This is a genomic window from Priestia sp. SB1 (assembly GCF_038898415.1).
The window spans coordinates 1-55,240 of sequence record NZ_JBBJSS010000013.1 but is presented as its reverse complement, the minus strand read 5'-3'; the positions used below and the strand labels follow the sequence as shown (position 1 = coordinate 55,240).

Genomic DNA, 55,240 nt, shown 5'->3' with positions numbered 1-55,240 from the left:
ATTTTTAAACATAAAAAAACGCACTCATCCCTCTAACAGGGACGAGTGCGGTCGTGGTACCACCCTAATTTTATAAAACACTACAAGTGTTATATTCTCAAAAAGATAACGGATTTCCCGATTGCGGTTACTCTATCTACATATTTCCACACAATAGCTCCAAGGTGGTAAATTATTTCTCTTTCTTAAGGGCTCACAGCCAAAGGCCCTATTCTCTGTAAAGAAATATAAAAATAATTCGTGTCCTTTTCAACGCTCAACATGTTTATTTCCAATAAATAGAATTATAATTTATATTATTTGTAAATGTCAATACTTAATTCTAAATATGTTATTAATTGGATGTATTTATTTAAAAAGATGGTTTATTGGTAGTTCTATTTTTATCTGTATTTTTTGTGTTGTGCACTAGTAAATAACCAAAGAAACTTATAATGCCAAACATAACACCGAACATTATGAACATGGTTTCACTTCTCAAAAATTCTAGTAATGTACCTGACAAAATGGGTCCTATAGACATACCAGTATATCTGACAAAGTTAAATACTCCCATAGCACTAGCTCGATTTTGCTCAAATTGATGGGTCAATATGGTTGCATAGGAAGGTGTTAGGATTCCAATTCCCACCCCATAAATGAATAGGCTTAGCGACATAAGTAATAAAGAAACAGTATGTGTGAGTCCAAATCCTGTAACACTAAATGCGATTAAAAAATTAGTAAAGGTAAATATATTTATAAGAGAAATCTTCTTCTGAATGTATTTGAATAACAGACTTCCGGCTATAAGGCTTATCGTCATAGGAAGATAAAGCAAGCCAACAAGTTTTAGATTTAGATGATAGTGGCTTGTTAATAAAACGGGGAGATAAACCAGAATAGAAAAGTAAATCAAAAAGTTCAAGAAGCTTAATGACAACAATATACTTCCCATCTTATCCTTCATCATTACAAGATAAAAATGAAGACCGTTCCTCTTACTTGTCTTGTGCTTTTTCTGATCTTTAGGATAAAACAACATATTGATAATAAGTAAAAGAATAGATATACCGACTAATGACCAGAAAACACCATCATAATTGTATCGGTCTCCTATAAATCCTCCTAAGATGGGAGCTACTGCAGGAGCAATAGATAACAAGGTTTGATAAGTTCCCATAGCACTACCACGTTCTTCCCCATCAAAAAGATCCGTTATTGTAGCAGCTGCAATCAATGGAATAGCTGCTGTTCCGAGGGCTTGCAAAGATCGAAAAACGAGAAACAACGTAAAGTTACTTGTAACAGCACACCCAATACTAGCCAATACTGTAAGTATAAGACTAGGGAGAAGAATAAAACGACTTCCTTTAAAGTCAAGAATGGTCCCGTAGACTATTTGCATAATAGCTGTAATAAAGATGAACAATGAAACAGTTAAATTAACTAATGTTGTGCTTACATCAAATGAATCCTTAATTAACGGAATAATAGGCGAATAAATATTTTGATTTAAAGATGCAAAAAATGCACTTATACAAACGACGTATAAGATAAAAATAGGTTTTGTATTTGTATGTCCCATATAAATCTCCTACCTTGTAAATAAGTTTTTCCATATAAAAGTATGTTTGACATTCTAAAAGCACCTAATGTGTCTATTCTTGTCTTAATTTATTAATCATCGTTTCAAGGAACTCTAATATAATTTTTTGTTTGTCATCAGAGAAATCATCAATTAAATCATAAAATTGTCGTTTCCTTTTGCTATGTAGTTTTTCGTGAAGTTCAAAAACTTGTTTTCCTTTTGCTGTTAACTTGAAGTAAACCTCTTTCTTATTGTCTGCTAATTGAAATCTTTTAATTAACTCATCTTTCGTTAATTTTCGGGTGATTTTTGTGATATTTGCTTTAGATAAATTCATCCTAGTCGCAATCCCTATATTATTTATAGGTCCATTATTTCCAATGCATTCAATCACGTGGATGCTGCTCATGTTACTGGGTAATGTTCCTATTTCGTTCAGTTCTTTTTCATCAAGATAATCAAAAAATGTTTGGGAGACTGAATCAGCTTTTTGTTCGTTCAGGTGTAATAATTGCAAATAATTTTCGTATATTAACTGTTTAGATAATAGAGACATATTAGTTCCTTACCTTTCTAATGTATAAATAATTAATGTTTACCAGTAAACATTATACTACTAATAAGCTATTAAATTACTATGAAATCTCATTTTAATACAATAAAATGAGATTTCATAGTAATTAAAACCTATTATATTTGCAGATAAAACGCTTATCAATTTACAAAATAAAGAAAAAATGTTGACTTTTACAAATATTTGGATTTAAAATAGTTTTTGTTTACTAGTGAACATTAACTGTTTAATTATAGGAGTTGAAATAGCTATGTCACAAATTCTTTTAGAAAAAATAGCTAAGCCTTTATTTGCTATTGAACCTTTATCACAAAATTGCCAGAGAATTTTTGAAAGAAGAAACCACATATTAATCGGAATTAGCCCCTTTAACAGTAGATTTTCGGAAGAATATATTTATCGACTAATTGAGTGGAGCATTAAAGAGTTTAAGGATGTCTCTGTTCTCTTAGCTGGAAATGAGGCCGCAAATCTTTTGGAAGCTTTAGGAACTTCTAGGGTAAAAGCTGAGCGTAAAGTGAGAAAAGAAGTAAACAGAAATCGTCGATTTGCTGAAAGAGCTCTCAAAGCTCATGGTGGTAATCCTGAAGCTATTTATACATTTTCAGACTTTATTACTCAACCGGTATATTGTGATATGCGTACTAAGATTGAAGAAAGTTTTTTACATCAACCAAACTTTCAAAATGCTTGTTTAGAAATGTCACATGCAGCAATTGTAGGAAGAGCATCTGGGACAAATATGGATATTTCAGTTATTACTTCAGAAATGTTACATAATGCTGTGCAATATGTTTTGGCTGAACTGCCGTTCTTTATTGGAGCACCTAACATCTTGGGTATTCAAGAAACTGTACTTGCTTACCATAAACCTTGGAGGCTAGGTGAACAAATAAAAGATGAGCAATTTTCAATTAGAATGCAACAAAATCAAGGATATATAACTGTCGATGAAATTCAGTAAATTTACACCCTTAAACTTTTAGGAGGAACCGTCTTGAATACATCATTTAAAACTTTTAGTATCTTATCAGAACAGTTTCATGAAGATCCATACCGATATTTTTCAGAACTTCGAGATTTCGATCCTATCCATTATGAGCAAGATATTGATAGCTATTTTATTAGCCGATATAAAGACGTAAGATATGTATTACAAAATACAGAAATCTTTACGACTAAATCTCTTGCTAAACGTGCTGAACCTGTAATGCGTGGACCTGTCCTTGCACAAATGAAAGGAAAGGAACATACAGCAAAACGTAAAATTGTAGTAAAGAGTTTTATAGGTGATTCACTTAAGAGACTCATTCCCTTAATTAAAGAAAACGCAGAAGTGTTATTATCACCACACTTAAGTAAAGGGAGAATTGACTTAGTTAACGATTTTGGAAAAACTTTTGCTGTATATGTCACAATGGATATGCTAGGACTTAACAAAAAAGATCATCAACTTATCGCAGATTGGCACAGTGGAGTTGCTAACTTTATCACTACTATACAGTTGTCATCTGAAGAACGTGATCATTCATTATGGTGCAGTGAACAACTAGCAAACTACCTTTTACCCATTATAGAAGAGCGTCGACAAAACCCAAAATCAGATCTCATTTCAATATTATGTCAGTCTGAGTATGAAGGAGTTGAGATGTCCGATACGAACATTTTGGCACTTATCCTTAATGTACTATTAGCAGCTACCGAACCTGCAGACAAGACATTGGCATTGTTAATGTATTATTTATTAAATAATCCGTTACAAATGCAAGATGTGATGGAAGATCGTTCATTATTATCAAGAGCAATTGCCGAAACTCTAAGGTTTAAACCACCAGTACAACTTATACCAAGGCAATTATCGCAAGATGCGAAAATAGCCGATAGATTACTACCTAAAGGTTCAACAGTATTCTGTATGATTGGGGCTGCCAATCGAGATCCTGAAGCGTTTGATAATCCTGATACTTTTAACATTCATCGTCCTGACCTTGACGTCAAAACGGCTTTCACAGGTATTGCTCGACATGTGGCTTTCGGTTCTGGCATACACAACTGTGTAGGAGCTGCCTTTGCAGGAACAGAAATTGAAGTAGTAGCTAACATTGTTTTAGATCAACTACAAAACATGAAATTAGAAGAAGGATTTCATTACACGGAAAGTGGTCTTTATACACGTGGACCCGTTTCTCTTCCATTAACGTTTGATCCTATTAAAGGCTAAGATAATAAATTGTATACAATTAAGCAAGTGGATTTACGACATGCTCATTAGACATGTCGTAAACCTACTTCTATATTTGTTTGGTCCACTCATTTAAAAACTTAATAATTATTTTTAACTCTACTTCTGAAAATTTATTAAGTAATTCTACATATCTTTTCTCTGCTATTTCATGCATTTTATCATGAATTTCAGCTAACTCCTCCCCTTCCTTTGTCAAGGAATAAAAGGTTTCCCTATTATTATGGATATTCTTGTTTGCTAGAACAATGCCATGTCCCACAAGTGTATTAATAGCCTTAGATACAGCAGGTTTTGAGATATTAAGTTCTTTAGAAAGAAGAGCATTGTTTACATATTGGTCTTTATTTATTAATGAAACAATATGTAATTGAGTAATTGTCCATTTTTTATTCGTACTATTTACACTTTGAGTTAGTTTATTAGCTAGTATTTTCCTACTTTGAACCTTTTTTTCTCTAGTCATAATTAGAGATTCAATAGCTTGGAACGCTTGCTTATGAAGAGCTTCCATCAGAAACACACCTTCTTCAATATAATCGTTAACTGGTTAACTATATATAATAGTTTACTGATTAACGATTATATTGTCAAGTTCATTTGATTTAGGCTTTGCATACAATATAACTGATTGATAGGATACATTAGCCTTCTCTGTTTATAAAAAAATTAATATATACGGCTGCCTTTTTATAATAGGTTCCGGAAACATGTCTTATGTTAACTACAAAAGTATACTTTTACGAACTTATAGAAAACCTATATTTTTATTAAATTGGTGTAAAATCGCTTTATATGACCACTGGAACTGAATAACTACCTAACATATGATATGATGGATAATTAAGGAATTAATGTATAGGTAGCGAGGGAATTTCAAATGAGAAAGTTGAAAGAATCTTACTTTTGGGTTGTAGCAGGGCTCCTGTTGTCTAGTGCCTTTGTCAATTTTGTTTGGAAAGGAAAAACTTGGCCAGGATACTATACTTTGTGTACATTATTGATATTAATCATTATAAAGATAATGCTATTTAACTATGAAAAGAGTGAGAATGAAAAAAAGTAATACATCACACTTTAGGTTTGCTGTATTACTTTTTTATTTGGCCATAATTTGCTAACACCTTACATTGTGAATTAGGTAGTTACATATAGAGGAATGAAAAAGGAGGCTAAGTGTGGGATTATTTTTTAGAAGGATTGACTCTGATAAAGATAGTAAATATAGACGATGGTTAAATTCCATGTTGCCAGTCGCGATGCTAATAAACTTCATAAATAGTTTGTTTCTAAATTGGGGATGGCTTTCTTGGACAATGGCCATTGTAATTGGCATACTGGCTATTTTAATATTTAAGGAATATAAAGGTGAGAATTAAAGGCTGCATAAAACATCTGTTTTTTATATGTGTACCGGAAAGAGACATTATGGTAACTAACATTAATAAGTAAGGCTATTTATGTTAGAGTGTACATAGAAACATGTATGAGTTTGGAGGCAGAGTCGTGAAACGTGCAATAGGGATATTTCTTCTTGCTCAAGCTTTATTAACGTACTTAACTATTAAGATGATGTATACTCCGTTTATCGTTAAAACATTACATAGAAATACTGGAGTTATGACAGTTTCATATAGTTACCCTTTAATGTACTGGTTAATTTGTATAGCTTCGGGCATTATGCTTATAGTGGGAACGTATCTAGTTTTCGCCAAAGAAAGAAAGCAGGAAACTGTATAACTGGACGGATACTATCGTCCTTACGGACAAACCCATGATAGTCCCGAAAGGGAGCTAACTTCTCGTTGGTCTCTCGTAGGAACATAAGGTTGTGGCTATCTTCTGAGGAAAGAAACGTACTGTTATGTATACCTCCATTTGGAGCGTCGGCGTACGTTTTACTTACGATATGGTGTGTGATGAGGATACGACAGCAAATGGACCTGCAATAGGAGGCTTGAGCCGATGTGTCTTGAAAGGGACTCGCACGGTTCTTAGGGGAGGAAGGGGCAGTGATGCCCCTAACTTACCCGACGTAACTAGCTTCGCATACGGTATGCATTAAAACAAAGAACTTATTTAATTAAAATTTTGTAAGCAAACTAACCTAAATGAAAAAGTTAATGTGAGTTATATTGGAGTCCATTGGTCGAAATATATCAGTGGACTTTAACTTTTACTTGTTTTAAACTGAAAATAAATGTAAGATATAAATTGCATAAAGTAATATATATCTTACATGAGTTTTATATAGATAAGAGGTGGGTTTATCTTGGTTAATAGAATTAAGATTGCACGCATAGAGAAGAATTTAACTCAAAAGGATTTGGCTAGTAAAGTAAATGTTACTAGACAGACAATTGGGTTAATTGAAGCTGGTAAGTATAATCCTTCATTAAAATTATGTATTGATATTGCAAAAACATTAAATAAGACTCTAGACGAACTATTTTGGGAGAGAGAGCAATGAATAAATTTAAAAAAATATTACGTATTACAGAACATGATGATGAAAGAGTTCAGGCATTAGAGTACAGATCTTATGCTGAAGCAGGTTTTCTTATTGCTGTGTTGTCAGCACTAGATGTAATCATTAGAGGTCTGGTATTAGGCCATCCGTTGAGTGAATGGGGTATGAGCCTGTTCATTTTAATCATTTACATAATCTATGTTGGATCTAGACAAATTACAATGAGAATAACTAAAGATGACTTATTAGAGGAAAATGAGAAAGAGAAAAATAGAGCAGAGGAAGTTTCTACTTTACTTGGTATTGCACTCTTTGTGATATGGAGAAAGGTTATCTTAAAAGAAAGCTTAATTCCTTCAGGCTTACTAAATTGGATTGAGAATATTGGTGTTTTTATAGTTATCTTCATCATTACGTACGGGATGACGTATTTATTCAGAAATAAAAAACAGAGTGAAATATAGAAACATTGCTTATGTTTATTTAAGATTAATAATATAAGCATAAAAAGAAAACTTGCAGTAAAAGGCGTTTTCTTTTTATTTATACCAATAACTAACTGTGATTATGGTAACTAGATTTTCACATCGTATCCACTTAAATAAAAAAGCAGCCAATAAAAAACAGCACTGTCCATTCAAATGGGATAGTGCTGTTTTTTATTAGTTTATTATATAGATCAATACTGCTATTAAGTTAGGAAAAGCAATTGAAATAAACTTTTTAGAATCCTCTAAACGACTTTTATGTTTTTTTCTGTCGGAGGTTGATAATCGTTTATTACCTAAACTATAAATTAAAAAATCTACAGAAAGCACTATAGATACTAATCCTATAGCTCCACATAAGTAATAAACAAAACTCCAAATTCCTGAAAAATAAGAAATAGATAGTACGATAAGTAGTGCAATTACGCCCGTTATGAGTCCTTTTTTCATTTGATAATCCCTCTTTTTTAAAAGTAATCCACCTATATATTACCATTATATTTCTTTTTTGTGAGAGCGTACCTAGAGAATTCATTATGTTAACTCACTTTATATGTTATTTAAGAAACCATACATAAAAGTAGCCATATAACAGGATTGCAACTACAAGTTGACAATGTTCATCTGTAATAAGATGGAAAAATAACGTTGTATTTGAGATGATTAATCTATCGAAAGATAGGAGGTCATTATTATATGACATTTGGTGAAAAACTTTTTAAATTAAGAAAAGAAAAAGGTCTCTCACAAGAAGCTTTAGCCGAAAAGGTAAATACAACAAGACAGGCGATTAGTAAGTGGGAAAATGGCCAGGGCTTTCCCGAGACTGAAAAGCTCTTAATGTTAGGAAATATATTTGAAGTCTCAATTGATTATTTGTTAAAAGATACAGTAGTGCAAGAGAGCACCCGTGAAAAAGGCTATTATGTCAGTAAGGAAATGGCTGAAGGGTTTTTAGCCTATCAAGGGAAAGCATACAAATATGTATCCCTAGGGATTAGCTTACTCATCCTATCGAGCATACCTTATTGGTTGTTTGACCAAAACAAAGCACTTTCTACATTTTTAATTATTTTAATTGCTACATTTGGTGTGGGCGTTATCGTTTCTACCGTTTTTTTAGGAGGCCATCAGTATAAGGTACTTAGTAAAGAACCTTTGCTACTGGATCATCATTATCTAAAAGAATTATCTATAAAATATACTCATACTAAAAAGAAGTATGCTGTTGTAATGGTAGTAGGGTTTTGCTTATTAGCAGCAGGCATAATGCCTTTCTTATTTGAAAGAAAGGGCATTGTTTCAGGAGATTTAGTTCCTTATTATCCCTTCTGTTTGGGTATGATTGCTATAAGCTCATATATCCTACTTCGAACACTCCCTATTCTTTATTCGTATACGTTGTTAGTAAATAACGAAGAGTATGTAAATAGATTAAGCTTTAAACTTTTAAAGAAAGGAAAAAAGAAATTAGAAGAGATGTAAGTAAGCAGACTCATTGAACAGTTATGTCTCAATGAGTCTGCTTACTTTTTACAAAATACAGGTTACCTAGAATGTTGCTTATGTTAACTAACTTTGTATATCGTATACAGGGCTAGTGTTCCAAAGGTTATAAAAGAACAACCTGTTAGAATGGTTAATGTTTTTGCTATACGCATTGGGAACCTGTTCCATAATTTAATTAAAACTTCAAGCTCAATATAACCACTTACTCCAATAGGGCTTTCACTCTTGTAATCATTCTTTTTCATTTTAAATAGAGATGAGTAGAAAATAATAATTCCCCACACAAGAGACAATCCTGCTATAAAGGTTAACAAAGTATTTACCTCCCGTTTAATTTTAATTTTTTCACCTCATAAAAAGAGCTTTAAACCTTACGAAATATATTTAAGGCTTAAAGCAAAATAAATAATAAACGACATAACTAAGTAGCAACTAATAATTCCTATTCTTAAACGTTTAGAACGTCCTTTTAGCCAGCCCCACCTTTTATCGTCATAGTCGAAAATAAAATAGTCCGCAATGATCGATAAAATAATGATAATACTTACTATTAGTACACTCATTCTTAGTCCCCCTTCATTATTTGCAACTATTAAATAATATAACAAAATAACCAATAAATAACAAAAGGGTATCTAGAAAATCCATTGTGTTAACTTCCTTTGTATACGATATCCATTCATTTCCCTATCCTTATATTATGTTAAAATGTAATTATAAGGAAAAAAGGGAATGTTTAATATGTTTACAGTTGGGATCGATCTAAAGAAAACAGAAAAAGAATTAATTATAAAATGGCAACTTGCTAAATTTAATATTCCACTAGAAGATATTATTGAAGTTACAGAAGACAATACGTATGGAGGTAAAGACGCTGATGCAATCTGTATAGGGCCTCCCTATGGAACAACTGATCGAATTTTCATTAAAACTAAGAAGCAAAATTATATACTTTTCACTACAAACAGAACAACGATACTAAACAGAATAAATTCATAATTAATTATTCTTATATACATATAATAGGTATTCAACGGTAAGGAGGGGGAAAACATTAGCAAAATTATTAGAGTTGTAATTGGTTTAATCAGTAATATTATTCTGTTCATTTTTGGAATCAGAGGTTTATTAATAAATGAACCAATACCATTTGCTTCTTACCTCTTTACGACAAGTGGATTAATTGGGATTATTGCTCTTCTGATGGAATTGAAAAAGAGAAATAATACTGAATCTAAGACTTCTAAACAAATATAGATACCTGCGCTTAGAATTGATATTCTAAGCGTCTTTTATTATTGATTTCCGATAACTGTGATTATTTAAAATTGATGTTTATATTGTACGATTTCGGAAGCTATTCCTATAATTTATTCTCTGTTAACCAATGGTTTACACAGTGTTACTAAGCGTTTGTGGTAGTTACACCATAAATGTTATAAGGTGGTACATGAGGGGGCGATGGTACATGGAATTAGGAGAACAATTACAAAAGTTAAGAGAACAAAAAAACATGTCTAGAGAAGAATTAGCTCAAGAGATGAATGTATCTAGGCAGGCTGTATATAAGTGGGAGAATAATAAAGGATATCCTGATATTGAAAACCTTATTAAGTTGAGCGATTTATACAATATAACGTTAGATAAATTAATTAAAGGTGACCATTCTTTTCAAAAAAAAATAGTAATAGATAAAAAAAAGAACAACATCGAGGATTTATCTGATCCTGGTTTTTTAATTGGTATCATTCTTGTATTTGTAGGATTATTTTTAGATTTAGGTACATTTTCAGCAGGTATTACAATACTAGGTTTTTTAACGATGTTTCTTTATGAGGATTTTAAGAAAATGTTTTGGACTATAAAAAAGGATTTTAAGAAAGAAAAGTGAGAAAAAGCCTTTAGACTGAAGCTAAAGGCTTTTTTTCTACCGATAAGGTGTATTATATTGACTAGCTGTGTATATGGTATACATTTAACTTGATAAGGTCATTTTTTATGTTTTCAAGATAAATACTCCCAAAATATAGTCAAACTCTAAGAAAATATTTATGTGTAACAAGAATCGTATGAATGCGTTATAAAAGTAGATTTATTTACGAGGTTCAATATAATAATAAACACCAAACTTTTCATTGATTTTCGGTGTAACTTCACCGCCTTCTGTTTCAATTGGTATATTTTTGTCCTCTGCTGTTCCTGTATAAGCAGTGAATTTTTTTCCTGATTGTGTTTCTGTATCCCAACTTACGGGAGTAGAAGGGTTATTACCACTCTTAATTCCAATGTTTGCGCTCTCTCTGTACCAAGCATACTTACCATTCTGCTTAGCTATGTTAGCTATACCGATGACTATATCCTTATTTTCTTCTTCTAACTTGTAAAAAACAAATGTTTCACCATTTTCTTTCATTTCTCCAACAATATTTTCCTTTGTATTTAGATCGCCGTCTTTAATCCCTTGATTAATAGCTTTATCCTGCGTTGTAAACCATTTTAATTTGTTATCATTTCCATTCGAACAACCGGTAATAATAAGCAATAATAATAATATAGTTAAAACCCTCTTCAAACTATGACTCCTCCTCTATAAATTACAGTATATAACATATTTATTTTACTACATTGCAGTTACTTTTTTCACTTTAATGGAATAAAAGTTAAAAATTGTGTTTTAATAGATATTGGAATATTTATTAAAATGAACGGGGATTGTCGAAATGCACAATATAAAATTCAATTATTTAACCGAATTATGCTCAAGGTATCAGCAAGACAAATTTTTTATTGAAGAAATTCCTCTCTCTATTTTATCCAAGGCAAATAAAAGGTTTAACATTTCAAATAATGAAGAAGTAGTTGCTTTTCTCGACTGTACGATATTTGGATCGGGGAAAATTGGTGTGTGTTTTACCGATAAGGGGTTAAGGTGGAAAAATCTAAGTGGTGAATTAGGCAATATTGAATGGACTGAATTCGGTAAAGTCAATCAAATTACAGTTCAAAATAATGTCGAAGTTCATTTCGACAATAGAAAAGCATGTTTAATAGGTGGAGGAAATACGTATCCAATCCCATTATTTATAGAACTTTTAACAAGTATAAGAGATTTCTTAAACGAATATTCGTACGAATTACTTGTAAAACCGCACAATGTTTCTTCTTCTGTAACGTATAATGACTTGATGAATATAAGTACATTATTTGAGAAATATGAAGAAGCTTTTGAGCCTAATAATGGCCTGTTAGTAAATCAGCATATTCCTTCAGATTTGAAAAAGAAAATAATAAAGTATTTTAATTTACAACCTAATAAAGAGATTGTTGCTTTTTTATGTACGTTTCCTTTAAAGAAGACAGACGGTATTATTATTGGTGAAAATGGAATTTATTTTAGAGAAATATTCATCTCTCTTTATTATCCCTGGTATGTATTCCGAACGTTGCCTTTATACTTATCAGAAGATGAGCTTAATATTGGGAAAGATAATATTTTTCATCTTACTCATGCCAAAATGGAAGGTACAGAGATTCTACTTTTTCTAAAAAAACTTCAAGAGTATGCTAATTCTGCTTATGAGAATGTTCCTGATGTAGTTGATCTCGACGCTGCTAACACTAAAATTTAAAAGTTACGTTATATATTAATTAAAACCCACTTCATAATAAGATGAGACCCTGAAGTGGGTTTTTGACGCTTCTTGGAAGCCGTTTTATGTTAACTAAAAGGCGAAAAAGCCATCTTTGGGGAAGATGGCTTTTTCTACTGATAAATATTAGGTTGTAAGTGGAGTCCTAAAAGACTTCTCGAATAGTTTGCTCAATTTAATACACTTTATTCTTACACAACATATCCATTGCTTTTTCTAAAAGTAAAATGTCTTGCCTCATCATTACTTTCATATCGTCGAGATCAAGTTGAATATATTCTCCTTTTAAACGTTCTAATTCCCTCACGAACAGAGATCCAGTATAGTACCCGTAATTTGTTTCCAATGCATATCTCCTTTGTGTGCTATTAATATGTGTAGTTCCCTTTTATTCAGGTTAACAACCAATAAAAGTAAATTAACTTAAAAAATAATCCCTTGCCCATCAGGCAAAGGATTTCAAATTTATTGGAAAAGGGGAACACGTTAGTAGTCTTGCCAGATTTGTAGATTCATATACATATAACTTTAAAAATAAATATTTTAATTGAATAACCTCTTTTAAAACAACTTTATTTAAGTGATATTATTTGTTGAGTAAATATTAAAGTATGTTAGTTATTAATAAGGTTTCACCATTTACTTTATGTGACGACAAATTGTGAGTTTTTCTATAACTCTCTATCATCTAAAAAGGTACACCTTTTTAGACTATTTAGAATCAAATGACCAAATGTCTATTTAGTTAATAAATTTAATCTTTATGGACGTATAAAAAGTATTTTACCTTTATAGACGAGATGTGATATTTAACTTTAGTTAACATAAAACGTATTGCAAGAACACCGAAAAGTCCGTAAAGGTATACTTTTATGGACAGTGTATTTGAATTTATTTTAAAAAGTTAAAGGAATAAAGCAAAAAAAAACACCTCTTATTATATAGTTGACTCAGTCAATCATAAAACATACAATATAATTGACTGAGTCAAACAATAACCTCGAGGAGGGTTACTTAAATGAATGCAATCAAGGGTGTAGAAAAAATAAGAAAGTTTAACCGATATTATGCAAATACTTTAGGGAAATTAGACCAAGAAATTTATAATGACTCCTTTCAACTTACAGAAGCTCGGGTTATAAATGAGATTCATTCAAGAAGTGGATGTACATCCACTGAAGTGGGAGAAACTTTGGGAATAGATCGGGGCTATATGAGTAGGATTATTCAACGATTTGAAGAAGAAAAAATAGTTATAAAAAAACAATCATCAATCGATAAACGTCAATACCTATTATATCTAACTGATTATGGAGAAATAATCCACAAAGACCTAGTTGAACATTCAAACCAAAAAGTTGGAGAAATGATACAGGACATTTCGAATGCTGACTTATCAAAGCTGCTAACATCTATGGAAATTATCGAAGGTATATTCTCCAAAAAACATTCTTCTCAACCAAAAGTATCCATTCGTTCATTTAAGCCTGGGGATGTTGGTTACGTGGCTCACCTTCATGGACAACTTTATGATGGAACATACAAATTTGGACAAATGTTTGAGTATTACGTTATGAAAGGGTTAACAGAATTTATGATTAATTCCGAAGGAGGGGACCTATGGATTGCTGAAGTAGATGGCAAAGTTGCTGGTTCAATTGCCATTACTAAATCTTCAGATACAGTAGCTCAATTACGCTGGTTTGTTCTGGATGAAAAATATCAAGGAATGGGATTAGGAAAGAAATTAATGGAGACTGCTATGAATTTCTGCAAGGAAAAAGGTTACCGCCATATCTTTTTATGGACAGTAAGCATCCTTGGAGCAGCTCGTCATCTTTACAAAAAGTACGGTTTTGAATTAACAGAAGAGAAGCCAAATGAGGAATGGACAGGAAGCCCTTTAATTGAAGAGCGATGGGATCACTTTCTTTCCAACGAACAGAAAATTCTGTAACAACAAAACCTTTAATTCCAAATGTTGAATTGTAGATTCATTTACACTGGGTGTAAGCTTTATGATATTCGAAAGTGTTGTTTGAGTGGATAATGATTAGCAAGATAAAAAGCCACCCAGTATTTGCAGGACAGGTGGCTTTTCACTATTAAAATGCATGTGCAAAAATATAATAACATATTACTTTCATAAAGACTATATTTTACCGTACAAGCATATGAATAAAGCGTGCGCTTTTTATACATGTCTCTTGCCTCCGTCTTCGAGAGAAACCTTGTGAGATCAACGATGTATAAAAAGCTGCATAACTCATAATTGAGACCTCTTTCGAACCCTTACTCCCATAAGGGTTCTCTTTTTTGATGTGTTTCGGAAAGAGACATTATGTTAACTACCTTTGTATATCTTATTCATTCATTTCTCTCTCTTTATAATGTGTTAAAATGTAATTATAAAGAAAAAGAGGTGTTTATTTGAAAAAGATCACAAAGAAATATGCATTTATTTTAACAGGATTTTTATTTGGTTATCTGCTTTTAGTAGCGTTTGGTGTAGATATTTCTACTAATACTTTCAAACTGTTTATTCCTGTAGCAGTTGCAGGAATAGCATTTGGAGAAATTATAAATGTAACAGTTAAACGAAACAAAACAGAATTAAATTAGAATGACAAAAGCTTATCTATCTATAGGTAGATAAGCTTTTTATTTCCGGGAATCTGGATTATGGTAACTGGATTGGTATATTGTATTCATTCTGAATAAATACATAAATTTTGATATAATGTAATTATTAGGTAAGTGATAGTTAGGAGTGCTGTATTTGCATTTAAATTATATTGGGATGTTAGTAGGACTAATAATAGCTTTAATAAATATTTTTGATCCCCAATTTGAAGGGTTTATGCGTTGGGTTATTGTTAGTGTTGGATTATTAGCATGTATACTTCATTTAAAAATAATTTTAGGGAAAAAACGTAATAAAGCAGTTAAGGAAAATGGAACAAGAAGTTAAAAGTTAGAAAAAGGATTATCTATGGGACATAAAGTTTCCTTTGTGGTACCTAGAAATGGTTTTATGTTGACTACAGCTATAAGACATGCGCTCTTTAGTAAGCATTAAAATTTAATTATAAAGAAGAATAAGTGTAAATATCTTAGTAATAAATGTTAAAAAAACCCTTTTTTGTTAATAAAAACTATGGTAGTATTTGTTTTAGTTAAAGATTACTAAAAAAGGAGAATGCGGTTTATGAAAGCTTTAAAAAGTAAATTTTTAGTGAGAATGTCTTTTTTGTTAACTATGACATTTATGATTGTTTCAGCTTTACCAGCAGTATCACATGCTGAAGAAAATGTAGAAGTAGACATTGATCCAGTCACAGAAAGAATAATTGAGATTAATGAGAAGTATGATATTGGAGAGCCTTTTTCGGATGAAGATGCCAAGTTTATTCTCGAAAATACAGAAAGTGTTGAACAAAATGAGCCAGGAAAAATGTCTACAAAAGTAATTATTGGAAGTGGAAAAAGAAATTTTGATGTACCCAAAACTTTTGAAGGACTAGGTGTTAACATAAAGGGAAGTTTATATGCTAATGTCAACAACCCTCTTAATAATAGATATAGTGCACAGTTTACTGCAAAAGTCACTAAGGGAAAGAGTACAAAACTTGTAGCTTCCCTTTCTCATACAGCCTATGGTTTACTTGGAGATAAAAAAGTTGGTAAAATATACTCTAGGACTATGACTCAGAGTGGTACGAAAACGGTCTCATTCTCTAATGGTTCTCATTACAGTGGGGCAGTAACGAACTTTAACATGATTGTAAAAGGCACTGCATATGCTAAAGGAAATCAAGTAGCTGCAATGTTTACACCATAAGTAATTAACGGGAGGGGTTATTGTGGGATTTGGTTCAGGAATGATTATAGTTCCTCTATTGATTGTATTAATTATTTGGGCTTTATTTAAAGTTAAAAATTGGTGGACAACTAGAAATAATAATTAATTTTTTATAATTCTTAATTTCAGAATTAACTTTACACAAGAGAAATGGGCTGCTCAATAAGGTGGTTTCACTTTATGAGCAACCTATTTTTTAGTTTGTATGATAATAAACCTTTTATAAATAAGCTACTTTTAGAAATTCAAGAAATTTTTTATTATTTTACATTTTCAAGAGGGTAATACGATACAGATTATGGATAAGGTATATTTGAATCTGTTTACTAGAATAGAAAGAATAAGTTAGTGTTCTATGTAGATTTATAAAAATACATACATATAATTTAAATTAATACCTACATCTATTTTTATACTCAGTAAATTAGTCTTACCAAGAAAATATAGCATTCAAGCCTAAAGGCTTGAGAGATAAATAAAAACAGCCATAAAATGGGCTGTTTTTATTTTAATCCAACTATTTCATCTCTTAAAACCTTCACATATATGTATTTATAGAATAGAAAACCAATTCCAACGCCAATGGTGTTTAGTAGTAAGTCATCTACATCAAAGCTTCTATATGTAAATCCTATGATTGAAGAAATAGTAAATTGTAATGATTCAATAAGAAGAGAAACTAAAAAACCTATAAGTACAATTGTCTTAAATTTTATTAGTTTAGGGAATAAAATTGGAATGAAAATTGCCAAAGGAAACAACAAAATAAGATTTCCACCTAGTTGATGAATCATTGACATGATAAAATTCCCATCCATTGCTCCAATAATGGATTTTAAAGGAATAAAGTTATTTACTTCATTGTCTCCACTACTAATTCGGTATTGTATTAAATTATCATCTACAGGCATAGGAAAGAATGTTACAGATAGCAACCCTATAAAATAAAAGATTGACAATAACAACATAAAAACCTTTTCAAATTTATATCTTTTCTTTAAGAATATACAATTAAACAAAAGAATGAATATAACAATACCTAAAACCCACGAACCATAAATAAAAGGAAACACTTCTGTTAACATTTTTTTACACCTTTCAAGATTTCTTGCATTAAGATAACTAAAAGGACAATTATAGCATATTATACAAATAACCTGTCCTTTCCTTCATATAGTCGGTATGTAAAAAGAATTAGATCTGTATGAGCTGTTCACTTCTAAATAAAGATTTTATTTTAATTTTTTCTATTTTATGAAATAATTGTATGGTTCGTTCGACATATAACAATTATTTTATAAGGAGAGGAAAGAATGAGGTTAATAAGAAACATCTTATTTCTTAGTTGTCTTTCATTAGTGCTTGCAGCCTGTCAAAATGATAATACAGCTTCAAGTACTAAGAATAAGGATTTAGATTCCATTCTCAATGATGTGTCTGATGAATACGCAGTTGTAAGCATGGGGGCGGACTCAAATAGCGTAGAAGTAGAGGTAGAGGATACGGAGGATGCGAACAAGGTAAAAGCATATATTATACGTCAATTGAAAGAGAATGGTTTGAACGTTTATAAAGTTAATGTTCGTGAGAGAAATGTTAAACAATTAGAAAAAGAGAATCGTTGGTTGAGGATTGAAAATCGTGTTTATGGACATTTACAAGACAATAAAGAATACAAAGATGTAACTTACAAAATAACTAAAGTTCCATTAAATCAACCTGTTACAGTTGCTATCGTTACTCCTATCACTAAATCTGATGGAAATGCCCAAGAGTATAGTGAAAAACTTAAGAAAGAAGTAAATACTTTTCTTCAAACTAAAGAAATAAAAGAGCAAACTAAAGGTGATTCTTACAAAATTGTTATCTATGATCAAGATAATCAAGTAATAAGCTAACGAATACATAACTATAATAAAGTCCCAATAATTATATAATACTTCTTGGGACTTTATTTATTCCTAAAATGTTGATTATGTTGATTAGAAATGAATAGCATCGGCAAAGCATTTTAAGCTTTATATTGTAAAGTTACTTGTTTGTTTTACGATAATCTCTGAAATAATAGATTATAAAAATTGAAATAAAGAAACCAATGAAAAGTCCGATAAGACTTTCTATTTGAATATCTTTATCTCCAATTATTTGACCATAAATTATTCTAAATATAATACCAATAAAAGAGAGAACAGCAGCTATTATGGTAATACGTAAAAGCTTGATAAAAATCACACCTTTTTATTAAGTGTATTACCGTTTTTTAACATATTCAAAAGACTAACAAGTAAAAATTAGTATTTTGAATCGTTCACTCTTCCTAGAACGCGTTTCATGTTAACTTAAAGTGTATATTATAAGCTGATTAAAAGTAGATAAGAATACTGTTCGTGAACTAGCCTCCAGGTGTTGAACTGTGTCTAACACCTGAAGGCTAGTTCATTTTAGTTAACTTATATTTAATTTTTATCTTTAATTAGGGTTAATTCATTCGTTTGAGATATTAAATCAATTTTTTTAGGTCCTTTTTCATAATAAGTAGAGGCTCCTTCTCGATCTTTCTCCTGCCATCCTTTTGATTTAATTACTAATTTATATCCTGATGGTATCCCATTTTCTTCAGAAGCTTTAGACCAATCATACATGTCTACACGTTCGTTTTCTTTTACTAACTGTGCATTTTCAGGTACAGGGAAACCAGAGAATTTATCAGATGAGACATATCCATGGAATGTAACAAAGTAGAAAATCACTGCCCCAGTTAGTACTATTCCTGTAAGAGTAATTATCGTATTCTTTTTCAATTTAGGCCTCCCTTTCATATCCATCTATTTTTTGAGTAAGAAGAGTTATTTGTTAATTTATAAAGAAAGAAACAAAACCAAAAATAAGTACAATTGCTAACGAAGATGCCAGCATCCACCAGGCGAACAAACTTATAGAATTTTTTAAGTTCATTGCTTCTTGCCAAGATACTTTAAAAGATCTTTCGTTCAGTTTGTACCGTTTGATTTGAACATACTGAAAAATGTTCAGGATTATAGAAAATATAAATAGTATAAGTACAAAAGTTAGTACTTGGTTGTTCATCTTTTTTCACCATCCAATATATAGTAGTCTTCATATATATTACGTTAAAAATTGTTAAAAGTTTCTATATTTTAGTTCTTTATGTTAAAAAGATGGAGATTTAAATGTTTAAATATTGATTTTATGCAATATTAAGGTAAAGTGTTTCTGAGAGGTGTTTTTATGAAAAAAATGATGATTTTTTTGATACCAATGCTGTTAATCTTTTTCGTCTTTTCATCACAAATCTTTGGAAAAGATCTATCTGCCTTCATCTTCACAGGAATAATTTCTATTATCTTTGGCAGTATCATTGGATTAATAGTTCAATTAATAATTCAACTAACAAAAACAAGTAAGAAAAAGAATCTATAAAGATAGATTCTTTTTCTTACTTGCAATCACAATCGTACTAGGTCATCATATATTATTAATAAAAAACGGCTGTATATCCTAAAAACGCTAAAAATAATACAGAAGCTTGTATAACTAACCCTACTGTACTGAGAACTCCTCCAGTAACAGCAATGCTCTTGCCTCGTTCTCTAGTGGATTTCATTTCTTTCATGCTCTTTGTGCAAAAAACAATTCCTATTACGCCAAAGATTAAACCAATATAAGGAACAATCATTGATAAAACGCCAAATAGAATTGAGATAATAGATTTGCTATTATTTCGTGTCATGTTTCTATCTCCAATAAGTTAATGATTTTTCTATACCTGCTTATTTTCGTTTACGCTTTATGATTGAAAGAATGTACCATCCAATACTAATTACTACCACTATAAATACTAGTTGTGCGCTTGCTGCACCTAAATCAAACATATTTTATATACCTCATCACTAATTTATATGTAACTGCTCTATATTAACATAATTTAATAATTTTAGAAGTTTTTAGATTATTATTAGATAAGATATAATTAATCATTTTCGAAGGAGGAAACAAAATGAAAGAAAGCATTCGTTTCTTTATACATTATTTAGGTCGATTCATGTGTTTTTTTCTACTTACTGCTTTTTTTCTATATGGAGCTAGTACTTATTTTCCGAATAGTCTAATGAGTATTTATTGGATATCTTTAACTTTATTAGCTACCTTTCTAATCTACAGCTTGTATTTGTTTAAAAGAAGTATATGAAAATGAGTAGAAATTTAACAATTGGAGGCCTATTTGTTTTTATATGCTAAATAATAAGCTATCTATAATGGTAATTAAGGAGAAACTGGATGGATAAGCATTGCTGTTAATTTATGAACTGTCATGCTAATTTTAAGTGTAATATTCATGAGGATCTATTTGAATGCCTGGATAAATTCATTTTATCTGATAAAAGAGAGAAATGAGTGTGGGCTTACTATTCATGATAGTGACGGGTCAGTTGTTGAGATACTATTTTACTCGTGGTATGTTAAAAAGTTATAAAAGAGAACAAAATTCCTAAGAACTTCTAAGACGGATCCTTCTTAGAAGTTTTTTATTTTGGATACAGAGCATTAGGGGCTTACACGCCTTAACAGCAGTGTTATGTACAATCGAATTCCAACGAGATGTTTGTATAAATGTAATTATGTAACTTTTATGTAATTAATTAGTATATATTATAGGGAGGTACGATGAAAAGGCAATATAAATGTTCTAGCCATATAGAATTACTCCACATACAGAAAGTAGGTTAATCTTTTCTAATGAACAAATTGACGTGTTTTTTCACAGATATCATTAACATTTTTTTAACGGTTTTAACTATTATTTTCTTAGCAGCATGGTTTAACCTTTACTACAGTAATTATGTTGCTGATGCTTTAATGGCAAGAGCTATTCCATTATCTATCATATTAAGTTCGTTAATCTTATCGTTAGTATTGTACAACCGCGGAAAATGACAGACTAAAAGCAATAACATGAGATCCTACTATTTTTGACTTTTAGTGTTATCTGAAAAGGTCCGTTATATCAAAGTAATTGTTCGTTATTACAACATGAACAGGGGGCATAACAAGCTTAGGATGATTATTGGGGGAACAAAATGAAAAAACAACTAGTAGGTTTTACGATATGTTTAGTAATAGGTGTAGGGTTAGGAACAATCGCCAAGTATTTAGATACTTTCACTGGTTACGATGGGAATTGGTTAATGAATATTCCTTCGTACTTAGGAGACCTATTTACAAGGTTAGGTATTTGGGTACTAATTGCTACAATTATAGCTGCATACAGCAGAACACAGATCAGCGCTGCTCTTAACACGTCGCTCTTTTTTATAGGAATGCTTATTAGTTATTATCTCTATTCAGCTTATTTATTTGGCGTTTTTTCAACCAGTGACATTATTTATTGGAGTGGTCTTGCACTAGTTTCTCCTTTTCTTGGAGTCATTGTATGGCATGCTAGAAATCATAGAAGGCTAGCCTGGACTTTACCAGCACTACCTATCGCATTTATGTTAACTCTTTCGCTAGGCTTAGGGTTCTTTTATATCGTATTAAATCACATTGAAGAATTAATAATGTCTGTTATTTTGTGCTTGATCTTTTACCAATCTCGGAAGCAGTTAGTAGTAATCATGTTTATTTCCTTTGCTCTTTCGTTTGTTATCAAACAAATAAGCCCATTTCATTTTTGATTTCAAAAAGGTCAGTGTTTTATGGCAAGTAAAGTTATATTCCAGACGCCGTGTAAAATGTAATAATACTTTTCTCTTTTTTTCATGCAGTATCATAGGGGGGAAGAAGTTTATCTAATCTATGCTTATATTATTTAAATCCTTTTATTGAGAGCATTTGTGTACGCTACAGCTTGATGTAAGCTTGCAAAGGTTTTAACATGATCAATCTTAATCCCTAGGCCTACCATTGTTTGAGCAATTTCTGAGCGTATACCACTAAGCACGACCTTTACTCCTATAAGTCCCAAACCATCTATAACTTTGAACAATTGATCTGCTACCATGGTATCAATAATAGGGACAGCAGATAAATCCATAATGAGCCAAGCTAAATGGTACTCACTACTTTTTGTTAATGCGTTTTCTATCAAGATTTGAGCTCGCTTTGTATCCAAATCACCTACTAAAGGTAGAATACCAACTGTTTCAGTCATACGAACAATCGGCACAGAAAGCTCATCGATGGCATACTGAGCATATTGGATGTTTTGCTTATAATCGTTAAGATAGGACTTACTAATATATTGTATTACGCAATCGATAATTGCATTAAAGTGGGAGAATACAGAATAAAACTCTTTAATGGAGATATCTTGTTTATCTAATTCATCTAGTATTATCTCTCCAATGATGTCCCGGTAGTAACTAATTTCTTCTAAAGCAAGGTTTAAAGGAAGGTCACGTTCTACTAGTACGTTGGCCATTTTTTTCGCCCAGTTTTTAATGAGATTGGCAGCTGTTTCTTTATCTGAGACAACGGAGTGAGCGTAAATCGTTAAAAGGTCAATTCGAAAAGGTGTTAGTTCTGTATGAATATGATGAAACTCTGCAAGGTCTTGTCTCTTCTTATCTGCAAGTTCTTCTTTTTGTTGAATAATTTTATCTTTAACAGTTTGTAATTGTTGGATATTTAGTAATTTCACAAGGCACTTCTCCTCAGAGTTATAATATATAAGGTATAAAAAAGCCTTCTACCTTTTAAAGGAAGGAAGGTTGGCTCTTCATTGTACCACACGTTATTACCTTTTAATGACTTATAACTAGTTTAGGAAGCAATTACCTACCTTTTGAAGGAGCTGTTATGGATAAATTCCATAATCTTTGTAAGTGCAAATAGAATACTCTACATTTTAAAGCTAAAAAAAGAGAAACTCCTAACGATTCAGGAGTTTTTCTTTTTGATAATACAGCTATATTTTCCTGTTATTAACATTTTGATAAGTTGTTTTCAAGCTTACATATCCATTTATAGCACCCTAGTACAATTAAGAGGAGAACGGGATCAATAATGGCTGAGTAACCTAAATTCCACCAACCATAATGAAAGTACCCCCAGGGTTCAGGAAGTAATGTAACAAGCTCATAAAGTAAAATACCTACTAACCAAAAGGTAAAGTAGCAAATTTGTTTCTTAATAGGTCTTTTAAAAGGGTACCAATTAAGAAACATCATGTTGACGGGTGGAAGCAATACAGTATGGACAAGAATTCCTTTCCAATCAGCTTGCTTTGTAAAGTACCAGTAGGCATGATATTTCAAATCAATAAAAACATCAAACATATGTTGAAAAGCAATAGTAAATGTCCAAATATGAAAAATCTGGTTCCCTGTTAATTTTTTATTTGTGATAAATGCAATTAAGTTAAATAAGATAATAGCAATAGCAAGTCCAATCATATCTTCTAGGGTCCTTTTCAGCCTAGAATAAGCATATATCTCTGGATATAAATTCTCTTTAGGCTAGTTTTTATTATGAAAAGCATTGCAATTTAACTGTAGAATCTATTGCATGACATATGAAAAAAAAGAGATGGTCTCTCCTCAGAAAGAGGCAATTTTCAGCGATTTTTTATAATTTCTCCATAAAATATAATTTGATTCAAATCGGGGAAAAGTATTCTTTAACTAAATTCTCTTTGCTACAAAAGTGAAAGTAAGTGTTTTAAGAATACTTACAGATTGATTTCACATACTAAAAGCAAATGATATCTATAAGGAGATAAGTACATGAGAACTGAACATAATATTAAATTGAGTGCTGCAGAAATTGCACAACTGTGGTCATCTTATATGAATAGTAGCATGTGTCACTGTTTATTTACGTATTTTTTAAATGTGGTGGAAGATACTCAAGTACAAACTATTCTAGACAAGGGCTTAGAGTTAACGCAAATCCATTTACAGAAACTAACTACTATTTTTCATAAAGAGAAATTCCCCTTACCACAAGGCTTCGTTGTAAAAGAAGACGTAAATACTACTGCTCCGAAATTGTTCTCTGACAGCTTCATGTTATATTTCAGCTATAGTATGGGGGCCATGGCTCTTAATTTTTACGCTGTTGCGAAGGCAGCATCTGTACGATCGGATATAGATACCTATTTTTCTGAATGTATCCATGAACTTAGTGAATTTGATAGTCTAACTAAAAATTTATTATTGTCAAAAGGGTTATTCATCCGTTCACCGTACCTAAGTCCATCTCAAGAAGTAAAGTTTGTTAAGGACCAAAGGTTTATGTCTGGTTGGTTCGAACACAAAAGACCTCTATCAGCAATCGAAATCACAAATCTTTTTTTAAACTTGCAAAGGAACGCTATGGGGAAAGCTGTAATGATAGGATTTAGTCAAGTCGCCCAGTCAAAGGAAGTAGGTAGGTTTATGGTACGTGGAAAAGAGGTTGCCTTTAAACATACAGAAATATTGGGTTCTGTATTGAAAGACGATGATTTGCCAGTGCCTATGACTTGGGATAATGAGGTAACGAATTCAAAAACTCCTCCTTTTTCCGACAAAATGATGATGTTTATGACGACAGCTTTGATTGGTCTTAGTATAGGTTTATATGGGGCATCAATGGCAACCAGCATAAGAAAAGATATTTCTGTGGATTATGTTCGTTTGGCTGCAGAAATCGCTAAGTATGCTGAAGATGGTGCTAAGATTATGATAAGCAATGGTTGGATGGAGGAACCACCACTTTCCGAAGATCGTGACACATTAGCTAATACGTAAACGACAAGCCATAAAGATAGTACAAAGAGGTTAACTATAATAACGAAGGTCCTTATTCCCACTAGAGAAAAGATAGACTATGTATGAATAAGCAAATTAAAAACTATTGACTTGTGAAAGAAGATAGTTTTTAATTTTCGGCTTTATCCAATGATACCTCACAGATTCTTAAGTAGTTTAGGCATTTAGGGTATAAGGTATTCGTATAGATATTTCAACATGTGTGAATAATTTATAGATCATTATAACAAACGAAATACATAACTAAAAAGATAACTGTTTTTATATAATTTTAATTTTAAGTTATTTACAAGAGTAATATTTAATGTACTTTATTAAAAATAGTTATACCTTTTACACACCTTGTAGAAAAACGTTGTATTTTCCTACTTATATATACTAAATATACAGTTTTATGACAACTGATACAAAAACGAAAGATATAACATTATTTATATAAATACAATTTAATGTTATTAATAAGAGTAATAGTTAACATACTTTATTAAAAATAAAGTTAAGTATTACACATCTTGTAGAAAAACTTCTTATTTGTCGTCACTAACTGTAAATAGTAAAACTTTAATAATAAATGAAATAATTTAATATTTACTTAACGAATAATAACACGTAGACAAGGTTATTTTCCATAAATATAGTGAATGACAACATTTTTTTAAAAGGTATATGTATATGAATCTACAAATCTGGCTAGACTAATAACGTATTCCCCCTATTCCAATAAATTTGAAAACCCTTTGTCTATATGAGCAAAGGGTTCTTTTTTTATGTAAATATTTATTAAGGCGCAAACCCTTGAAAACTGACAGCAAGATAGATACCAAACGAAAGAGCACATAAGGAAACAAAATGTAATGTTAAAAAAGGGATTTTCTGTTTACCTTTGATAAAGAAAGAATAAATAAACCCGAGTATTGTAACTAAAGTTAAAATAGGCACAATAATCTTAATAACAGTACCAAAAGCGTCTGCTGTAACAACTGATAAAAGAAAGAACCCAATTATAACTACATACAAGATTATTGAAGTAACTAAAGAGGCTATTGATACCTTTAAAGAATCTTTTAAGAATTTCTTCATTTAAATTCCTCCTATTTGAGCACTTCACATTCACCATAATATAAATATAAGAGGGGATAATTACCTTTTAACTTTCACTAAAATTCATTGCGAAAAAAAGCATACCTAACATGATAAGAAGTGGAATTACAACAAAAGAGGTCAAACTAAAATATTTCATTAGCCCTTTTTCATGTTTTCCAAAAGCTATTACTCCACATAAAAAGCCCACAAGGTAAATTACAATCCCTATACAAAGAATATTTGAGCTATATATTGGTGTGAAATATTGTCCTACCCCAATAACAATTCCAAACAACGATAACCACAATGAGTATTGACTAAAACGTTTTTTCAAGTTGACCCTCCAAGAACTAAATATATGGCTAATAATACCATTTATTCACCTGTTAGTTAATATAAAACTAATTACAGGAAAAAATATCCTTATCAGAAAAAATATCTGTTATGATAACAATATAATCTTCTCTAAAGGATGAAGTCTATGAAGGAGTTTTTATCAAGTTTTTTACTTATAACAAGTTGGCTTATATTTGCTATAAGTGCCTATTTGTTTGTTAGTGTTTTAATCGCACCTTCCTATGCATTTATTCCTTTTTGTAAGGTGGTAGGTGCTGGATTAGTTTGTTTTTATTTATCAAAAAAGCTAAATAAAAAAACTAAAGTTAACTAGGTTTAGTCTTTATATAATATACATCCGTAGACTAGACAAGAAGGGTGTGTTCATTCAGTGACATTTAAAGAGATTTTGCCATATCATGCGTTAACAGTTATTAGCTCTAGCGTTTCTTATTCCATATTTCTTATCGTCATTGAGCCTAGTTATAGAGCTGTTATTGCATTTTTCATGATCTCACTTATTACAATCATTCCTTATTCTGTTGCAGCCGTATCACTGCAGCTATTTCTAAATAAATGGCCCAAGAAGTTCAATATTCTCTACTTATTTATCTATTGTGTCGTAGCAACCCTATTCCTTTATATCTCTTATAAGCTTCAAGGAAATTGGTCTGATCCAATATGGGATTATCGTAAAATGCTTATATTTGCAGTAGGTGCAGCCATCATATACTGGTTTTGGGATTCCGTTATCATGAACAAGAAAGAATATCCTTATTATTAAAATTCAAATCTATGTTAGCCAATCTACATAAAACGGATTGTAAGAAGCATCTAAAAATAAACGCACCCGCCTAAATGAAAGGTGAGTGCGTTTATTTAATCTAATAATTCCTGATTTAATATTTATGCTTTTAATTGTTTAATACCTTCTTTTACGTTCCATACAATAACACCAAACGTAATTAGAAAGATTGCAATTGTACAGCCACTAACTAATACAGAATTAGGTGTCTTTGTTCCAGCTAATTTAGCAGATATGTAATAACCGATTGCTATAACAATAAGGGCTAAAGTCGGTATTAAATGAGATATAAATGCTCTCTTTCCATGCTTCTTCATTTCCTTATAACCAAATATCAGTGTAATAAGTGGAAAAACAAGTGGAGCGAAAAACAAACTAAAATAGTTTAATGCCGATAAAAGACTACGATTAGAGAACATACCCGTTCCTCCTTTCACTTTGATCTTACCTTGTAAAGAACGATCTCCCTTTATTAACTCATCAAGACTAATTTCAAATAGTTCACTTAGCATTATTAGGTTTTGAATGTCAGGGTATCCTTTTCCACTTTCCCATTTATAAATCGCTTGTCTAGTCACATTCATTTTTTGACCTAACTGCTCTTGTGAAAGATTTTCGTTTTTACGTATCTTTCTAATCTGTTCAGCAAGTTTCATCTTAGCTGCCTCCTTCATAATTAGTGTATGGTTTTAATCAATATAAAGCGATAAACCCTTGGTATACACATGACAACGCTTAGTTTACATTGAAAAAAAGCCCACTTTTCATTGAGTAATTTTGGGTGAAATAAAAAGCAAACCTTTAATTAAAGATCTGCTTCTTTTCTTTGCTCTTTTTTCTTGAAAATACCAATCAATAACACTACAAGTCCTATTACGAAAATTACGGGAAAGATATACCACATTATTAAGGCTGCCCATCCGTTTTCTGCAATAACTGCGTATGTTAAACCAATTGCGAAAGATAAAAATGGTGCAATGGTCAACATTAGCGCTATTCCCCAAACAATGTATTTTCTTTTTTTCGTTTTTCCCTTGCTTAGCTGATAAGCTATCATCGCTCCTATGATGGCAATTCCATAACCTACTACAAATGGCATTCTACCATTCCTCTCTTCTTAATTCCTATAATTTTATAATAATGGTAATTAGAGTAACAATAAAGGTGATTACTGATTTAGAGTTATTATTGTATATCTTATATAAAATTAGTTATTAAAATGGTACGTATCGGAAACGAAAGAAAAGCTTATAGAAGTATACTTCCCTAAGCTCTTCTTCGTTACAAGTCCCTACAAACTCAGTATTTATCAACTACGGCTCCTAAACTAGCTGCTTTAACATACGGTTTATTACGTAAAGGAAGAATCTCTTCTTTTGCTCCTGTAACTACTACGCCTATAATTAATCCATTTTCTTGTCTGTCTTTTAGACTTTTGACTTCCCCTGGATCTGTTTTTTGGAGCTCATTTAAAAAGTCTGCTTCTGTTTTGACTTTATTACTCGTTAGTTTTACTCCTAGTTGTGGTGATGGTTTAGAAATACCTAATAACCATCGTCCACTTTCTGGCTCACCTCTGTACCCAGTAGACTTTGCATATTTATAGTTATAGTTATCTACCCAATACCATGTTTGGTGAGCAGATGTAGGCAGCATCTTTTGTACTTCTTTCAGTGTGTAATTTTTATCAAAAGATATGGCCATCTCCATATATTTATCATTTGGATAATCTTTAATCATGTCAAAGTCATTCGCATACACCTTATACTTATACTTAGGTACGTAGAATAGCATCTCACGTTGTCCATTAGGAATATGATACATTGTAGTGTCATTAACAATCGTACTGTGCGTTGAGAAGGATGCATTAAAGTTTCCATTTAAATCGTACGTTATTTCTTCTGTACCCCAAGGTATAACTTTATCTTCAATCACTTTAAATACTTCACTCTTAATCGTTCCCTTTAAAATTCCTGTTGAGACGGTATCCGTGTTAGTAAATGTGTTCGGAGACATCCTTACATGATTTTCTTTAATGAACCGTTCAGTTAGTTTATTTCCTTGTGTATTTATAAAATAATCGTTTCCTTTTATTAATACAGTAATAACAAAACAGACTACGAGTGCTGAGATAAAAACTGTTCGTAAAAATGCTATGTATTTTGCTTTTTTCAGTGTTCTATGTAAAGACTTTTCATCAAAAATGGAATCTAACTCATCATTCTTTTTTTTCATGACATTCTCTCCTATACATTTCTTTAAACGTTTTCCTAGCACGAGCTAAATACGTTTTGACAGCTTCAGGTTTCATATCTACATATTCCGCAATTTGTTTATAAGACCAGTCTAGCTCATACTTTAAAAGAAGTAGTTGCTTAAAGGTGGGAGACACCTTTTGAAGGACTCTTCTTACTAGAAGCTGATTTTCTTTTGCAATCATTATTTCCTCAATTAATTGCTCATTGGTAATAAGGTACTCCTCTACTATTGCGTAATGAGATTTTTTGTTTTTTCGACAATAATCGTAATATAAGTTTATCGCTACTTTGAAAAGCCACGATTTATATTTACCGGTATCAATCGAATCAAGATGAATAAGTAACTTACAAACTGCTTCTTGAACAATATCTTTAGCTGTTTCTTGGTTTGCACCTTGTTTGATTAAGTACAAATAAAGTTGATTCATGACAATTTTTAGCTGATCGTTTGATAACCGATTTTTCAAATGTGTTTTCCTCCTTCTTGTCTTATAACGTATGAGCAGTGAAAAAGTATACAATCATTTCACATTTTTCTACAAAAAAGGAAAACAATTAACCTCTTATTACATGTTTACAGAAAGAATGAGTTAATTCTATATTTCATGCGACATATTTTTGATAATACCTTGTATTAAAAGGTATTCTTTTTTATAATTTCATAAGAGGTGGATAAATTGGAAATTAGTAGAGAAATTTTGAAAGGGCATATTGATACGCTAATCTTATCGCTACTGCATCAACGGGATATGTATGGCTATGAATTAGCTAAGATTGTTCGTGAGAAGAGTGAAGAACAATTTGAATTAAAGGAAGGTACTCTTTATTTGTCTTTAAAGAGATTAGAAAAAAACAATTGGATTTCTTCGTACTGGGGAGATGAACAAGGCCCTGGTGGAAGAAGAAAATATTATAAAGTCACATCATTAGGTACGCAAAACTTTGAAGCCAAGCGTTTAGAATGGCAATTTGTAAAGAAAATGATGGATTCTTTTTTATGGGGAGGCACTAAGTGAAGAGAATAGAAAAATTTGTGGATTCTATGTACCTGAATGTAGAAGGAGATCAACAAGAAATTAATGAGCTGAAAGCAGAAATGACCAATCATCTGTTGGAAGCAGTCCATGAATTAAGAGCAGAAGGCAAAACAGAACAACAGGCCATTGCAATAGCAATTAAACGGTTTGGTGAAGAAAAAGAAATACGAAATGTGATTGGACAATTGTTTGAAATACAGAAGATATTTGCAAAACGCATCCTATACATAGCAATCGTGTGTTTAATTGTAACAATGTCTAGCTTTTATTTTTTTTGGAAAGTGGAAGAATCAACGGCTCAAGGAATATCTGACACAGGTTCATTAATATCCTATGAATTGAAAGATAAAGATGCAATAACCAGAGACATGAAAAGAAAAATAGAAGCTTTAGTAGAAGACACAAACTATGTTTCAGGGGTTACTATTTATAAATCAAAAAATATAATAAGCCGTTCTGGCGAAAATTATATTGAATATCACTGGAAGGGAGTGCAGCCAGATTTTCAATATCAGAGAACCATTTGGGCTCCAAAATGGTTAGGAGCAAACTTTCACACATTTGGAAACGGAGATGAACAATGGTTCGTCTCAATAGATAATAGAAGCTTTAGTCGATTAGAAGCCGCCGTATTGTTTGTGGGAATGACTGTTTACTGGACCCTGTTTACTATTTGGGCAATTATTAATGCCCATCATCAAAAAAGATTACGAATTGGATGGATTTTTATGTTTGTATTCTTTAATGTTCTAGGCTATTTAGTTTACTATTTTACAGCAAAACAAGGTCTTATCCCTAGCAAACATGATGAATTTTATGAGGATTACATTTAGGAGGCACACTTTACGTGGTTTGCTTTTCATTTAGAGTAATAGCTTTTGAAAAACTCGAGAAAGGACTAATGATGAGCTCGTTTGTTCTAATTCTAGTTCTTCTCATGCTAGGTATGCTATTATTCACGCTGGATTTTAATAAAACCTTTTACCGGTAACAACACAAAGAAGAGGAAATTTTAAGCTTTCCTCTTCTTTCTATTTCTGAAAATGAAGCTAGCTATAAGTAAAACCCCAAAAAATATTGTTAAATCAAAAGTTAATGGATCTCCTGCTAAGTTTGTTTCATCTACAATTATACCTTCCTGAAACAATAAAACTGCTGCAATTATTACAAAAAATAAAGAATTGAATAGTATATAGCTAGTTGCTTTAATTCTATTGTTTAAAAACACTACATACATGAAGTTACATACTAAAAGAAGAGCTATTAAATAATAAACCGGTCTAAAAAGTGTAAAAGTATCCCCAAGCATCGATATGTTCCTCTCTATTCATTATCCTGTTTTTAAAATCAATATATTTCCATTTTATCAAATAATTAAGCTTATTTCATCATGTGTATCATATATAACCTTAGCTCACATAATGTAGTTTATCCGCAAAAAAAAAGAGACGGCTATTTAGAAAGTCGTCTCTTTTTTTACTCGCTTTAATTAAATAAATAACGTAACATGAGCTCTCTTGTTTTCTCATAAATCTTATATTCTTCGTACAAATTTGTATAGGTAGAGATTTCTTTTTCTAAAAGAGAATATTGAGGAAAAACTTCAAAAAAAGTCAACTTTAATTCATCAATCTGATTTTGAGGGATTTTCTTCGTTTTACCTTTCAACATATAACTTAAACTGCCAGCAATATTCATCCAATAGCTATTAAAGTCTGCGGTTAACAGGTCGTCTTCATGTAATTTCCCACTAAATTTATCTTGTATTTTACAAATGTCTTCATGAGGAAATGGATGATATAGATCATTATTAAGCTTTTTTAATTCATCCAATATAGTTAGTTTCCCTATATTAAACTCCACCTTTTCTTGTTATGTAGAGCTTTATCTTACCACTGTTTACACAATGTTCAATACAAAAGATACATGCATCCTCTATATACTTTTAGTTAATAAAGTCACCATTTTAAGAAGAAATATAACAAGGAATGATTACTAGTTTAATTAATTAAAATAATGTATTAGTGGTATATCAACAGATATATTATAATGAAATAAAAAGGGAGAAATATCCAAGATGAAAAAGCGCTTGTGGAAGTGGGGCATTATCATTGGAATTACTACTATTTTAGCTATTGGTATACCGCGAATAATAAGTAATGAAACAGAGAATTTAAGTTCAACAGAAGAAAAAAAGGTAGCACAACTTGAAGGAGATTTCCGAAAATGGTCACTTAGACCACTGGACAAATTTATGGTGCAGAGTTACCAAGCCAAATCAAATGGACATCAGTGGAACACCGTAGAGCAAAAATCAATTAAAAATTATCGCGTTACGTACTACACTTTTTTTGGTATCCCTTACATGGAAGTAGAAGTCAGTTAAATCTAATATATATAAATCAAACAAGAAGCCATAGGAACAAGCAATTCCTACGGCTTCTTACCTTTATGTTGCTCCCAAGACCGTCACTATTGTAATCGATAAAACCATGCTTAATAGCAAAGAGATGATCCAATCCTTTTTATCTGTCATTTTCAAAAGTATATTTAAAATTGAACTAATTGCAAGCAAAAAAAGAAAAACAAATAAGGTCATAATAAATTCCATTTTACCATCTCTTTTTTTCCTTATAATTACATTTTGACGCATTATAAAGAGAGAAAAATCAATGAATGCCATATATAAAACCAGTTTACCTAATACAGCTTAAGTGGAAGTTATAAGTATTAATAAAATTATCCCCACCACATGGCTAAAACAAATAATGACCATAGAGAAACAAACAAACTAAGCCCTAAAATAACAAGCCAATACACATCTAAGATACTCTTTTTAAGTTTATTTTTTTTATTGAATATGTAAGTCAATACAATTGTAACTAGATATAAAAAAATGCTTATGCATGTTGTAGCAGTAAGGTAGTAGATTGGATTTAACTTTATTATGTTCTTATCCATAAAATAAGAAATATCTTGACCAAATATTGCTAATAAAGTAGCTGAAAATAGAAAAGTACATATAAATACATTAGCTTTCACTATATATTACACCTCCAAAACAAACTCTAAATAAGATATATTTTATCCGATTAGTGTAATTTTACACTAATTTTTATTTTTTTCAATGTAACAAAAGAAAACTATTAACTAAATATTTTTCCTAATATAGATGGTATTAATATAAAAAGCAGAACATCAAATGTGGTGTTCTGCTTTTTATGACATTAATTTATAATACTATAAAAATATTAACGTTCATTTTCCTACATTGTTCGGTAAGGCATAAACGTTCCGCCAAAAAAATAACTCCATACTACGAGAAGTACAGCAAATAAAACAAACAAGAACCAACCTCTCACATATGTGTTTAATTCTTGTTTGTTTTTTAGCTTTTCTCTGTATTTTCGTTGGAGATCATGATGTTTCGATATATTTTTCATTAACATCCCTCCCTTGAATATTGAACAAACAATTGGAGCCAGTGTTATGAAATATAAAACATAATATACATTACCTTTTTTTCTTACAGCTATATTTATGAAAGGTGTTCTTTTAGGTTGAAGTAATCTTTGCACCAGAATCCCAAAGACTTCAAGGTACCAGTGAGCTCTTATTATTTTCTCCTTTGCTATTCATATCCATTACCACTTCTAACAAAAAGAGGAGAAACACAGCTATAAGCTCAGTTATAGAGGGAATAGTAATGCCTCTAATTAATTCATCAGCAGTATGTATAGCAAACCAAGAAAAGCTACAATCAATGATCAGTCTCACGAGGAATTTTCTTTTAGAATTTCTAATTTGTTGAGAAAATGTATTAATAAGAAATATGGATAGTAAATCAACTATAAATCCAATAATAAAAAACAGTAAAAGGAATATTAATAGAGATAGAAATGAGTCGTATTGTACCCCAAATATTTTAAATAAACCAATAAATCCAAACACAAATGCTCCTAGCATTAATGAAATAGCAATAATAACAATTAAAGTTATAAGAATAACAGTAAATGATTTAGCAAAAAAATTAGATATATTGTGAGAGGGTCAAGTTTTCTTTGCTTTCAAGGTAAACATTTACACCCCTTGCGGCTAATTTTTCTTTAATGTATTTATCCTAGCCAATTGTGCGTATAAGCTAGTATTCCTAAGATGGCTCCAATTCCAGATCCAAATAAAGTAGCCCCTACTAGCTTTAAGTTATTCTTATTATAAGTCATAACCCCCCTTTTCATCCAATTATATACAAAAATGGTTTTTAGTAAATAAATCTCTTTAAACGATATAATTAATGCGTATATACACCCTTAGTTAACATAAAACGTATTCTCGGCAATCAAATGCATTTCTTAAATCCATTTACCGAACCATTTTCTATCACCATTTACACTTCCTAATTTTGAAATACTTATTTCTTGTACGCTCTTATCAACATAATAAAACTCTAATCTTATCTCATGGACTCGATCAATATATCCAATGACGTATAAACCTTGGTCATTAGTAATTTTATAATTGTTTTTTCCATATGCTTTTTCAATTTTTTTTATATCAGTATCAATTCCTATGTGTCTGTTTGTATGAAACTTTTTTAAAGTGGAGCTAAATATTATTGTTTGATCCTTTAAATCTGTTCGTATATAAGCATAGGAATTAGACCCGTAATTATATCCAATCCAACCATCTTCTTTTTCATTTTGAACATCAGGCTTTTGAAGATTATATTCTGTTCTTATATTGATGGACTTATCCATTAATCCAAAGTTATTAATCTTCTCGTTCGATAAATCCGTCGACTTTGTTTGAATTTGTTTAATATCATTAATACCGCCCAAAATTAAATAAATTGAGAAACAGCCTAGTAACAACAAAGTTCCTATAATAATTAAATATTTCTTTTTCATTTTCTTTCCCTCTTTACATTAAATTCCTTAATAATCATAAAGGAAAAAATATGAAATGTATATGCCAGTTACCATAATGTAGCTTCTAGGTAGAAGAAATATTAACTAATTGCACTTGATCAAAATTAAATAAATTACCAAAAAATATATTGACAATTCTAATTTGGTAATTTATGCTATAAAAGCAAGTGGTTGCTTGCATTTATTGTTTTTAAAACTTTTTCAAGGGTAGGTTGAATATGAATAAAATGAAAGACACATCAGATCGTATTATAGAAGCGTTTTTAGAACTATTCAGTACTCAAGGATATAAAGGAACAACGACACGTGCCGTGGCAGAATTAGCAGGTGTAAACGAAACAACTATTTTTAGGAATTTTGGAAGTAAAAAGAAGATAATGGAAAAATCAATAAGTTATATATCGCGTAATATTGTATTAAACAAATTAATGCATGAGGAAATTACATGGAACTTAGAACATGATTTGTTAGTAATCTCAGATGGTTATCATCAATATATTGAGAACGAGAAAATGAGAAATCTAATTTTCATTAGTTTACAAGAAGCTCGAATGTTTCCAGAGCTCAGTGAAGCTATTTCATTAATTCCCAATCAGTTGAAAGACGAGTTGGTTTCATATTTTACTGAGATGTACAAGAGAGGTAAACTCATTGAAACTAACATGGAAGCTCAAGCCATGAACTTTATTTGGATGAATTTTGGTTACTTTCTCTCTAATTCTCGCTTTAGTAAAAATTCATTTTCTGATTCAAAGGAAAATTTTCTAAAATACAGTATTCAGCTTTTTTCTAGGGGGTTAACTCCCTAATATTTTTTGCAACAAAAGCAAGTGAATACTTGCTTTAGGTAGTTAAATAAAAAGGAGTGTATAATGATGAAAACTTTTAAAAATTTCTTTAAGCACCGCGAAACTTATATTGGAATTGCAACAGCTTTTGCTTTTTTACTAATCTTTTTCTGTGTATGGATGACTGCCTATGATGGTGTTACAGACCGTGTAGACCAATTAAAAGTTGGGTTAGTTAATAATGACACTCAAATGGGAAACAATATTTCAAAGAACCTAGAGAAAAATTTACCTTTCAAAGTTAAAGCCTATAATTCTTTAACATCTGCTAAAGGAGATATGAATAAGCGCGATTTAGATATGGTTATAAACATTCCTGCAAATTTCTCCAGTTCATTAAAAGAGAATAACAATACAGAGATAAAATATTTTATTAACCAAGCAAATTCATCTTTAACAAAACAAATTATGTCTGGAGCAACAAAAGATATTACACAAACCATTAATAAAGGAGTATATACGTACAAACAAGAACTTATCCTTTCCAATCTATCTACAGGACTAAGTACATCACTACCATCAGAAGAGTTGGCACAAAAGTTATCAAAAAACATTACAAATGTGCTAAATTCTTTAACTGTTGATCCTGTTCAATCATCTGTTAAGAAAACCAACAATACAGAAGGTTTTGCAGCAACTATGCTTCCATTATTAATTGTTCTCGCTTCATGGGTTGGTGCTATGATTATGAGTTTGAACCTTAATGGTGTTTCAATGCAATTAAAGAAAACCCATGGTAAGTGGTCTATCTTTTTCACAAGACAGTTTATTAATATCGGCGCATCTATTATTTTAGCTTTTGTTACCTTATTATTTATGTACGCATTTGATATAAAACTGAATACAAACTTATTTCAAACTTGGGTATTTCAAACTTTAGTATTTTTCTCTTTCTTATGCCTAACACAGATGTTTGTTGTTCTATTTGGCCCAGCTGGTATGGTATTTAATATTATTTCACTTTCATTGCAGCTAGTTACTTTTGGAGTTATTGTTCCAAAAGCGATGTTATCAAACTTTTATCAAACTGTAGGTTCCTATTTTCCCGCAACATACGTGGCAGATGGATACTACACAGTAATTTTTGGAGGAACAAGTTTATCACACGACATGAGCATCCTTCTTCTTGTGTCACTTGTTACTGTATGTATCGCAATTGGAAAAGTAGCTATACAGCCAGGTGCTAAATTTGAATCAAAACCCTTACCTGCCGAAAAAAATGCTATGGTGCACTAAAATAAACACATATAGATTTGCTTACTTTATCAAATGGATTTAAAGAAGAAATCTTGTTTACATAGTCCATATTATAGGAAATCTTATTTCTAAAAAACCTCTGCCAAGAAGCAGAGGTTCAATCATTTATTTAGCTAGTTCTTTGACTAAATTAATAAAGTCCATTGAATGCTGTTGATTTTTCTTTATCATCTTTACTCTTTTAGGATCTAAAAGGATTTTTTTAATCTTGTTATTCTTCCAAATAACAGTATTGTAAGATGGGACTTTATATAAATCTCTAAACCACTCTTCAGATGTTAATTCTTCTATCGCTAGTTTTAGTTTTGAATAAGAAGTTGGCCTCATTAAAATACCGTAAGACAGTAAATCTTTAAACTCCTCCATCTGATCACCTTCCCATATTCATATTTTATTGGATATCAGCAAATAAATGATTATGCATACTATATACAAAACAAGTTTACATAATACCTCTTTCCGGAACACATCACAAAAAGGAACCCTTATGGGAGTAAGGGTTCAATCTAGGACATCAATATACTTTATGCAGCTTTTTATACATCCTTGATTTATCAACGTTTGGCCTCGGGCTGAGTGACAAATAGATGAATAAAAAGCGCACCTTTTATTCATATGCAACTTAAGTAAAATATAGTATATATGGTAAAAATATGATATTATTGTTTACGGTGCTATGCTATGATTCTTCACTAATTTTGAATCATGAAGAAGCAACCTCGTCCGCCATGTCGAGGTTGCTTTTTATTTTGCTACTTTTTCATCTCGACAAAGCATGAAAAATGAAATAAGTAAACTTAGAGATAAAAAAAGGTTATTCTCTTAATAGAGAATAACCTTTTCTTTATGCTTATCAGTTTGAATACTAATTTTAACACATATTTGTTATTTAATACGGTTATTTATAAAATTACGTTTCAATCTCTTGTTTTTTTCTCAGTCAAAAGTGTTTAACTTATCGGGGAAGAAAATCCTTATTTCAGTACCTTTATCCTTTTGAGAATTTGCTTTTATAGAAAGTCCCAATTTCTCACATAGATTGTTACATAAATATAGTCCCATCCCTGTAGATTTAGCACGATTTCGTCCGTTTATTCCTGTGAAGCCTTTTTTAAAGATGCGCCCAAGGTCAGCTTCACTAATCCCGATTCCGTTATCAGAGACTCGTAAAATAGTTCCTCCCTCAATTTTTTCTGCAGTGAAAGATAGCTTTAAGGAGAGACTTTGATACTTAATAGAGTTATCGATAAGCTGCTTTAAAACAAAGATAATCCATTTGGAATCAGAAGTGACCTTTAGGTTAAGTTGATCCATATTTATTTGAGCACTTGCACGTATGAGAGTCAAAGATAGCGACTTAACAGCTTTATTAACAACGAAATGGAGTGGAAATGTCTCAATTCTGTAATCTTGGTTTAAAGTGCTACTTCTTGCATAGTATAGGGCTTGTTCAACATATCCTTCAATTTTAGACATTTCTGTTTGCATATGCATCTTTTCAGAAGTTCTACGGTTTTCCAGCATTAATCTTAATGCAGTAATGGGAGTTTTCACTTCGTGAACCCACAGTTCAATGTAATCATAGTATTCTTGTTGAGCATTCTTTAGGGAGGAGATCCGGTCGTTCATGACCTTTGTAGCACTTTTTAATATGCTATAAAAAACCTGTCCAGAATGAAACGTTGGCTCTTGTACGATATCAGCAATTAGTGTCTTCTCGTCCAACTGTTCGAATAGAGCCATTAAATTGCCATAATAATGTTTCATTCGATAGTACTCAAATAATACGTTACATAAAAAAAAGAATATAGAAATGGTATTAATTAAGATAATCAAATTTACAGGAAGATCAAATAAAAGAAGCATAAAGGAAGTAATACAAAGAGAAAGTGCATTTAAAAGAAATGAAACCTGCTTTTCCTGCAAAAACTGAAACGCACTCATAGTTGGTACCCTTGTCCTCTTTTTGTCAATAAGTAACCTTCTAATCCAATAGATTCTAACTTTCTTCTCAGTCTAGCTATATTTACATTTAACGTATTTTCGTCTACAAAATCTCCATTTTGCCAAAGTTCATTCATTAGCTCTTCCCTTGAAATGATATTCCCTTTATTAAGTGTCAAAAGACGAAGTAGTCCTAATTCATTTTTGTTAAGCTCCACTTCTTCTATACCAGATATAACTCTACTTTTTAACACATCTAATGTTAATTCTTTGTAGGTTAATAAAACATTCTGTGCACTTTCATTCGTTCGTTTTAGAACTGCTTGAATATGTGCTAAAAGTATTTGCAAGTCATAAGGTTTTGTAATAAAGTCATCTGCCCCAATATTAAGGCTTAATAGTTCATCCATTGGTGTATTTCGACTAGTTACAACAATAATTGGAACGGAAGAAACCTTTCGGATTTGTCGACATATTTGAAAACCATCTTTGTAAGGGAGGTTAAGATCTAAGAGAATCAGGTTTGACTTTGACTCTAAAGATGCCTCTACAATATTTTCAAAGTCATCACTGCTGTTGCACTCATAGCCATATTTCGTAAGGAAATCCATTAGTTCGTTTCGAATAGTTTGGTCATCTTCAATTATATATATTTTCATAACCTTTCCTCCATATTAAGTGATTACAAGATTGTCAAAATTACAATGAAGGAATTTAAATACCAATTTAAAAATCCCTTGATGTTATTTGTAGTACATATGTAAATGAACGACTTTTAATTTGTTTCCAGTGAACTGTAGCCTTCCTTTTGCAATCCTAATAGGTTGAAATGATAGACATCACACATAATATTATATACAAATTTGGATTAAATTGTAATAACCTCAACCTTACAAATCGGTAATGTTGCGGTAAGAAAGAACGATAGTACCAAAAAGATTTAAATGATATCCTGTAAAAAACAGGGAGGGAAATTCAATGAGCACAATATTAAAGGTCGAAAATATTGAAAAAGTGTATGGAAACCGATCCAGCATTACACATGCTTTACACAATATTTCTTTTGAAGTTGATAAAGGAGACTTTCTTGGAATTATGGGGGCAAGTGGAAGTGGAAAAAGTACTTTATTAAACTGCATTTCAACTATTGATACAGTGACAGCAGGTCATGTTTATGTCCAAGGTTCTGATATTACAACACTGAAAGGAAATAAATTATCAAAGTTTCGTCGAGAGAAGTTGGGATTTATTTTCCAAGATTACAACTTACTTGATACCTTGACTGCTTACGAAAACATATCATTAGCATTATCGATCATTAATTACCCTCAAAACAAAATTCACGAAGAAATTAATAACGTGGCAAACGCGTTAAATATACAAAACATCTTACATAAATATCCTTATCAAATGTCCGGCGGGCAACAGCAGAGGATTGCAGCAGCTAGAGCTATTGTAACGCAGCCTTCACTATTATTAGCTGATGAGCCGACTGGTGCCCTTGATAGCAAGTCAGCAAAAATGTTATTAAAAAGCTTAGAGATATTAAATAAACAACAACAAGCTACGATCTTAATGGTTACTCATGACGCATATAACGCTAGTTTTTGTAAAAGAATCATCTTTATTAAAGACGGGAAGATATTTAATGAACTAGTAAGAGGAAGTGACGATCGTCAAACCTTCTTTAACCGCATTATGGAAGTTGTAGCATTGCTCGGAGGAGATATAAGTGATGACTTTTAATCTGATTTTTAAAAATGTAAGACGGAGTATGAAAGATTACGCAATATACTTTCTCACATTGTCTCTAGGAGTGAGCTTGTTCTATGCTTTTAACTCAATCTCTTCTCAGCCGGATTTAAATAAATTAAATTATGCTATGGAACTGTTCGGAGATGCTCTGGTTACATATATAGGACTACTATCCAAATTCATCGCAGTTATTCTTGCTTTTCTCATCATTTATGCTAACCAATTTATTATGAAGCGAAGAAAGAAAGAAATGGGCATTTATATGTCCCTGGGAATGAATAAATGGAAGATATCTTCACTATTCGTAGGAGAAACTTTTTTAGTAGGGATATTAGCTTTAATGGTGGGGCTTGGCATAGGTTTTGTTTTATCACAAGGAATATCAATCGTCGCTTTAAAGTTATTTGTAGGTAATGCAGCAGGTTTTCAACTAATGTTTTCAGCAGCAGCGATGAAACAAACCATTCTAAGCTTTGCACTTATTTTTATTATTGTTATGTTATTTAATACTCGTACAATCATGAACATTAAACTTGTTGAACTTTTGACAGCAAATAGAAAAAACCAAGAATTAAAAATTCCTAATAAACCCATTACACTGCTATTATTTCTACTTTCACTCGTATCACTTGTGTCAGGCATTACATTACTTTTATTTTATGGTTTAGATAAAGATAAATTAACCCGGATAATGGGCCTCCTTGTAGTTGGAGTTATCTTATTTTATTACACAGTTTCTGGTGTGATTATTATGCTAATGAAAAGGAACAAAAAAACATATTTTACTGGTTTAAATGCATTCTCTTTTAGACAACTAGGAAGTAAGATGCAAACTAATTTTCTAGTTATGATTGTGCTGTGTGGACTTCTATTTACATCACTTGTTGTGCTTGGAACAGGATTTAGTACTACGAGCTCTATGAACAAGCAGGCTAAAGCATCTACTCCATTTGATCTTACAATTATGTATCCATACCAGAAAAACATTGCACCTTTAAATCGAGCAGATCGTGACGGAATTAAGCTTAGAAAAAGCCTTAAGAGCTACGCTCAAACTACGTTATATAAAACAAATATGACTTATGAAGATTTGTTTAAGGGGCAGAAGCTAAATCTAGCTAAAGCAGAGCAAAAAATGCTACAATCTCACATCAATTTCATTTCACAAACAGATTTTAACAAGCAGATGAGATTGTCTGGACAGAAACAGATTCAATTGAATCCTAATCAATACATTATAAATGCAAACCACGAAGGTACTGAAAAAAACGTAAAGTATTTTTTACAACACAATAAAACCCTTACCATCGGACACAAAATACTAACCCCTGTAAGTGATAAACAATTTAAAAATATTATCTCTTTATCAAACTCCACAATTACAAATGATATGGGTACAGTAATTATTCCAGATCAAGTCGCTCGTACACTTAAACCAGATAGCTACTTACTTAACGGTAAATTTCCATCAATAAAAGTGGAAGGTCAAGTGTATGAAGCTATGAATAATAAATGGATTGAACATTCACTAAACGGAAGCATGTTTTATGTAACTAATAGTGTAATTAAAGATACGTATTTTGGAACCTTTGGTGTATTTGCATTCATTTGCAGTTATCTTGGCATAGTTCTATTGATTGTAACCTTGTCTGTGCTATCGCTACAGCAGCTAACTGAAATACAAGATAATAAAGAGCGTTATCGTACTTTAGCTAAAATTGGTGCTGATAAAGGAATGATTAGCAAGTCCATTTTTAAGCAGGTCGCTTTTTATTTTGTTATGCCGTTGATTATGGCAGCAATACTCTCTAGTTTCACTACTAGGGTAGTATTAGATAAACTAGAGCCTTTCTTTGAAATATCAATTGCTCAGAATATGATTGTCAGCTACGGGATTATTCTAGCACTATATGCAGTATATTTTATTGCCACTTATCAAAGTGCAAAGCAAATTATCGTTGAAAATAATATTAAATAAGCTAGGGGGATAACAATATGGAGAAGTTTTTAGAAAAACAAGGATTATCCGAGGGGATCATTGAGACGATAAAATGGTGGCTTCCGTACTTGGGAATTGCTGGCGTAATGCTTCTTGTTATTGTCATTACAATGCTCATCCATAGACGTAATAGTTAAAGGAACTAAGATATTTTGATATTATTTACATGAATATTTTATAAGAACCTTTTTTATAAATATTGTTCTACAAAGTGAGAAAATTACTCACGATACAAAAAGGTGTGATTGTACAACGGGGTATATCAAGGTTTTTTTTCTCACATCGACATTGATGTAATATTTACCTTATGTTACAATTATTCCAAACGACAAAACATAGTATATGCAATATATTATGTTCATTTCTTGCATTCAACACAAAAAGCCACTGTCTAGGCCAGTGGCTTTTTGTGTTCTCATAATTTATGGTTAACGGTTCAAATAATTGATTTTACACGAAAATATGATACGATAATAGAGATCAGACTATTTTTTACAAATTTCAACATAACCCTGTTTAAAAGCTACCTCGCCTTCACTCCGAGGTAGCTTTTTATTTTGTGGAGGGTAAAAGTATACTTTTATACGTGTTGCCAGAAATAAAAAGACTCTTATGCATTGCATTGTAAAGGTCTTTTTATTTCCTATTTAGCTACGCTCAAAGAATGCTGTTTATTTGCTACCTCGATGGTTTGAATATTTCGCCCATCAACTTCTCTCACAATAAACTCAAAATCATTATACACAAGGACTTCATTTAACTTAACGTCTATTTTCTGAGATAAGATCCATCCACCTATCGTATCCACCTCATTAGTTTCAATTTTCGTTCCCATTAGTGTATTTACGTCTCTCACTAATACTTTCCCATTAAAAACATAGTGATGTTCACCAATTTTTTGCCTATCGAGCACTTCATCAGAATCAAATTCGTCATGGATTTCTCCTACGATTTCTTCTAAAATATCTTCAACGGTTACTAAACCAGCTGTCCCTCCATATTCATCAAGTAAGATTGCTATGTGGATACGTTCCTTTTGCATCTTTTTTAATAGCTTATTGATAGAGTACGATTCAATCACTTGAATCACGGGTTTAACGTAACAGCTAATGAGTTGGTTTCGTAAGGTGTCATCAAATGCAACATCGCTTAAGATTTCTTTTATATTTACCATCCCTATGATTTGATCTTTATCTCCATCGGTTGTTACTGGGTAACGAGTATACTGCTCCAATGCAGCCATTTCTAAAAATGCACCAATTGTGTCATGTTCAGAGATTGTTATCATCTCAGTTCGTGGAATCATGATTTCTTTCGCCAGGCGTTCATCAAATTCAAAAATATTGTTTACGTACTTTAGCTCACTCTGATTAATAGCACCACTCTTATAGCTCTCAGCTAACAGGAGACGAAGTTCCTCTTCTGAATGGGCCAATTCGTGCTCTGAAGCAGGTTTTAACCCAAACATTCCAACCAGTATTCGTGCAGAACCATTTAAAATCCAGATAAACGGATACATGATTTTATAAAACCAGATGATGGGTCCTGAAAATAACAATGTGACAGCTTCTGCTTTCTGTATTGAAAATGTCTTAGGTGCTAATTCACCTACCACAACATGAAGATAGGTCATCACAATAAAGGCGATACCAAACGATAAAAGGTGTGTAATGGACTCATTTAAGTCAAACTTCATAAAAATGGGACTTAGCAACCTTTCTACCGTAGGTTCACCAAGAACACCTAGCCCCATCGCTGTTACTGTAATACCTAGTTGACAAGCAGATAAATATTCGTCTAAGTGCGTAGTGACCTTTTTCGCAGACACAGCACCCTTTTTACCTTCAGCTACAAGTTGATCAATCTTAGAGCTTCGTACTTTTACAATCGCAAATTCTGTAGCTACAAAGAAACCAGTCAATCCAATTAATACTGCTAGCAATAACAAGTTAATTATGTCCAATTAGTTGTCTTACCTAAGTAAGACGTACACCTCCAATAGATTTAATGACAAATACATTATGTAGAAACATCTAGCTATCTACGCTTCTTTTAAAATAACTCGTTGTAAAGGAACACCACCCATGCTTATCGTCTTTTCAGATAACGTATATTTCTGATGATCAACTAATAAGGTATGAGTATCAATAACTTCACAGGTCGTTCCTTTGTTCTGAAAATGTTTTACGACAGCTTTCTTTAAATCAGTTAGGTTGTAGTATCTTTCTTCAAAATCAATGACAATTTTCTTTTTTCTAAATAACCCAAACATCTAAATCCCCTCCCCTATCTATGCTTATACGATTCATATGTATAAAAGTTCCATATATTTTCATATATTTCATTTATATATGGGTAATTGAAATTAAAATAGCAGATATTTTATATGGTTTTGTTATTTATTGTTAATTTTGTTATATTATTTAATGGATGTAAGAATGGAGGATAAAAATGAGTTTGCTAATAGTAGGGATCATTATTATTTTGTCGGTCGTTGCAGACTATTTTATTTTCGATTACGACGATAAAAGATGGGGATGGCTAAAAGGATATTCTAAGCCTGTAAGAATAGGGATTATCAGTTGTTACTTAGTTATTTCATTTACTATTTACTTTGCTTTAAGCCTTAAATATATCTCTTAAGGTTTAAAGGCTTTTTTTATTTATATTCCATACATTTCTAGTTAGCATAAAACTGTCTATAAGAACTAAAAAGCCTAGAAACATAGTGTTTCTAGGCTTTTTAAACATTATCTATAACGTCTGGCAGAAAAGAATTGAACAATTGGAAAGATAACCAATGCCAGACATAAAGCTGCAAACAAAGAGATATTTCCAAAATCATTTTTTCTGACAAAAACAATACGATCTAAAATCCAAAGAATGAAAAGACCTATAGTTAAGATATGATAGCTTCTTTTAGCACTCATCGTAGCAATTTTCTTACCCATCTCATCTTTTTGAATTTGTCGATCAAATCCCCACGTAGCAAGTTGACATAAAGTAGTGATAACCAAAACTATTGCTATAACTCCCGTTACACCTAATCTAACTCCATCTTTAAAATCTGTTATATAAATCGTATAGAATGCAAAAGCGCAGCTTAGTAAAATAATAGCAGCCCATACATAATTGTTTTTTACATTTTTCATTATAAATTCCCCCTGTTTTTGTATAAAAATAATTCGTCTACACTAACATTCAAATTTCCTGCTAACTGAAATGCTAGCTCTAAGCTTGGATCGTACTTGTTATTCTCAATCGCATTAATCGTTTGTCTCGATACATTGCAAGCATTAGCTAGCGCTTCTTGAGATAACTTTTTAGATTTCCTTAGTTCTTTGATTCGATTATCCATACTTATCAACCCACCCCTAAAATGTAAAAAACATTTTACATTTATAGTATATGGTAATATTTTCATTATGTCAAACATCTTTTACAAAATATCTATTTTTTATGTATATCGCATACAACTTTAGTTAACATAATGCGCTTTAGAGACAGTGAGAAAGAATTTATATTTTTGATTAAAAGTGTAAAAGGGTTAGATTCATCGCTAAGAGTCTAACTCTTTTTATTATCATAAATTGTATAATATTATTTATATTTTGTATAACTTTACTTTACCTTTGTATAAGTTTGTTGTATTATTTGTTTGTAGTCAAAAAAGGAAGGTGATTACATTGAAAGAAAAAAATGGTGACTACGTTGAAAATAAAGTGTATGAGCACCGAGTTTTAAAAAGAATGTCTCAAAAAGAATTGGCTGACGCTGTAGGAGTATCCAAACAAACCATATATGTAATGGAGAAGAATAATTATTCTCCTTCTCTTGTTTTAGCTTTTCGAATAGCTGATTTTTTTGACGTGGATGTTAACGATATCTTTAGTTATGTGAGAGGAAGTGATTGAAATGATAACTGACAAAATAGAAAATGCTGTCTTTTATCCTTTGAAAACCTGGACAGAACAATCGAATAGTAACTGGAATATGCTTATCGGTATTGGACTTTTATCGCTTATAATCGCAATGGTTTTGGTATACGTATTTCAGAAGAAAATGGGTATGGGCGTGTCTGACGAAAGAACAAGTCAAATAAACTTAAAAAGTTCCCTTGTTATGTTAATTGGAATCATCTTGTGCGACCTAATCTTCCCCAAAGAATATATGTGGCAAATTTTCTTCTTATTTAAATATTCCCTCGCATTCCTTGCTGCAGGTATATATCTTGCTGTTCGATATAAAAAGGATTTCTTAAACTAATAAATGGTGTATACCATATTCAGAAGTAGTTAACATATTGTGAATTCTAAGTAGCAAAAGAAACCTATAGAATTTTCTATAGGTTTTTTTAACAATCTTGACTATAAGGTTAGCTTAAAAAAATTATTTATCATTATGTTGGTTGGGATTATACATTCCATTTTGAACCATATAATATTCTATTACTTGGTCTAACCATTTTTCTTCTTCCTCTGTATAAGGTGATGCCATCATACTTTGAAAGTCTTCTATTTCCTTGTCCTCTAATTTTCCAAAAGCATTCATAGCTTCCTCACCAACATATTTAAGAGATGCCTGCAAATGTTTATTTGCCAACTCTTGTACTTCTGGATCATGAACTGGTTTTCCAACTAGTCTTTTCACTTCTCTCGATAAATCAATAAATCCTCTATCTAAAGACAAATTCTCCTCGTCAGATCTATTATAAACCTTATCTGCAATCTCTTTAGAAGTGAAATGCTCAAGCCATGTACGTTGATCTTCTTCATTTTGAATGTTATTAATCAAACTAATTAATATTTCATTTGGAACATCCTCTTGATCATCTAATAAAGAAATCGTCTGATTAATTACCTTCAGAACTTTCTCTAAATGCTCCTTTTTTTTCTCAAATGCTTTTTTCTGTTGAATTAAAGTGTTCTCTAAGTTTAAATGTAGACTTTTATTTGTTAGCATTAATCCTATTTCCTCTAGGTTATAACCTAAGAATTTTAATGCTACGATTTTTTGAAGTTTTACTATATGATCCTCTTCATATAGTCGATGACCGGAATTAAGGTCTTTTTGAGCTTTGAGTAGTCCTATTTCGTCGTAATAATGCAGTGTTCTTATTGAAACACCCGTTTTCTTGGAAAATTCACCAATTAAGAAACTTAAATCATTACCCAACTTATATACCCTCCTTACAATCTAGTATTAATCTAATTAATTTCATCATAATACCTGACGTAACTGGAGGTTCAAGCATTAATTTTAAAAATTTAAGTTTTGTATATAATAATAAACTTAGTTAACATAACAGGTATTATCGAAAATAATATGCTCAAGATCCCATTTATTAAAGGGAAGTTAGTAACGTTGGGTTTTGATGTCATTTTCCGTTTACTAAAAAGATAATTCCTAAATAGGCACTGAACTCCTGCATCCTAGTTGATAAAACAGTACGACCGTACTATAATGATATCATGACAAAAACAAAAGATAAAATCATCCAAAAATCGATGGAGTTCATCTCTAAATATGGCTATGCTAATTTTTCAATAGGAAATATTTCTAAGGAATTAAACATAAGCAAAGGAGTTGTTAATTACCACTTTCCTCAAAAACAGATGTTATTAGAAACATTAATTACCCAATTTTATGAAAAAGCAGCTACTTATATGGGGGAGCACATGGACTTGAGTAAGGATGCAAAAAGCACTTTAGAATCATACATTGAGTCTAACCTAAAATTTGCATCTGAAAATAAAGAAGAAATATTGGCAATAACTGAAATAATGTTAAATGCAAGAAATGAAGATGGAAAATTGATTTTTATGGATGAAAATCAAAACATATTCATGCCATTGATTGAGATATTTCAATATGGCCAAGATGTTGACAAAAGTTTTAGGAAATTCCCTCCCGAAATAATGGCCAGAGCTGTTAGAAGCATTATAGATAATTTTAGTTTAACAATTGCAAAGGGTGAAATAACTGATATTGATTCGACAATAAACGAAATAAAAGGAATATTTAATAAAGCGACCGAAAGAAGTGAGTAAAAATGAGTAAAAATGAGTAAAAATGATTTGCTCAGACTAGCAGGAGTTATTTTTTTTATATTTGCAGTTCAAGGGATTTTAAGGCCTTTGATCAATCTGTTCCTTGGTCACCGGGCAATCTTTAATTTGTTCCAGCTTCAGAGTCCTATTTCACTTACAATCTATGTAATTCTTTTAGGATTAGGCCTCTTGTTAGTTACAAAGACAAAGCCGTTTGAAAATGAGAAGAAATAGTATGCATTATAATTAAAACTTTGAGCAAACTACCAAAGACGCCATGAGGCATCATAAAATAGCTCTCCATTCCTTACAAGGATAGAAAAAGCCACTGATTAGGTCTGGTGTTTTTTTCTGTTTTAATCTGTATACCATATACAAACATAATCAGCATTACAGGAACCAAAGCCCCTTTATTCTACATAGAATAAAGGGGCTTTTATTACCTATAATTACTTTCTACAAGTGCACCTAAATTATCTAAATCTTGACTAATATTTAAGATGATTAAGTAATGCCATTCTCCTTTATGTTTCCCTAAATTTACTACTTGATGAACTTCAACTTGATCATTTTCATACTCTCTAGCTGATTCACACATTTCTCTCAATGTACTGCCAAACTCTGTGTTATTCAAATTCCTTATTGTCAAATCAATATAAGACTGGCTTTTTTTGAAATTCATATCTCACTCTCCCTATTACTAAAAATAACATTAAAGTAATAGTTTGGGTGAAAAATCAGTTACCATAATGTGCGTTATTGATACAAGAAAAGGAACATTCTATGATGAGCGTTCCTTTTCTCTAATCTCAATTCTCTTTAAAATACTTGTCCATTCTTTGCTTTAAATCTTCATAATTTTCATCGGTGGCTCGTTTGAGACCATATGTAAGAACATCTTTCGCTTTCTTTTTCTCATTAGCCATTAGATAAAAATCACATACTCTTTCATAAAATACATCTTTCTCATTCAAAGCCATCTCAGCTGCTGTATTCCAATCTATAATCCGTTCATAATGAGGAATACCTATATTTATTACATTTTGAACAAATTTATTAAACTCTTTTTTATCTGACTTTTTATTGTAAAGTGTAAAATATTCTTCATTACCTTCTAACCAATTAGGAATATTCCAATCTGCGCTGGCAACAACTACATTATTAGCTAACTGAGTACCCCAAGTTTGCTCATACCATTTCCCATATTCATTTGACGATACATCCCACGTAGTCCAAAAAATGCATTCATCTTGGGAGCTATACTGACTAATACAAAAAGATAAACTTAAACTGAAAGGCCCTGTCTTTCTAGAGAATTTAAGTGTGCTTTTGGCATATTTGAAGCTTAAAGGCTCTAAGAGAGAAAGGAGATCAGTTTTAATATAAAAATTAAGTAAGTCTTTTGGTTTCATAATTTCTCCTCAATTAGATGCTAAAGCTGATTTCCATTAGGTAGCAGCATGTAGCTAAAATATTCTTGAAAAACACCCGTCCCTTTAAGCATATTCTTAACAGTGGTAGAATGCTTTTCTACTGCGTTACTAAAAGCCGGATTTCTGGATGGAGTTCGTCCGGAAAGGTAAATAAGTTCTATAAGTGGATCTTCTTTGTTCAAATTGAATGATTTATTAATCAGTGATTCACCGAACTCTTTCGTTTTATCGTAATCTTCTCCAAAGTATTCTGGAAACAACTCAATCATAAAACCAAAAACAGCATTAAAAAATGCATCTTCTTTAAAATGGATGATTCCATATTGATAAAGTTCCTGCAGCAATTCTTTATAGTCATCAGGATCACTTTCTTGTACTTTACTTGTGTTTTCTACGTCCCATTCTACAACTAAATACCAACATAAAAAGCTAAGTTTCAGAAAAACCTTCAAGTTATGGGGATTTTCTTTCCAATTATGATATAACTTATCCCTTGCTGCGTTCCAATCAGATTCTTTTTCCAACTGATCAGTATCTTTGAGTTCCCAGTTTTTCATAGATTACCTCCAATTTTCTTTTAGTCTCCTACTATAGATATTTTTTGGATTTCATGATTACTCAATATTCTTATTAATTCGCTCAATGCTGGATGATAATCTCCAGGGATAAATATTTTTATGTTCTCTAAATCCTTTATAAATTGATCAATTTCGTCTCGATCAAACTCTACGTCAGTTAAATAGTAATCTCTAATTTTTCTCAGATACAAATAACTCCCCCAGTTATTATTTGTGTGAAATAGAGCATCATGTAATGACTCCTCAATTTCTTTAAAATCAAGATACCGATCTTCTTTACCGTACATCTCAATATCAAGTCCCATGTGCTTCCCTCGCTTTCTAATTAATTTATCCAACTAAAGTAATTATATCGCTTTATAGATAAGTATCCTCTAATTAAATTTAATAATAATAGCCACGATAAAAAAGTCCGCAAAAGTATACCTTTACGGACTGTTTGTTTTTTTATATGAAACCTATCACTTTTATAGTTCGTTTTAATTTAAAAACAAATTACGAACGTTTTCATAAGTGTATACACTTTTATGAACGTTCAATTATATATTCGCATAAAAGTTTTATAAGGTTAGCGAATGTATATAGCTATGGATTGGAAGGAGTTCGTTTAGTGCAGAATTAAAATAAAAAGCAGCATTCTCATGTATAAATGGCATGGGCATGCAGCTTTTTTCTGCAAATATAGTTATATACTTTTTCTTTTACAATTTACACTATTAACCCTTATTATGGAATTAAACTCAAAATAAGGTGGGAGATGCTTGTATGAGAGCTAAGATTGAGAAAGCGAACCATGTAGTGATGTTTGAAACAACTGGCGAGTTTTATGCACATGAAGTGACTCAAGGTCCTAAAGTGGGTTTCTTTGCTTGCCCCTCTTGTGGAGTGAAAGTTTATCATAAACAAGATCATTTCTTTTCCCGTGAACATGCAAATACGTGTACTTACGTACAAGAGCAATCTAAGACAAAGTTTTAAAACTGTATCCTAAAATCTAGTTTGCACATTTATTATTGGTGATATTATACATTTATAGTATAATATGAAAGTTGTGCTTATGAACATATAAAAGGAGAGTCAGCATGAAAGGACTAAGTACGTTGAGAAGGATAGATGCAGTGGGGCGCATAGTAATTCCCATTGAGTTAAGAAATCTAATGGATATAGATAAAGATGATGAAGTAGAGATTTTATTGGAAGATGATCATATAGAGATAAAAAAATACAGAGAATCTAATGAATGTCTGATTACAGGTGAGATAACGCCTCAAAACCGTAGATATGCAAATAGCATGGTTCTAAGTCCGTTAGGCGCAAAAATTTTATATAATGAAATAAAAGACAAGCAAAAAACCTTTGAATCTTAGATTCAAAGGTTTTTTATTGAATTATTTTTTATTCTGTATACTTTCTAACCAGTTTTGTACAGAAGACCCTAAGCTAGTTGCTCCTACCTTTAGTTCATCCATAATATAAGAAATTAGATTGTGTAAACTGTACTCTTCCTTATAAGGGTTATTTTTATTGATGAATTTTAGGACTTCTTTTAACTCTTTTATCCTCCCCTGGTCCAATTCTTCTTCTAAATGCCGAGTCATGTATTCATCAACAAAATCTGAATTCCTTATACTTGCTTCAATTAAGAAAGATGCTGCTAATGCAGGAGAGCAATCTAAAGCATAAGCTAAGCGTTTCAGAATATCATACGTTTCTCCATGTCCATCTTTTAAGCGCGTAGAGACACGCTCTTTCTCAATATTCTTGTATAGATGTCTAATTGGCTCTTTGGACATATCTCCCATATACACAGTGCTGCCAAAGCTAAATCCTCTTCTAAAATAATTTGATAGATAGTTCATTACTTTTGAAGAAGCAAGGCCTGATATACAAATTGATTCAATTACATTTTTTACAGGCGTATTTGTAATGTAAGACAATCGATAAACACATTCTTTAAGATCAATTGGAAGTGATGGTTTTACATCTCGTTTTTTGTCACTTCGAATTTTTCTTTTCTTCTCTTCTACTCTCACATAATCACTCCTAAAATCTAAAATTATCTCTAGGACAATGACTTTTTGTACATACCTAAAACATGTATATGGCAGGGGAGGGAGGAGCATGTATATTTTTTTGAGATAGTGGAAAAAACTTATAATACTAGAACATGAGAGGAGTCTTTTGTATGAAAATGACGAAAGAAGAAGCACAAGAAATCGTAAAAAAAATAAAAGAAAACTCTAATAAGTACGGATTACCTGTGAAAAAAAAGAAAAATGCTAGTGCAACTTAAAAGGGGATATATAAGAAAAGGTCTTCAATTTAATAAAAAAAATAAGACTTATATTTTCCTACTATAGTACGCAATAACATTTAGTACGCTGTATAATAAATATAAGCTAACTCAATTACAATAAACTTCAAATTAGACGTACTGATAATGAGGAAGTTAAAAAAAGAGATTGCCTAACAAATTAATTTGTTAGGCAGTCTCTTTTTTAATTGTAATTATTGGTGACGTAATTTATCAATTTCTTCTGGTGTAAGGTTTGTAAATTCAGCGATTGTTTGGGTATCTAAACCCTTTTGAATCATACTTAAGGCCACCTTTATGATCCCTTTCTTTTCACCTATTTCTTCACCTATTTGTTTTCCTTTTTCTTCTCCAAGTTTCTCAGCTCGTTTTAAAGCTGACTTTTCATCTAATAATGCTTTTCTTCGGGCTTCATATGCTAGTAGCACTTCCGGATCTTGACTAACACGTTCCCACTCGTCCATTGCTTTCTTTAATACTTGATCTTCTTGCATCGCAATCTCCTCCAATACCTGAGTGATTTCTTCATCTTCGGATGCTTCAAGTAATAATAACCATCGCACAAGCTGATCTTCCCGTGGATCTACCTCTCTGTTACGCCATTTTATTAATAACTTAGGTAGCTCCATAAAGTGAATTTCCAGCATATCTGTTAAGAGTAATTTTTGCTCTCGCTCATATAACTGAAAAGTGGAGTGATAATCATGAATATGAGATAAATAACGGAAGTTCACAATGTTAATGGTAATCGTTTTACAAAGCTCTCCGTAGTCCATTCCTTCTTTCATTTGACTACTGTACATTTTAGACCAGTAATAGAGTGTTCGTTTTTCCATGTCATGCTTGTTATTAAGCTGAATTTCAATATTAACTCGGCTTCCATCCTCTAACTGTGCGTGTACATCTAAAATAGAGCGTTTATCTTCTTGGTTTTCTTTATTAAAATGCGGATCTAATAACTGCACCGTCTGAATTTTTTTATCATCTGGAAAACGGAGTGCTGCGTTCAAAAAAGCAGCTAAAATAGATTCATTTCCATGTGTGCCAAATAGTGATTTAAATGCAAAGTCGACACGCAAATCTAATCGTTTTGTCATAATACCCTCCATCATTTCCATGTTTGCTATTAGTATACCATGACTATACCGATTCCTTCTATCTAACACTTTAGGAGTAATTTTATTATCAATACAGTATCTGTTACACCTAATTATTGATGTTCTTCAGACAAAGAAGTAAGGAGGGGATTTTGAATAAATAGAAGTACTCGTGCTGATTGTTATTGTTCATAAATAAAATCCTCTTTACCATTATTCTTTTAGTCCAATCAGGTTCTGTATACATATAGAAATACACTAAAAATCAATAGACCATGTAAAGCAAAAAAGCCACTAGAATAGGGACTGACCCCCTAGAGTGAGACAAATAAAAAACACCTTTAAGTTAAAAAACGGGTATGTAGTACCTAACAATAAC

74 protein-coding genes and 1 other annotated feature are annotated in these 55,240 nt (G+C 31.4%); of the genes, 34 read left to right on the top strand and 40 right to left on the bottom strand.

From position 1 onward, the window contains the following. Positions 1 to 34 precede the first annotated feature (34 nt). Positions 35 to 262, bottom strand: a binding site (T-box leader). Between the two features lie 90 nt (positions 263 to 352). After that, positions 353 to 1,567: an MFS transporter gene (locus tag WKH56_RS32210; protein WP_335708502.1), complete on the bottom strand. Its 1,215-nt coding sequence runs from the start codon at positions 1,565 to 1,567 to the stop codon at positions 353 to 355. Between the two features lie 73 nt (positions 1,568 to 1,640). Next, positions 1,641 to 2,126, bottom strand: a complete 486-nt coding sequence (locus WKH56_RS32205) for a MarR family transcriptional regulator (RefSeq protein WP_342837461.1) — start codon at positions 2,124 to 2,126, stop codon at positions 1,641 to 1,643. 268 nt (positions 2,127 to 2,394) lie between these two features. Between WKH56_RS32205 and WKH56_RS32200 the strand changes: the two genes are divergently transcribed. Together WKH56_RS32200 and cypX are read left to right on the top strand one after the other, a co-directional pair. Then, entirely contained in the window at positions 2,395 to 3,108 is a 714-nt protein-coding gene (locus WKH56_RS32200) for a tRNA-dependent cyclodipeptide synthase (protein WP_335708411.1), read from the top strand. 33 nt (positions 3,109 to 3,141) lie between these two features. Further along, positions 3,142 to 4,365, top strand: coding sequence for a pulcherriminic acid synthase (gene cypX / locus WKH56_RS32195; protein WP_342837459.1), 1,224 nt, complete (start codon positions 3,142 to 3,144; stop codon positions 4,363 to 4,365). Positions 4,366 to 4,435: 70 nt separating this feature from the next. On the opposite strand, the gene WKH56_RS32190 is transcribed toward cypX, so the two are convergent. Beyond that, on the bottom strand, positions 4,436 to 4,900 hold the full coding sequence (locus WKH56_RS32190; protein ID WP_335708410.1) for a MarR family transcriptional regulator: 465 nt from the start codon (positions 4,898 to 4,900) through the stop codon (positions 4,436 to 4,438). A gap of 664 nt (positions 4,901 to 5,564) precedes the next feature. On the opposite strand from WKH56_RS32190, the gene WKH56_RS32185 reads away from it, so the two are divergent. From WKH56_RS32185 to WKH56_RS32170, 4 genes are all read left to right on the top strand, one after another. Continuing rightward, complete coding sequence (locus WKH56_RS32185) at positions 5,565 to 5,765, top strand: hypothetical protein (protein WP_342837457.1); 201 nt, start codon at positions 5,565 to 5,567, stop codon at positions 5,763 to 5,765. Positions 5,766 to 5,892: 127 nt separating this feature from the next. Continuing rightward, entirely contained in the window at positions 5,893 to 6,126 is a 234-nt protein-coding gene (locus WKH56_RS32180; protein WP_342837455.1) for a hypothetical protein, read from the top strand. Positions 6,127 to 6,658: 532 nt separating this feature from the next. After that, complete coding sequence (locus tag WKH56_RS32175) at positions 6,659 to 6,856, top strand: helix-turn-helix transcriptional regulator (protein WP_430156355.1); 198 nt, start codon at positions 6,659 to 6,661, stop codon at positions 6,854 to 6,856. Beyond that, the gene (locus WKH56_RS32170) at positions 6,853 to 7,320 is read left to right on the top strand and encodes a DUF6773 family protein (RefSeq protein WP_342837453.1); all 468 of its coding nucleotides are present in this window, start codon (positions 6,853 to 6,855) and stop codon (positions 7,318 to 7,320) included. The genes WKH56_RS32175 and WKH56_RS32170 overlap by 4 nt, the downstream gene beginning before the upstream one ends. 198 nt (positions 7,321 to 7,518) lie before the next feature. On the opposite strand, the gene WKH56_RS32165 is transcribed toward WKH56_RS32170, so the two are convergent. Beyond that, positions 7,519 to 7,794: a DUF5316 family protein gene (locus WKH56_RS32165; RefSeq protein WP_342837452.1), complete on the bottom strand. Its 276-nt coding sequence runs from the start codon at positions 7,792 to 7,794 to the stop codon at positions 7,519 to 7,521. 246 nt (positions 7,795 to 8,040) lie between these two features. On the opposite strand from WKH56_RS32165, the gene WKH56_RS32160 reads away from it, so the two are divergent. Next, a complete protein-coding gene (locus WKH56_RS32160) occupies positions 8,041 to 8,829 on the top strand; it encodes a helix-turn-helix domain-containing protein (protein ID WP_342837451.1) in 789 nt (262 codons plus the stop codon). An 83-nt stretch (positions 8,830 to 8,912) separates the two neighbouring features. Here WKH56_RS32160 and WKH56_RS32155 read toward each other — a convergent pair whose 3' ends face one another. Both WKH56_RS32155 and WKH56_RS32150 read right to left on the bottom strand, forming a co-directional pair. Continuing rightward, complete coding sequence (locus WKH56_RS32155) at positions 8,913 to 9,167, bottom strand: hypothetical protein (RefSeq protein ID WP_226556650.1); 255 nt, start codon at positions 9,165 to 9,167, stop codon at positions 8,913 to 8,915. A gap of 57 nt (positions 9,168 to 9,224) precedes the next feature. Beyond that, the gene (locus tag WKH56_RS32150; RefSeq protein ID WP_043981794.1) at positions 9,225 to 9,416 is read right to left on the bottom strand and encodes a hypothetical protein; all 192 of its coding nucleotides are present in this window, start codon (positions 9,414 to 9,416) and stop codon (positions 9,225 to 9,227) included. Between the two features lie 178 nt (positions 9,417 to 9,594). On the opposite strand from WKH56_RS32150, the gene WKH56_RS32145 reads away from it, so the two are divergent. Both WKH56_RS32145 and WKH56_RS32140 read left to right on the top strand, forming a co-directional pair. Continuing rightward, the gene (locus WKH56_RS32145; RefSeq protein ID WP_342837499.1) at positions 9,595 to 9,852 is read left to right on the top strand and encodes a SunI/YnzG family protein; all 258 of its coding nucleotides are present in this window, start codon (positions 9,595 to 9,597) and stop codon (positions 9,850 to 9,852) included. 469 nt (positions 9,853 to 10,321) lie between these two features. Then, positions 10,322 to 10,744 (top strand): helix-turn-helix domain-containing protein, encoded by a 423-nt coding sequence (locus WKH56_RS32140; protein WP_342837448.1) that lies wholly within the window; start codon positions 10,322 to 10,324, stop codon positions 10,742 to 10,744. A 201-nt stretch (positions 10,745 to 10,945) separates the two neighbouring features. Here WKH56_RS32140 and WKH56_RS32135 read toward each other — a convergent pair whose 3' ends face one another. After that, complete coding sequence (locus tag WKH56_RS32135; RefSeq protein WP_226556652.1) at positions 10,946 to 11,425, bottom strand: hypothetical protein; 480 nt, start codon at positions 11,423 to 11,425, stop codon at positions 10,946 to 10,948. 148 nt (positions 11,426 to 11,573) lie between these two features. On the opposite strand from WKH56_RS32135, the gene WKH56_RS32130 reads away from it, so the two are divergent. Further along, positions 11,574 to 12,482 carry a hypothetical protein gene (locus tag WKH56_RS32130; protein ID WP_342837446.1) on the top strand — a complete coding sequence of 303 codons (909 nt, stop codon included), beginning with the start codon at positions 11,574 to 11,576 and terminating at the stop codon, positions 12,480 to 12,482. 196 nt (positions 12,483 to 12,678) lie between these two features. Here the strand turns inward: WKH56_RS32130 and WKH56_RS32125 are convergent, their stop codons facing one another. Beyond that, complete coding sequence (locus tag WKH56_RS32125) at positions 12,679 to 12,849, bottom strand: hypothetical protein (protein ID WP_342837445.1); 171 nt, start codon at positions 12,847 to 12,849, stop codon at positions 12,679 to 12,681. Positions 12,850 to 13,521: 672 nt separating this feature from the next. Here WKH56_RS32125 and WKH56_RS32120 point away from each other — a divergent pair. The 4 genes from WKH56_RS32120 to WKH56_RS32105 all read left to right on the top strand — a co-directional run bounded on the left by WKH56_RS32120 (position 13,522) and on the right by WKH56_RS32105 (position 16,344). Beyond that, a complete protein-coding gene (locus WKH56_RS32120) occupies positions 13,522 to 14,460 on the top strand; it encodes a bifunctional helix-turn-helix transcriptional regulator/GNAT family N-acetyltransferase (RefSeq protein ID WP_342837443.1) in 939 nt (312 codons plus the stop codon). 473 nt (positions 14,461 to 14,933) lie between these two features. Continuing rightward, positions 14,934 to 15,125 carry a hypothetical protein gene (locus tag WKH56_RS32115; protein WP_342837442.1) on the top strand — a complete coding sequence of 64 codons (192 nt, stop codon included), beginning with the start codon at positions 14,934 to 14,936 and terminating at the stop codon, positions 15,123 to 15,125. A gap of 157 nt (positions 15,126 to 15,282) precedes the next feature. Next, on the top strand, positions 15,283 to 15,474 hold the full coding sequence (locus WKH56_RS32110; protein ID WP_088568260.1) for a hypothetical protein: 192 nt from the start codon (positions 15,283 to 15,285) through the stop codon (positions 15,472 to 15,474). 237 nt (positions 15,475 to 15,711) lie between these two features. Next, positions 15,712 to 16,344 carry a hypothetical protein gene (locus WKH56_RS32105; RefSeq protein WP_048022128.1) on the top strand — a complete coding sequence of 211 codons (633 nt, stop codon included), beginning with the start codon at positions 15,712 to 15,714 and terminating at the stop codon, positions 16,342 to 16,344. Positions 16,345 to 16,868: 524 nt separating this feature from the next. Here WKH56_RS32105 and WKH56_RS32100 read toward each other — a convergent pair. Beyond that, positions 16,869 to 17,450: a VanZ family protein gene (locus WKH56_RS32100; protein ID WP_342837441.1), complete on the bottom strand. Its 582-nt coding sequence runs from the start codon at positions 17,448 to 17,450 to the stop codon at positions 16,869 to 16,871. A 228-nt stretch (positions 17,451 to 17,678) separates the two neighbouring features. Here WKH56_RS32100 and WKH56_RS32095 point away from each other — a divergent pair, with 228 nt between their 5' ends. Further along, a complete protein-coding gene (locus WKH56_RS32095) occupies positions 17,679 to 18,263 on the top strand; it encodes a DUF4030 domain-containing protein (protein WP_342837440.1) in 585 nt (194 codons plus the stop codon). Between the two features lie 558 nt (positions 18,264 to 18,821). On the opposite strand, the gene WKH56_RS32090 is transcribed toward WKH56_RS32095, so the two are convergent. Together WKH56_RS32090 and WKH56_RS32085 are read right to left on the bottom strand one after the other, a co-directional pair. Next, entirely contained in the window at positions 18,822 to 19,166 is a 345-nt protein-coding gene (locus tag WKH56_RS32090) for a hypothetical protein (RefSeq protein ID WP_342837438.1), read from the bottom strand. A gap of 695 nt (positions 19,167 to 19,861) precedes the next feature. After that, positions 19,862 to 20,116: a DUF4190 domain-containing protein gene (locus WKH56_RS32085; RefSeq protein ID WP_342837437.1), complete on the bottom strand. Its 255-nt coding sequence runs from the start codon at positions 20,114 to 20,116 to the stop codon at positions 19,862 to 19,864. A gap of 1,007 nt (positions 20,117 to 21,123) precedes the next feature. On the opposite strand from WKH56_RS32085, the gene WKH56_RS32080 reads away from it, so the two are divergent. Together WKH56_RS32080 and WKH56_RS32075 are read left to right on the top strand one after the other, a co-directional pair. Beyond that, positions 21,124 to 21,321, top strand: a complete 198-nt coding sequence (locus WKH56_RS32080) for a hypothetical protein (protein ID WP_342837436.1) — start codon at positions 21,124 to 21,126, stop codon at positions 21,319 to 21,321. A gap of 143 nt (positions 21,322 to 21,464) precedes the next feature. Next, positions 21,465 to 22,061 carry a hypothetical protein gene (locus tag WKH56_RS32075; protein WP_342837434.1) on the top strand — a complete coding sequence of 199 codons (597 nt, stop codon included), beginning with the start codon at positions 21,465 to 21,467 and terminating at the stop codon, positions 22,059 to 22,061. A 134-nt stretch (positions 22,062 to 22,195) separates the two neighbouring features. Here the strand turns inward: WKH56_RS32075 and WKH56_RS32070 are convergent, their stop codons facing one another. Together WKH56_RS32070 and WKH56_RS32065 are read right to left on the bottom strand one after the other, a co-directional pair. Further along, the gene (locus WKH56_RS32070) at positions 22,196 to 23,026 is read right to left on the bottom strand and encodes an STAS domain-containing protein (RefSeq protein ID WP_342837433.1); all 831 of its coding nucleotides are present in this window, start codon (positions 23,024 to 23,026) and stop codon (positions 22,196 to 22,198) included. Between the two features lie 283 nt (positions 23,027 to 23,309). After that, positions 23,310 to 23,780, bottom strand: a complete 471-nt coding sequence (locus WKH56_RS32065; protein WP_342837432.1) for a hypothetical protein — start codon at positions 23,778 to 23,780, stop codon at positions 23,310 to 23,312. A 330-nt stretch (positions 23,781 to 24,110) separates the two neighbouring features. Here WKH56_RS32065 and WKH56_RS32060 point away from each other — a divergent pair, with 330 nt between their 5' ends. After that, positions 24,111 to 25,118, top strand: coding sequence for a DUF3231 family protein (locus tag WKH56_RS32060; protein ID WP_342837431.1), 1,008 nt, complete (start codon positions 24,111 to 24,113; stop codon positions 25,116 to 25,118). Positions 25,119 to 25,919: 801 nt separating this feature from the next. On the opposite strand, the gene WKH56_RS32055 is transcribed toward WKH56_RS32060, so the two are convergent. After that, positions 25,920 to 26,219 (bottom strand): hypothetical protein, encoded by a 300-nt coding sequence (locus WKH56_RS32055; protein WP_342837430.1) that lies wholly within the window; start codon positions 26,217 to 26,219, stop codon positions 25,920 to 25,922. Between the two features lie 67 nt (positions 26,220 to 26,286). Then, complete coding sequence (locus WKH56_RS32050) at positions 26,287 to 26,556, bottom strand: hypothetical protein (protein ID WP_280169181.1); 270 nt, start codon at positions 26,554 to 26,556, stop codon at positions 26,287 to 26,289. A 147-nt stretch (positions 26,557 to 26,703) separates the two neighbouring features. Between WKH56_RS32050 and WKH56_RS32045 the strand changes: the two genes are divergently transcribed. Together WKH56_RS32045 and WKH56_RS32040 are read left to right on the top strand one after the other, a co-directional pair. Next, positions 26,704 to 26,892: a hypothetical protein gene (locus WKH56_RS32045; protein WP_080963395.1), complete on the top strand. Its 189-nt coding sequence runs from the start codon at positions 26,704 to 26,706 to the stop codon at positions 26,890 to 26,892. 57 nt (positions 26,893 to 26,949) lie between these two features. Further along, entirely contained in the window at positions 26,950 to 27,342 is a 393-nt protein-coding gene (locus tag WKH56_RS32040) for a UPF0715 family protein (protein WP_342837425.1), read from the top strand. Between the two features lie 122 nt (positions 27,343 to 27,464). Here the strand turns inward: WKH56_RS32040 and WKH56_RS32035 are convergent, their stop codons facing one another. The 4 genes from WKH56_RS32035 to WKH56_RS32020 form a co-directional block, all read right to left on the bottom strand. Beyond that, positions 27,465 to 28,019, bottom strand: coding sequence for a helix-turn-helix domain-containing protein (locus WKH56_RS32035; protein ID WP_342837424.1), 555 nt, complete (start codon positions 28,017 to 28,019; stop codon positions 27,465 to 27,467). Positions 28,020 to 28,168: 149 nt separating this feature from the next. Further along, the gene (locus tag WKH56_RS32030; protein WP_342837423.1) at positions 28,169 to 28,462 is read right to left on the bottom strand and encodes a hypothetical protein; all 294 of its coding nucleotides are present in this window, start codon (positions 28,460 to 28,462) and stop codon (positions 28,169 to 28,171) included. Positions 28,463 to 28,662: 200 nt separating this feature from the next. After that, complete coding sequence (locus tag WKH56_RS32025) at positions 28,663 to 29,598, bottom strand: anti sigma factor C-terminal domain-containing protein (RefSeq protein WP_342837422.1); 936 nt, start codon at positions 29,596 to 29,598, stop codon at positions 28,663 to 28,665. Next, positions 29,582 to 30,088, bottom strand: coding sequence for an RNA polymerase sigma factor (locus tag WKH56_RS32020; protein WP_342837421.1), 507 nt, complete (start codon positions 30,086 to 30,088; stop codon positions 29,582 to 29,584). Before WKH56_RS32020 ends, WKH56_RS32025 begins: the two co-directional genes overlap by 17 nt. Positions 30,089 to 30,298: 210 nt before the next feature. Here WKH56_RS32020 and WKH56_RS32015 point away from each other — a divergent pair, with 210 nt between their 5' ends. Both WKH56_RS32015 and WKH56_RS32010 read left to right on the top strand, forming a co-directional pair. Further along, positions 30,299 to 30,637, top strand: a complete 339-nt coding sequence (locus WKH56_RS32015) for a PadR family transcriptional regulator (RefSeq protein ID WP_153253235.1) — start codon at positions 30,299 to 30,301, stop codon at positions 30,635 to 30,637. Beyond that, positions 30,634 to 31,491, top strand: a complete 858-nt coding sequence (locus WKH56_RS32010) for a permease prefix domain 1-containing protein (protein WP_342837419.1) — start codon at positions 30,634 to 30,636, stop codon at positions 31,489 to 31,491. The genes WKH56_RS32015 and WKH56_RS32010 overlap by 4 nt, the downstream gene beginning before the upstream one ends. Positions 31,492 to 31,670: 179 nt before the next feature. On the opposite strand, the gene WKH56_RS32005 is transcribed toward WKH56_RS32010, so the two are convergent. Both WKH56_RS32005 and WKH56_RS32000 read right to left on the bottom strand, forming a co-directional pair. Further along, complete coding sequence (locus WKH56_RS32005) at positions 31,671 to 31,967, bottom strand: hypothetical protein (protein ID WP_342837417.1); 297 nt, start codon at positions 31,965 to 31,967, stop codon at positions 31,671 to 31,673. Between the two features lie 176 nt (positions 31,968 to 32,143). Further along, positions 32,144 to 32,491 (bottom strand): YxiJ family protein, encoded by a 348-nt coding sequence (locus WKH56_RS32000; RefSeq protein ID WP_342837415.1) that lies wholly within the window; start codon positions 32,489 to 32,491, stop codon positions 32,144 to 32,146. Between the two features lie 244 nt (positions 32,492 to 32,735). Between WKH56_RS32000 and WKH56_RS31995 the strand changes: the two genes are divergently transcribed. Next, on the top strand, positions 32,736 to 33,044 hold the full coding sequence (locus WKH56_RS31995; protein WP_342837413.1) for a hypothetical protein: 309 nt from the start codon (positions 32,736 to 32,738) through the stop codon (positions 33,042 to 33,044). Between the two features lie 63 nt (positions 33,045 to 33,107). Here the strand turns inward: WKH56_RS31995 and WKH56_RS31990 are convergent, their stop codons facing one another. The 5 genes from WKH56_RS31990 to WKH56_RS31970 all read right to left on the bottom strand — a co-directional run bounded on the left by WKH56_RS31990 (position 33,108) and on the right by WKH56_RS31970 (position 35,565). Then, entirely contained in the window at positions 33,108 to 33,341 is a 234-nt protein-coding gene (locus tag WKH56_RS31990; RefSeq protein WP_342837411.1) for a hypothetical protein, read from the bottom strand. A 56-nt stretch (positions 33,342 to 33,397) separates the two neighbouring features. Continuing rightward, a complete protein-coding gene (locus WKH56_RS31985; protein WP_342837409.1) occupies positions 33,398 to 33,700 on the bottom strand; it encodes a hypothetical protein in 303 nt (100 codons plus the stop codon). A 224-nt stretch (positions 33,701 to 33,924) separates the two neighbouring features. After that, positions 33,925 to 34,101: a hypothetical protein gene (locus tag WKH56_RS31980; protein ID WP_342837408.1), complete on the bottom strand. Its 177-nt coding sequence runs from the start codon at positions 34,099 to 34,101 to the stop codon at positions 33,925 to 33,927. Between the two features lie 151 nt (positions 34,102 to 34,252). Beyond that, positions 34,253 to 34,657 (bottom strand): YrvL family regulatory protein, encoded by a 405-nt coding sequence (locus WKH56_RS31975; protein WP_342837497.1) that lies wholly within the window; start codon positions 34,655 to 34,657, stop codon positions 34,253 to 34,255. Between the two features lie 353 nt (positions 34,658 to 35,010). Next, a complete protein-coding gene (locus WKH56_RS31970; RefSeq protein ID WP_342837407.1) occupies positions 35,011 to 35,565 on the bottom strand; it encodes a hypothetical protein in 555 nt (184 codons plus the stop codon). 239 nt (positions 35,566 to 35,804) lie between these two features. Here WKH56_RS31970 and WKH56_RS31965 point away from each other — a divergent pair, with 239 nt between their 5' ends. Beyond that, positions 35,805 to 36,395, top strand: coding sequence for a TetR/AcrR family transcriptional regulator (locus WKH56_RS31965; protein ID WP_335708402.1), 591 nt, complete (start codon positions 35,805 to 35,807; stop codon positions 36,393 to 36,395). A 66-nt stretch (positions 36,396 to 36,461) separates the two neighbouring features. Continuing rightward, positions 36,462 to 37,670, top strand: a complete 1,209-nt coding sequence (locus tag WKH56_RS31960; RefSeq protein ID WP_335708401.1) for a YhgE/Pip domain-containing protein — start codon at positions 36,462 to 36,464, stop codon at positions 37,668 to 37,670. A gap of 126 nt (positions 37,671 to 37,796) precedes the next feature. Here the strand turns inward: WKH56_RS31960 and WKH56_RS31955 are convergent, their stop codons facing one another. The 3 genes from WKH56_RS31955 to WKH56_RS31945 all read right to left on the bottom strand — a co-directional run bounded on the left by WKH56_RS31955 (position 37,797) and on the right by WKH56_RS31945 (position 40,294). Then, a complete protein-coding gene (locus tag WKH56_RS31955) occupies positions 37,797 to 38,057 on the bottom strand; it encodes a hypothetical protein (protein WP_048407597.1) in 261 nt (86 codons plus the stop codon). Positions 38,058 to 38,627: 570 nt separating this feature from the next. Next, positions 38,628 to 39,635 (bottom strand): sensor histidine kinase, encoded by a 1,008-nt coding sequence (locus tag WKH56_RS31950; RefSeq protein WP_342837401.1) that lies wholly within the window; start codon positions 39,633 to 39,635, stop codon positions 38,628 to 38,630. Beyond that, positions 39,632 to 40,294, bottom strand: coding sequence for a response regulator transcription factor (locus WKH56_RS31945; protein ID WP_342837400.1), 663 nt, complete (start codon positions 40,292 to 40,294; stop codon positions 39,632 to 39,634). Before WKH56_RS31945 ends, WKH56_RS31950 begins: the two co-directional genes overlap by 4 nt. A gap of 319 nt (positions 40,295 to 40,613) precedes the next feature. On the opposite strand from WKH56_RS31945, the gene WKH56_RS31940 reads away from it, so the two are divergent. From WKH56_RS31940 to WKH56_RS31930, 3 genes are read left to right on the top strand one after another with little or no spacing between them, the layout of a single operon-like run. Next, positions 40,614 to 41,381 carry an ABC transporter ATP-binding protein gene (locus tag WKH56_RS31940; protein WP_342837399.1) on the top strand — a complete coding sequence of 256 codons (768 nt, stop codon included), beginning with the start codon at positions 40,614 to 40,616 and terminating at the stop codon, positions 41,379 to 41,381. Between the two features lie 28 nt (positions 41,382 to 41,409). Continuing rightward, the gene (locus WKH56_RS31935) at positions 41,410 to 43,368 is read left to right on the top strand and encodes an FtsX-like permease family protein (protein WP_342837397.1); all 1,959 of its coding nucleotides are present in this window, start codon (positions 41,410 to 41,412) and stop codon (positions 43,366 to 43,368) included. Positions 43,369 to 43,385: 17 nt separating this feature from the next. After that, positions 43,386 to 43,526 (top strand): hypothetical protein, encoded by a 141-nt coding sequence (locus WKH56_RS31930; RefSeq protein WP_342837396.1) that lies wholly within the window; start codon positions 43,386 to 43,388, stop codon positions 43,524 to 43,526. Positions 43,527 to 44,032: 506 nt separating this feature from the next. On the opposite strand, the gene WKH56_RS31925 is transcribed toward WKH56_RS31930, so the two are convergent. Both WKH56_RS31925 and WKH56_RS31920 read right to left on the bottom strand, forming a co-directional pair. Next, complete coding sequence (locus WKH56_RS31925; RefSeq protein WP_342837395.1) at positions 44,033 to 45,352, bottom strand: hemolysin family protein; 1,320 nt, start codon at positions 45,350 to 45,352, stop codon at positions 44,033 to 44,035. Between the two features lie 78 nt (positions 45,353 to 45,430). Continuing rightward, a complete protein-coding gene (locus WKH56_RS31920) occupies positions 45,431 to 45,661 on the bottom strand; it encodes a hypothetical protein (protein WP_342837394.1) in 231 nt (76 codons plus the stop codon). Between the two features lie 179 nt (positions 45,662 to 45,840). Here WKH56_RS31920 and WKH56_RS31915 point away from each other — a divergent pair, with 179 nt between their 5' ends. After that, entirely contained in the window at positions 45,841 to 46,032 is a 192-nt protein-coding gene (locus WKH56_RS31915; protein WP_057240453.1) for a hypothetical protein, read from the top strand. Positions 46,033 to 46,139: 107 nt separating this feature from the next. Here the strand turns inward: WKH56_RS31915 and WKH56_RS31910 are convergent, their stop codons facing one another. Continuing rightward, positions 46,140 to 46,541, bottom strand: a complete 402-nt coding sequence (locus WKH56_RS31910; protein ID WP_342837393.1) for a hypothetical protein — start codon at positions 46,539 to 46,541, stop codon at positions 46,140 to 46,142. Then, positions 46,541 to 46,747, bottom strand: coding sequence for a helix-turn-helix transcriptional regulator (locus tag WKH56_RS31905; RefSeq protein ID WP_061860303.1), 207 nt, complete (start codon positions 46,745 to 46,747; stop codon positions 46,541 to 46,543). The genes WKH56_RS31910 and WKH56_RS31905 overlap by 1 nt, the downstream gene beginning before the upstream one ends. A gap of 328 nt (positions 46,748 to 47,075) precedes the next feature. Here WKH56_RS31905 and WKH56_RS31900 point away from each other — a divergent pair, with 328 nt between their 5' ends. After that, on the top strand, positions 47,076 to 47,303 hold the full coding sequence (locus WKH56_RS31900) for a helix-turn-helix transcriptional regulator (protein WP_061860304.1): 228 nt from the start codon (positions 47,076 to 47,078) through the stop codon (positions 47,301 to 47,303). 1 nt (position 47,304) lies between these two features. After that, positions 47,305 to 47,655 (top strand): DUF2178 domain-containing protein, encoded by a 351-nt coding sequence (locus tag WKH56_RS31895; protein WP_342837389.1) that lies wholly within the window; start codon positions 47,305 to 47,307, stop codon positions 47,653 to 47,655. A 123-nt stretch (positions 47,656 to 47,778) separates the two neighbouring features. On the opposite strand, the gene WKH56_RS31890 is transcribed toward WKH56_RS31895, so the two are convergent. Next, positions 47,779 to 48,564 carry a MerR family transcriptional regulator gene (locus WKH56_RS31890; protein ID WP_342837388.1) on the bottom strand — a complete coding sequence of 262 codons (786 nt, stop codon included), beginning with the start codon at positions 48,562 to 48,564 and terminating at the stop codon, positions 47,779 to 47,781. Positions 48,565 to 48,860: 296 nt separating this feature from the next. Here WKH56_RS31890 and WKH56_RS31885 point away from each other — a divergent pair, with 296 nt between their 5' ends. Beyond that, positions 48,861 to 49,439 carry a TetR/AcrR family transcriptional regulator gene (locus WKH56_RS31885; protein WP_342837386.1) on the top strand — a complete coding sequence of 193 codons (579 nt, stop codon included), beginning with the start codon at positions 48,861 to 48,863 and terminating at the stop codon, positions 49,437 to 49,439. Positions 49,440 to 49,878: 439 nt separating this feature from the next. Here the strand turns inward: WKH56_RS31885 and WKH56_RS31880 are convergent, their stop codons facing one another. The 4 genes from WKH56_RS31880 to WKH56_RS31865 form a co-directional block, all read right to left on the bottom strand. Further along, positions 49,879 to 50,121, bottom strand: coding sequence for a hypothetical protein (locus tag WKH56_RS31880; RefSeq protein WP_342837385.1), 243 nt, complete (start codon positions 50,119 to 50,121; stop codon positions 49,879 to 49,881). Positions 50,122 to 50,248: 127 nt separating this feature from the next. Then, positions 50,249 to 50,851, bottom strand: a complete 603-nt coding sequence (locus tag WKH56_RS31875; protein WP_342837384.1) for a hypothetical protein — start codon at positions 50,849 to 50,851, stop codon at positions 50,249 to 50,251. Between the two features lie 20 nt (positions 50,852 to 50,871). Next, positions 50,872 to 51,429, bottom strand: a complete 558-nt coding sequence (locus tag WKH56_RS31870; protein ID WP_342837382.1) for a hypothetical protein — start codon at positions 51,427 to 51,429, stop codon at positions 50,872 to 50,874. 20 nt (positions 51,430 to 51,449) lie between these two features. Further along, positions 51,450 to 51,755 carry a hypothetical protein gene (locus tag WKH56_RS31865; RefSeq protein WP_342837381.1) on the bottom strand — a complete coding sequence of 102 codons (306 nt, stop codon included), beginning with the start codon at positions 51,753 to 51,755 and terminating at the stop codon, positions 51,450 to 51,452. A gap of 460 nt (positions 51,756 to 52,215) precedes the next feature. On the opposite strand from WKH56_RS31865, the gene WKH56_RS31860 reads away from it, so the two are divergent. Both WKH56_RS31860 and WKH56_RS31855 read left to right on the top strand, forming a co-directional pair. Continuing rightward, positions 52,216 to 52,428, top strand: coding sequence for a hypothetical protein (locus WKH56_RS31860; RefSeq protein ID WP_335387703.1), 213 nt, complete (start codon positions 52,216 to 52,218; stop codon positions 52,426 to 52,428). A gap of 104 nt (positions 52,429 to 52,532) precedes the next feature. Continuing rightward, positions 52,533 to 52,817 carry an AbrB/MazE/SpoVT family DNA-binding domain-containing protein gene (locus WKH56_RS31855; RefSeq protein WP_335387701.1) on the top strand — a complete coding sequence of 95 codons (285 nt, stop codon included), beginning with the start codon at positions 52,533 to 52,535 and terminating at the stop codon, positions 52,815 to 52,817. 21 nt (positions 52,818 to 52,838) lie between these two features. Here WKH56_RS31855 and WKH56_RS31850 read toward each other — a convergent pair whose 3' ends face one another. After that, the gene (locus tag WKH56_RS31850) at positions 52,839 to 53,483 is read right to left on the bottom strand and encodes a hypothetical protein (RefSeq protein ID WP_335387699.1); all 645 of its coding nucleotides are present in this window, start codon (positions 53,481 to 53,483) and stop codon (positions 52,839 to 52,841) included. Positions 53,484 to 53,958: 475 nt separating this feature from the next. Further along, positions 53,959 to 54,861 carry an Rpn family recombination-promoting nuclease/putative transposase gene (locus tag WKH56_RS31845; protein WP_047751996.1) on the bottom strand — a complete coding sequence of 301 codons (903 nt, stop codon included), beginning with the start codon at positions 54,859 to 54,861 and terminating at the stop codon, positions 53,959 to 53,961. Positions 54,862 to 55,240 lie beyond the last annotated feature (379 nt).

Bases quoted from the DNA above. Each gene is read 5' to 3' on its own strand.
- WKH56_RS32210 (WP_335708502.1), bottom strand. From the start codon at position 1,567: ATGGGACATACAAATACAAAACCTATTTTTATCTTATACGTCGTTTGT.
- WKH56_RS32205 (WP_342837461.1), bottom strand. From the start codon at position 2,126: ATGTCTCTATTATCTAAACAGTTAATATACGAAAATTATTTGCAATTA.
- WKH56_RS32200 (WP_335708411.1), top strand. From the start codon at position 2,395: ATGTCACAAATTCTTTTAGAAAAAATAGCTAAGCCTTTATTTGCTATT.
- WKH56_RS32190 (WP_335708410.1), bottom strand. From the start codon at position 4,900: ATGGAAGCTCTTCATAAGCAAGCGTTCCAAGCTATTGAATCTCTAATT.
- WKH56_RS32170 (WP_342837453.1), top strand. From the start codon at position 6,853: ATGAATAAATTTAAAAAAATATTACGTATTACAGAACATGATGATGAA.
- WKH56_RS32165 (WP_342837452.1), bottom strand. From the start codon at position 7,794: ATGAAAAAAGGACTCATAACGGGCGTAATTGCACTACTTATCGTACTA.
- WKH56_RS32160 (WP_342837451.1), top strand. From the start codon at position 8,041: ATGACATTTGGTGAAAAACTTTTTAAATTAAGAAAAGAAAAAGGTCTC.
- WKH56_RS32150 (WP_043981794.1), bottom strand. From the start codon at position 9,416: ATGAGTGTACTAATAGTAAGTATTATCATTATTTTATCGATCATTGCG.
- WKH56_RS32145 (WP_342837499.1), top strand. From the start codon at position 9,595: ATGTTTACAGTTGGGATCGATCTAAAGAAAACAGAAAAAGAATTAATT.
- WKH56_RS32140 (WP_342837448.1), top strand. From the start codon at position 10,322: ATGGAATTAGGAGAACAATTACAAAAGTTAAGAGAACAAAAAAACATG.
- WKH56_RS32130 (WP_342837446.1), top strand. From the start codon at position 11,574: ATGCACAATATAAAATTCAATTATTTAACCGAATTATGCTCAAGGTAT.
- WKH56_RS32120 (WP_342837443.1), top strand. From the start codon at position 13,522: ATGAATGCAATCAAGGGTGTAGAAAAAATAAGAAAGTTTAACCGATAT.
- WKH56_RS32105 (WP_048022128.1), top strand. From the start codon at position 15,712: ATGAAAGCTTTAAAAAGTAAATTTTTAGTGAGAATGTCTTTTTTGTTA.
- WKH56_RS32100 (WP_342837441.1), bottom strand. From the start codon at position 17,450: ATGTTAACAGAAGTGTTTCCTTTTATTTATGGTTCGTGGGTTTTAGGT.
- WKH56_RS32095 (WP_342837440.1), top strand. From the start codon at position 17,679: ATGAGGTTAATAAGAAACATCTTATTTCTTAGTTGTCTTTCATTAGTG.
- WKH56_RS32085 (WP_342837437.1), bottom strand. From the start codon at position 20,116: ATGACACGAAATAATAGCAAATCTATTATCTCAATTCTATTTGGCGTT.
- WKH56_RS32080 (WP_342837436.1), top strand. From the start codon at position 21,124: ATGAACAAATTGACGTGTTTTTTCACAGATATCATTAACATTTTTTTA.
- WKH56_RS32075 (WP_342837434.1), top strand. From the start codon at position 21,465: ATGAAAAAACAACTAGTAGGTTTTACGATATGTTTAGTAATAGGTGTA.
- WKH56_RS32065 (WP_342837432.1), bottom strand. From the start codon at position 23,780: ATGATTGGACTTGCTATTGCTATTATCTTATTTAACTTAATTGCATTT.
- WKH56_RS32060 (WP_342837431.1), top strand. From the start codon at position 24,111: ATGAGAACTGAACATAATATTAAATTGAGTGCTGCAGAAATTGCACAA.
- WKH56_RS32055 (WP_342837430.1), bottom strand. From the start codon at position 26,219: ATGAAGAAATTCTTAAAAGATTCTTTAAAGGTATCAATAGCCTCTTTA.
- WKH56_RS32045 (WP_080963395.1), top strand. From the start codon at position 26,704: ATGAAGGAGTTTTTATCAAGTTTTTTACTTATAACAAGTTGGCTTATA.
- WKH56_RS32035 (WP_342837424.1), bottom strand. From the start codon at position 28,019: ATGAAACTTGCTGAACAGATTAGAAAGATACGTAAAAACGAAAATCTT.
- WKH56_RS32030 (WP_342837423.1), bottom strand. From the start codon at position 28,462: ATGCCATTTGTAGTAGGTTATGGAATTGCCATCATAGGAGCGATGATA.
- WKH56_RS32025 (WP_342837422.1), bottom strand. From the start codon at position 29,598: ATGAAAAAAAAGAATGATGAGTTAGATTCCATTTTTGATGAAAAGTCT.
- WKH56_RS32005 (WP_342837417.1), bottom strand. From the start codon at position 31,967: ATGCTTGGGGATACTTTTACACTTTTTAGACCGGTTTATTATTTAATA.
- WKH56_RS31995 (WP_342837413.1), top strand. From the start codon at position 32,736: ATGAAAAAGCGCTTGTGGAAGTGGGGCATTATCATTGGAATTACTACT.
- WKH56_RS31990 (WP_342837411.1), bottom strand. From the start codon at position 33,341: ATGGCATTCATTGATTTTTCTCTCTTTATAATGCGTCAAAATGTAATT.
- WKH56_RS31980 (WP_342837408.1), bottom strand. From the start codon at position 34,101: ATGAAAAATATATCGAAACATCATGATCTCCAACGAAAATACAGAGAA.
- WKH56_RS31970 (WP_342837407.1), bottom strand. From the start codon at position 35,565: ATGAAAAAGAAATATTTAATTATTATAGGAACTTTGTTGTTACTAGGC.
- WKH56_RS31965 (WP_335708402.1), top strand. From the start codon at position 35,805: ATGAATAAAATGAAAGACACATCAGATCGTATTATAGAAGCGTTTTTA.
- WKH56_RS31960 (WP_335708401.1), top strand. From the start codon at position 36,462: ATGAAAACTTTTAAAAATTTCTTTAAGCACCGCGAAACTTATATTGGA.
- WKH56_RS31955 (WP_048407597.1), bottom strand. From the start codon at position 38,057: ATGGAGGAGTTTAAAGATTTACTGTCTTACGGTATTTTAATGAGGCCA.
- WKH56_RS31950 (WP_342837401.1), bottom strand. From the start codon at position 39,635: ATGAGTGCGTTTCAGTTTTTGCAGGAAAAGCAGGTTTCATTTCTTTTA.
- WKH56_RS31945 (WP_342837400.1), bottom strand. From the start codon at position 40,294: ATGAAAATATATATAATTGAAGATGACCAAACTATTCGAAACGAACTA.
- WKH56_RS31940 (WP_342837399.1), top strand. From the start codon at position 40,614: ATGAGCACAATATTAAAGGTCGAAAATATTGAAAAAGTGTATGGAAAC.
- WKH56_RS31935 (WP_342837397.1), top strand. From the start codon at position 41,410: ATGAAAGATTACGCAATATACTTTCTCACATTGTCTCTAGGAGTGAGC.
- WKH56_RS31930 (WP_342837396.1), top strand. From the start codon at position 43,386: ATGGAGAAGTTTTTAGAAAAACAAGGATTATCCGAGGGGATCATTGAG.
- WKH56_RS31920 (WP_342837394.1), bottom strand. From the start codon at position 45,661: ATGTTTGGGTTATTTAGAAAAAAGAAAATTGTCATTGATTTTGAAGAA.
- WKH56_RS31915 (WP_057240453.1), top strand. From the start codon at position 45,841: ATGAGTTTGCTAATAGTAGGGATCATTATTATTTTGTCGGTCGTTGCA.
- WKH56_RS31910 (WP_342837393.1), bottom strand. From the start codon at position 46,541: ATGAAAAATGTAAAAAACAATTATGTATGGGCTGCTATTATTTTACTA.
- WKH56_RS31905 (WP_061860303.1), bottom strand. From the start codon at position 46,747: ATGGATAATCGAATCAAAGAACTAAGGAAATCTAAAAAGTTATCTCAA.
- WKH56_RS31895 (WP_342837389.1), top strand. From the start codon at position 47,305: ATGATAACTGACAAAATAGAAAATGCTGTCTTTTATCCTTTGAAAACC.
- WKH56_RS31885 (WP_342837386.1), top strand. From the start codon at position 48,861: ATGACAAAAACAAAAGATAAAATCATCCAAAAATCGATGGAGTTCATC.
- WKH56_RS31880 (WP_342837385.1), bottom strand. From the start codon at position 50,121: ATGAATTTCAAAAAAAGCCAGTCTTATATTGATTTGACAATAAGGAAT.
- WKH56_RS31875 (WP_342837384.1), bottom strand. From the start codon at position 50,851: ATGAAACCAAAAGACTTACTTAATTTTTATATTAAAACTGATCTCCTT.
- WKH56_RS31870 (WP_342837382.1), bottom strand. From the start codon at position 51,429: ATGAAAAACTGGGAACTCAAAGATACTGATCAGTTGGAAAAAGAATCT.
- WKH56_RS31865 (WP_342837381.1), bottom strand. From the start codon at position 51,755: ATGGGACTTGATATTGAGATGTACGGTAAAGAAGATCGGTATCTTGAT.
- WKH56_RS31860 (WP_335387703.1), top strand. From the start codon at position 52,216: ATGAGAGCTAAGATTGAGAAAGCGAACCATGTAGTGATGTTTGAAACA.
- WKH56_RS31855 (WP_335387701.1), top strand. From the start codon at position 52,533: ATGAAAGGACTAAGTACGTTGAGAAGGATAGATGCAGTGGGGCGCATA.
- WKH56_RS31845 (WP_047751996.1), bottom strand. From the start codon at position 54,861: ATGACAAAACGATTAGATTTGCGTGTCGACTTTGCATTTAAATCACTA.